Source organism: Shewanella sp. SM69 (genome assembly GCF_025653985.1).
Lineage (GTDB): Bacteria > Pseudomonadota > Gammaproteobacteria > Enterobacterales > Shewanellaceae > Shewanella > Shewanella oncorhynchi.
On the sequence record NZ_JAKKRV010000011.1, the window covers coordinates 115,343 to 173,013 of the forward strand.

At 44.8% G+C, this 57,671-nt stretch carries 54 protein-coding genes and 1 tRNA gene (2 of these 55 running past the window's edge); 36 read left to right on the top strand and 19 right to left on the bottom strand.

What is annotated here, in order from left to right; all coding sequences use genetic code 11:
* Window positions 1–747, bottom strand: the 5' portion of a protein-coding gene (locus tag L5M37_RS15500) for a sugar MFS transporter (protein ID WP_263201068.1). The gene continues 525 nt to the left of window position 1, outside the view; 747 of the gene's 1,272 nt are visible here — the first part of the coding sequence; the start codon lies at window positions 745–747; the stop codon falls past the left edge of the window.
* Window positions 748–888: 141 nt separating this feature from the next.
* Window positions 889–2,511, bottom strand: a complete 1,623-nt coding sequence (locus L5M37_RS15505; protein WP_263201069.1) for an alpha-glucosidase family protein — start codon at window positions 2,509–2,511, stop codon at window positions 889–891.
* 495 nt (window positions 2,512–3,006) lie between these two features.
* Between L5M37_RS15505 and L5M37_RS15510 the strand changes: the two genes are divergently transcribed.
* The 5 genes from L5M37_RS15510 (at window position 3,007) to L5M37_RS15530 (ending at window position 11,280) form a co-directional block, all read left to right on the top strand.
* A complete protein-coding gene (locus tag L5M37_RS15510; protein WP_028760039.1) occupies window positions 3,007–5,829 on the top strand; it encodes a TonB-dependent receptor in 2,823 nt (940 codons plus the stop codon).
* A gap of 120 nt (window positions 5,830–5,949) precedes the next feature.
* On the top strand, window positions 5,950–8,190 hold the full coding sequence (locus L5M37_RS15515) for a glycoside hydrolase family 13 protein (protein WP_263195790.1): 2,241 nt from the start codon (window positions 5,950–5,952) through the stop codon (window positions 8,188–8,190).
* The gene (locus L5M37_RS15520) at window positions 8,187–10,358 is read left to right on the top strand and encodes an alpha-amylase family protein (protein ID WP_263201071.1); all 2,172 of its coding nucleotides are present in this window, start codon (window positions 8,187–8,189) and stop codon (window positions 10,356–10,358) included. The genes L5M37_RS15515 and L5M37_RS15520 overlap by 4 nt, the downstream gene beginning before the upstream one ends.
* A 143-nt stretch (window positions 10,359–10,501) precedes the next feature.
* Window positions 10,502–10,885: a VOC family protein gene (locus tag L5M37_RS15525; RefSeq protein WP_263201072.1), complete on the top strand. Its 384-nt coding sequence runs from the start codon at window positions 10,502–10,504 to the stop codon at window positions 10,883–10,885.
* A gap of 185 nt (window positions 10,886–11,070) precedes the next feature.
* The gene (locus L5M37_RS15530; protein ID WP_263201073.1) at window positions 11,071–11,280 is read left to right on the top strand and encodes a hypothetical protein; all 210 of its coding nucleotides are present in this window, start codon (window positions 11,071–11,073) and stop codon (window positions 11,278–11,280) included.
* A gap of 91 nt (window positions 11,281–11,371) precedes the next feature.
* Here L5M37_RS15530 and L5M37_RS15535 read toward each other — a convergent pair whose 3' ends face one another.
* Together L5M37_RS15535 and rhlP are read right to left on the bottom strand one after the other, a co-directional pair.
* Window positions 11,372–11,998, bottom strand: coding sequence for a LysE family translocator (locus L5M37_RS15535; RefSeq protein ID WP_131525774.1), 627 nt, complete (start codon window positions 11,996–11,998; stop codon window positions 11,372–11,374).
* Window positions 11,999–12,224: 226 nt separating this feature from the next.
* Window positions 12,225–13,070: a rhombotarget lipoprotein gene (rhlP, locus tag L5M37_RS15540; RefSeq protein ID WP_263201074.1), complete on the bottom strand. Its 846-nt coding sequence runs from the start codon at window positions 13,068–13,070 to the stop codon at window positions 12,225–12,227.
* Between the two features lie 180 nt (window positions 13,071–13,250).
* On the opposite strand from rhlP, the gene L5M37_RS15545 reads away from it, so the two are divergent.
* Window positions 13,251–13,430 (top strand): hypothetical protein, encoded by a 180-nt coding sequence (locus tag L5M37_RS15545; RefSeq protein WP_263201076.1) that lies wholly within the window; start codon window positions 13,251–13,253, stop codon window positions 13,428–13,430.
* A 132-nt stretch (window positions 13,431–13,562) separates the two neighbouring features.
* Here the strand turns inward: L5M37_RS15545 and def are convergent, their stop codons facing one another.
* Window positions 13,563–14,054, bottom strand: a complete 492-nt coding sequence (def, locus tag L5M37_RS15550; protein ID WP_011789520.1) for a peptide deformylase — start codon at window positions 14,052–14,054, stop codon at window positions 13,563–13,565.
* A 545-nt stretch (window positions 14,055–14,599) separates the two neighbouring features.
* On the opposite strand from def, the gene L5M37_RS15555 reads away from it, so the two are divergent.
* A complete protein-coding gene (locus L5M37_RS15555) occupies window positions 14,600–15,028 on the top strand; it encodes an MGMT family protein (RefSeq protein WP_212600583.1) in 429 nt (142 codons plus the stop codon).
* A gap of 215 nt (window positions 15,029–15,243) precedes the next feature.
* Window positions 15,244–16,035, top strand: a complete 792-nt coding sequence (locus L5M37_RS15560) for a DUF3108 domain-containing protein (RefSeq protein ID WP_263201078.1) — start codon at window positions 15,244–15,246, stop codon at window positions 16,033–16,035.
* A gap of 321 nt (window positions 16,036–16,356) precedes the next feature.
* Here L5M37_RS15560 and L5M37_RS15565 read toward each other — a convergent pair whose 3' ends face one another.
* Window positions 16,357–17,136, bottom strand: coding sequence for a class II glutamine amidotransferase (locus L5M37_RS15565; protein ID WP_113939616.1), 780 nt, complete (start codon window positions 17,134–17,136; stop codon window positions 16,357–16,359).
* A gap of 244 nt (window positions 17,137–17,380) precedes the next feature.
* Here L5M37_RS15565 and fadE point away from each other — a divergent pair, with 244 nt between their 5' ends.
* Window positions 17,381–19,828 (top strand): acyl-CoA dehydrogenase FadE, encoded by a 2,448-nt coding sequence (gene fadE, locus L5M37_RS15570; protein ID WP_198573281.1) that lies wholly within the window; start codon window positions 17,381–17,383, stop codon window positions 19,826–19,828.
* A gap of 270 nt (window positions 19,829–20,098) precedes the next feature.
* Here the strand turns inward: fadE and L5M37_RS15575 are convergent, their stop codons facing one another.
* Window positions 20,099–21,256: a cupin domain-containing protein gene (locus tag L5M37_RS15575; protein WP_263201080.1), complete on the bottom strand. Its 1,158-nt coding sequence runs from the start codon at window positions 21,254–21,256 to the stop codon at window positions 20,099–20,101.
* Between the two features lie 219 nt (window positions 21,257–21,475).
* Between L5M37_RS15575 and L5M37_RS15580 the strand changes: the two genes are divergently transcribed.
* On the top strand, window positions 21,476–22,102 hold the full coding sequence (locus L5M37_RS15580) for a PolC-type DNA polymerase III (RefSeq protein WP_263201082.1): 627 nt from the start codon (window positions 21,476–21,478) through the stop codon (window positions 22,100–22,102).
* 117 nt (window positions 22,103–22,219) lie between these two features.
* Here L5M37_RS15580 and L5M37_RS15585 read toward each other — a convergent pair whose 3' ends face one another.
* The gene (locus tag L5M37_RS15585) at window positions 22,220–23,266 is read right to left on the bottom strand and encodes a LacI family DNA-binding transcriptional regulator (RefSeq protein WP_263201084.1); all 1,047 of its coding nucleotides are present in this window, start codon (window positions 23,264–23,266) and stop codon (window positions 22,220–22,222) included.
* Window positions 23,267–23,370: 104 nt separating this feature from the next.
* Window positions 23,371–24,099, bottom strand: coding sequence for a DUF3334 family protein (locus tag L5M37_RS15590; protein ID WP_263201086.1), 729 nt, complete (start codon window positions 24,097–24,099; stop codon window positions 23,371–23,373).
* 357 nt (window positions 24,100–24,456) lie between these two features.
* Here L5M37_RS15590 and L5M37_RS15595 point away from each other — a divergent pair, with 357 nt between their 5' ends.
* The 5 genes from L5M37_RS15595 to crr all read left to right on the top strand — a co-directional run bounded on the left by L5M37_RS15595 (window position 24,457) and on the right by crr (window position 29,447).
* Complete coding sequence (locus L5M37_RS15595; protein ID WP_263201088.1) at window positions 24,457–26,094, top strand: methyl-accepting chemotaxis protein; 1,638 nt, start codon at window positions 24,457–24,459, stop codon at window positions 26,092–26,094.
* 208 nt (window positions 26,095–26,302) lie between these two features.
* Window positions 26,303–26,698: an ACT domain-containing protein gene (locus tag L5M37_RS15600; protein ID WP_263201089.1), complete on the top strand. Its 396-nt coding sequence runs from the start codon at window positions 26,303–26,305 to the stop codon at window positions 26,696–26,698.
* Window positions 26,699–26,726: 28 nt separating this feature from the next.
* On the top strand, window positions 26,727–26,984 hold the full coding sequence (locus L5M37_RS15605) for an HPr family phosphocarrier protein (RefSeq protein WP_028760055.1): 258 nt from the start codon (window positions 26,727–26,729) through the stop codon (window positions 26,982–26,984).
* Between the two features lie 178 nt (window positions 26,985–27,162).
* The gene (ptsP, locus tag L5M37_RS15610; RefSeq protein WP_263201091.1) at window positions 27,163–28,866 is read left to right on the top strand and encodes a phosphoenolpyruvate--protein phosphotransferase; all 1,704 of its coding nucleotides are present in this window, start codon (window positions 27,163–27,165) and stop codon (window positions 28,864–28,866) included.
* A 71-nt stretch (window positions 28,867–28,937) separates the two neighbouring features.
* Window positions 28,938–29,447 carry a PTS glucose transporter subunit IIA gene (gene crr / locus L5M37_RS15615; protein WP_006081821.1) on the top strand — a complete coding sequence of 170 codons (510 nt, stop codon included), beginning with the start codon at window positions 28,938–28,940 and terminating at the stop codon, window positions 29,445–29,447.
* Between the two features lie 221 nt (window positions 29,448–29,668).
* On the opposite strand, the gene L5M37_RS15620 is transcribed toward crr, so the two are convergent.
* Entirely contained in the window at window positions 29,669–31,051 is a 1,383-nt protein-coding gene (locus tag L5M37_RS15620; RefSeq protein WP_263201092.1) for an MFS transporter, read from the bottom strand.
* 269 nt (window positions 31,052–31,320) lie between these two features.
* Between L5M37_RS15620 and L5M37_RS15625 the strand changes: the two genes are divergently transcribed.
* From L5M37_RS15625 to L5M37_RS15675, 11 genes are all read left to right on the top strand, one after another.
* Complete coding sequence (locus tag L5M37_RS15625) at window positions 31,321–31,665, top strand: ArsC family reductase (protein WP_263201094.1); 345 nt, start codon at window positions 31,321–31,323, stop codon at window positions 31,663–31,665.
* Window positions 31,665–32,804, top strand: coding sequence for a succinyl-diaminopimelate desuccinylase (gene dapE, locus L5M37_RS15630; RefSeq protein WP_263201138.1), 1,140 nt, complete (start codon window positions 31,665–31,667; stop codon window positions 32,802–32,804). Before L5M37_RS15625 ends, dapE begins: the two co-directional genes overlap by 1 nt.
* A complete protein-coding gene (locus L5M37_RS15635; protein ID WP_263201096.1) occupies window positions 32,798–33,511 on the top strand; it encodes a M15 family metallopeptidase in 714 nt (237 codons plus the stop codon). Before dapE ends, L5M37_RS15635 begins: the two co-directional genes overlap by 7 nt.
* A 112-nt stretch (window positions 33,512–33,623) precedes the next feature.
* Window positions 33,624–34,454, top strand: coding sequence for an alpha/beta fold hydrolase (locus L5M37_RS15640; protein WP_263201098.1), 831 nt, complete (start codon window positions 33,624–33,626; stop codon window positions 34,452–34,454).
* Window positions 34,455–34,779: 325 nt separating this feature from the next.
* On the top strand, window positions 34,780–35,958 hold the full coding sequence (locus L5M37_RS15645) for a porin (protein ID WP_263201100.1): 1,179 nt from the start codon (window positions 34,780–34,782) through the stop codon (window positions 35,956–35,958).
* 10 nt (window positions 35,959–35,968) lie between these two features.
* Window positions 35,969–36,406 (top strand): phosphate ABC transporter substrate-binding protein, encoded by a 438-nt coding sequence (locus L5M37_RS15650; protein WP_263201101.1) that lies wholly within the window; start codon window positions 35,969–35,971, stop codon window positions 36,404–36,406.
* A 298-nt stretch (window positions 36,407–36,704) separates the two neighbouring features.
* Window positions 36,705–37,322, top strand: coding sequence for a carbonate dehydratase (gene can, locus L5M37_RS15655; RefSeq protein ID WP_028760064.1), 618 nt, complete (start codon window positions 36,705–36,707; stop codon window positions 37,320–37,322).
* A gap of 193 nt (window positions 37,323–37,515) precedes the next feature.
* Window positions 37,516–38,703 carry an 8-amino-3,8-dideoxy-alpha-D-manno-octulosonate transaminase KdnA gene (gene kdnA / locus L5M37_RS15660; RefSeq protein WP_263201102.1) on the top strand — a complete coding sequence of 396 codons (1,188 nt, stop codon included), beginning with the start codon at window positions 37,516–37,518 and terminating at the stop codon, window positions 38,701–38,703.
* A 20-nt stretch (window positions 38,704–38,723) separates the two neighbouring features.
* Entirely contained in the window at window positions 38,724–39,794 is a 1,071-nt protein-coding gene (gene kdnB / locus L5M37_RS15665; protein WP_028760066.1) for a 3-deoxy-alpha-D-manno-octulosonate 8-oxidase KdnB, read from the top strand.
* A 97-nt stretch (window positions 39,795–39,891) separates the two neighbouring features.
* Entirely contained in the window at window positions 39,892–40,629 is a 738-nt protein-coding gene (kdsB, locus tag L5M37_RS15670) for an 8-amino-3,8-dideoxy-manno-octulosonate cytidylyltransferase KdsB (protein ID WP_012197229.1), read from the top strand.
* Between the two features lie 45 nt (window positions 40,630–40,674).
* Window positions 40,675–40,908, top strand: coding sequence for a DUF2897 family protein (locus L5M37_RS15675; protein WP_263201103.1), 234 nt, complete (start codon window positions 40,675–40,677; stop codon window positions 40,906–40,908).
* Between the two features lie 188 nt (window positions 40,909–41,096).
* On the opposite strand, the gene L5M37_RS15680 is transcribed toward L5M37_RS15675, so the two are convergent.
* The 3 genes from L5M37_RS15680 to L5M37_RS15690 form a co-directional block, all read right to left on the bottom strand.
* Entirely contained in the window at window positions 41,097–41,564 is a 468-nt protein-coding gene (locus L5M37_RS15680; RefSeq protein ID WP_105252609.1) for a hypothetical protein, read from the bottom strand.
* Between the two features lie 341 nt (window positions 41,565–41,905).
* Window positions 41,906–42,910, bottom strand: a complete 1,005-nt coding sequence (locus L5M37_RS15685; RefSeq protein ID WP_263201104.1) for a rhodanese-related sulfurtransferase — start codon at window positions 42,908–42,910, stop codon at window positions 41,906–41,908.
* A 47-nt stretch (window positions 42,911–42,957) separates the two neighbouring features.
* Window positions 42,958–43,131 carry a hypothetical protein gene (locus tag L5M37_RS15690; protein ID WP_263201106.1) on the bottom strand — a complete coding sequence of 58 codons (174 nt, stop codon included), beginning with the start codon at window positions 43,129–43,131 and terminating at the stop codon, window positions 42,958–42,960.
* Window positions 43,132–43,272: 141 nt separating this feature from the next.
* Here L5M37_RS15690 and L5M37_RS15695 point away from each other — a divergent pair, with 141 nt between their 5' ends.
* The gene (locus tag L5M37_RS15695) at window positions 43,273–43,929 is read left to right on the top strand and encodes a glutathione S-transferase (protein WP_263201108.1); all 657 of its coding nucleotides are present in this window, start codon (window positions 43,273–43,275) and stop codon (window positions 43,927–43,929) included.
* A 187-nt stretch (window positions 43,930–44,116) separates the two neighbouring features.
* The gene (locus L5M37_RS15700) at window positions 44,117–44,314 is read left to right on the top strand and encodes a hypothetical protein (RefSeq protein WP_263201110.1); all 198 of its coding nucleotides are present in this window, start codon (window positions 44,117–44,119) and stop codon (window positions 44,312–44,314) included.
* 130 nt (window positions 44,315–44,444) lie between these two features.
* On the opposite strand, the gene L5M37_RS15705 is transcribed toward L5M37_RS15700, so the two are convergent.
* Together L5M37_RS15705 and L5M37_RS15710 are read right to left on the bottom strand one after the other, a co-directional pair.
* Window positions 44,445–46,202: a SulP family inorganic anion transporter gene (locus L5M37_RS15705; protein WP_263201112.1), complete on the bottom strand. Its 1,758-nt coding sequence runs from the start codon at window positions 46,200–46,202 to the stop codon at window positions 44,445–44,447.
* Between the two features lie 184 nt (window positions 46,203–46,386).
* On the bottom strand, window positions 46,387–47,013 hold the full coding sequence (locus L5M37_RS15710) for a LysE family translocator (RefSeq protein ID WP_028760074.1): 627 nt from the start codon (window positions 47,011–47,013) through the stop codon (window positions 46,387–46,389).
* 92 nt (window positions 47,014–47,105) lie between these two features.
* Here L5M37_RS15710 and L5M37_RS15715 point away from each other — a divergent pair, with 92 nt between their 5' ends.
* Window positions 47,106–48,464 carry a PLP-dependent aminotransferase family protein gene (locus L5M37_RS15715; protein ID WP_263201114.1) on the top strand — a complete coding sequence of 453 codons (1,359 nt, stop codon included), beginning with the start codon at window positions 47,106–47,108 and terminating at the stop codon, window positions 48,462–48,464.
* A gap of 208 nt (window positions 48,465–48,672) precedes the next feature.
* Here L5M37_RS15715 and L5M37_RS15720 read toward each other — a convergent pair whose 3' ends face one another.
* The gene (locus L5M37_RS15720; RefSeq protein ID WP_263201116.1) at window positions 48,673–50,580 is read right to left on the bottom strand and encodes a cation:proton antiporter; all 1,908 of its coding nucleotides are present in this window, start codon (window positions 50,578–50,580) and stop codon (window positions 48,673–48,675) included.
* 507 nt (window positions 50,581–51,087) lie between these two features.
* Window positions 51,088–51,507: a PRC-barrel domain-containing protein gene (locus L5M37_RS15725; protein WP_028760076.1), complete on the bottom strand. Its 420-nt coding sequence runs from the start codon at window positions 51,505–51,507 to the stop codon at window positions 51,088–51,090.
* A gap of 285 nt (window positions 51,508–51,792) precedes the next feature.
* On the opposite strand from L5M37_RS15725, the gene L5M37_RS15730 reads away from it, so the two are divergent.
* The 7 genes from L5M37_RS15730 to L5M37_RS15760 all read left to right on the top strand — a co-directional run bounded on the left by L5M37_RS15730 (window position 51,793) and on the right by L5M37_RS15760 (window position 56,337).
* Window positions 51,793–51,954, top strand: coding sequence for a DUF3309 family protein (locus tag L5M37_RS15730; protein ID WP_081729035.1), 162 nt, complete (start codon window positions 51,793–51,795; stop codon window positions 51,952–51,954).
* A 38-nt stretch (window positions 51,955–51,992) separates the two neighbouring features.
* Window positions 51,993–52,334, top strand: coding sequence for a BON domain-containing protein (locus L5M37_RS15735; RefSeq protein ID WP_131525779.1), 342 nt, complete (start codon window positions 51,993–51,995; stop codon window positions 52,332–52,334).
* Between the two features lie 104 nt (window positions 52,335–52,438).
* The gene (locus tag L5M37_RS15740) at window positions 52,439–53,137 is read left to right on the top strand and encodes a Crp/Fnr family transcriptional regulator (RefSeq protein ID WP_263201119.1); all 699 of its coding nucleotides are present in this window, start codon (window positions 52,439–52,441) and stop codon (window positions 53,135–53,137) included.
* A gap of 122 nt (window positions 53,138–53,259) precedes the next feature.
* On the top strand, window positions 53,260–54,027 hold the full coding sequence (locus tag L5M37_RS15745) for a Crp/Fnr family transcriptional regulator (RefSeq protein WP_263181889.1): 768 nt from the start codon (window positions 53,260–53,262) through the stop codon (window positions 54,025–54,027).
* Window positions 54,028–54,527: 500 nt separating this feature from the next.
* Window positions 54,528–54,704: a hypothetical protein gene (locus tag L5M37_RS15750; protein WP_263201120.1), complete on the top strand. Its 177-nt coding sequence runs from the start codon at window positions 54,528–54,530 to the stop codon at window positions 54,702–54,704.
* 344 nt (window positions 54,705–55,048) lie between these two features.
* A complete protein-coding gene (locus L5M37_RS15755; RefSeq protein WP_263201122.1) occupies window positions 55,049–55,471 on the top strand; it encodes a DUF4398 domain-containing protein in 423 nt (140 codons plus the stop codon).
* Window positions 55,471–56,337, top strand: coding sequence for an OmpA family protein (locus tag L5M37_RS15760; RefSeq protein ID WP_263201123.1), 867 nt, complete (start codon window positions 55,471–55,473; stop codon window positions 56,335–56,337). The genes L5M37_RS15755 and L5M37_RS15760 overlap by 1 nt, the downstream gene beginning before the upstream one ends.
* A gap of 142 nt (window positions 56,338–56,479) precedes the next feature.
* Here the strand turns inward: L5M37_RS15760 and L5M37_RS15765 are convergent.
* A tRNA-Asp gene (locus L5M37_RS15765) sits at window positions 56,480–56,556 on the bottom strand.
* A 392-nt stretch (window positions 56,557–56,948) separates the two neighbouring features.
* Window positions 56,949–57,671 carry the 3' portion of a TIGR03503 family protein gene (locus tag L5M37_RS15770; RefSeq protein ID WP_263201124.1) on the bottom strand. The gene runs 651 nt beyond the window's last position, so the window shows 723 of its 1,374 coding nt (coding positions 652–1,374); the start codon falls outside the window, past its right edge — the gene reads right to left on this strand; the stop codon is at window positions 56,949–56,951.

Genomic DNA, 57,671 nt, shown 5'->3' on the forward strand with positions numbered 1-57,671 from the left:
CACTAAGTGCTTACTTTGTAAGGCACTGGTTTTGCCTAGATGGGTCTGAACTTCACCTTGAACACTTTCATCATGCTCACGGATCACAGGTAAATCTAACTTCGCAAAAATCAGCGCTAAAATTGCCAAGGCGCCAGAAAGTAACAGGTATGGCAGTTTAACCACTTCTGCTTCAGCGCTCGCTTGGGCTAAATCGCCTGATACTGAACTGGCGACAGAAAGAATTAACATAGCACCAAAAAACGGCGCAACCGTTGTGCCTAAGGCGTTGAACGCTTGCGTTAAATTCAAACGACTCGACGCAGTTTCGCGACTGCCTAAGGCATTGACATAAGGATTGGCTGCCACTTGCAGGATTGTGATGCCTGATGCCAAAACAAATAATGCACCGAGGAACAAGTTGTAAGTAGCGAGGGCCGCCGCAGGATAAAACAGCGCACAACCAATACTTGCAATCACGAGACCTGTAACAATTCCCTTTTGATAACCCAGCTTTTTCACTAAGTTACCCGCAGGGATTGAGACTAGAAAATAAGCACCGAAGAAACAAAACTGGATCAACATGGCTTGAGTATAATTCAGTGAAAACACCGCTTTAAGATGCGGGATCAGAATATCGTTCAAGCAGGTGATAAAACCCCACATAAAAAACAGTGAAGTCAATGAGATCAAGGCAAAACGATAACTGCCCGACCCATTTTCGCCAGTGCTGCTCGTGTAGCTACCGGTATTAATTGATGACGCCATAGTTATTCTCTCTGTATGTTTTTATTATCAGGAACTAATTAAGGTTACATTCCCCATGGTGCCCGTGGGCGGGTTTATATCAAACTGTGGGCTTGGGATCCCGTATCTATAACACTTCAACCGAATAAAAATGAATCATTTTCACTTTAACACTGCATAAAAGCTGGTAAATGCCGAAAACTTCAGCTGATTGTGTTCTATTTGTGCGGTTTTAAGGCCGTGTCCCGTCAGCGACTCACTGATTTCAAATGCAGAGAAATCAAACTCGACCTCGGTATCACCTAAATTGAATCCCACGAGCACTTTTATATCGCCTAAGGTGCGAACAAAGGCCAAAATGGGCTCCTTTGTATCAACAAATTTAATATCACCTTCAACTAACACTGGGTGTAACTTACGCCAAGCCAGAAAACGTCGATAACCATTGAGCATAGAATCAGCATCAGATTCTTGTAGATCCACAGCTAACGCTTGGTGCGCAGGTGGAATTGGCAGCCAAGGAGAAACATCACTAAAACCACTAAAGTCAGCGCCTTGCTGCCACGGCATTGGCGTACGGCAACCATCACGCCCCTTAAACATAGGCCAAAATGTTTTGCCAAAGGGATCTTGCAGCTCATGATATTCAATTGGCGCCTCAGTTAGACCGAGTTCTTCACCTTGATAACTACATATACTGCCGCGCAGCGAACTTAGCATGGCATTGAGCATTTTGACCATGTCTGAATTCTGCTTACCTTGCCCCCAACGACTCGCTACGCGCTGCACATCATGATTGCCGATAGCCCAACATGGCCAGCCATCACCTATGCTCGCTTCCAAAGCCTCTACGGTTTGGCGAATATAACTTGCGCTGTAATCATCAGTCAGCAGCTCAAAACTGTAGGCCATATGCAGGCGATCTTCGCCCTTAGTGTAGGCAGCCATTACAGCCAAAGAATCTTCGGCAGAGACTTCGCCTAAGGTCACCGCTCCTGGATAGCGATTGATGAGCTTTCGTAAATCTTCAATAAAAGCGATGGTTTGCGGACGGTCATTATTGTAGTAATGGTATTGATAAGCGTAAGGGTTATCTTCACTGAAACCACGGCCCTGACGTTTATCCTTAGGTTTTGCCGGATTATCCCTGAGCAGTTCATCGTGATAACAAAAGGTAATGGCATCTAAGCGGAAGCCATCTACCCCCTTTTTAAGCCAAAATTCAACGTTATCCAGCACAGCTTGGCGCACTTCGGGATGATGGAAATTAATATCGGGCTGACTACGCAGGAAGTTATGTAAATAGTATTGCTGTCTGCGCGGTTCCCACTCCCAAGCACAACCGCCAAAAATCGCGAGCCAATTGTTAGGCGCTGTACCGTCTTCCTTAGGATCGGCCCACACATACCAATCCGCCTTGGGATTCGTACGGTTTTCGCGGCTCTCGATAAACCACGCATGTTGGTCCGAGGTATGACTTAATACTTGATCAATAATGACCTTAATACCTAAACCGTGGGCTTTTTCAATCAATTCATCGAAATCATGCATAGTGCCAAAAAGAGGGTCAACTTCACGGTAATCACTGATGTCGTAGCCAAAATCTGCCATAGGAGATTTAAAGAAAGGTGAAATCCAGATGGCGTCGACATTGAGACTCGCAATGTAATCCAGCTTTATGATAATGCCGCGTAAATCCCCGACGCCGTCGCCATTGGTATCTAAAAGGCTACGCGGATAAATTTGGTAAATCACTGCACCACGCCACCACGTTAACTCACTCATTGTTGCCCCTTTATCATTATTCTACAGCGAACTTTCCCTAACACACTCAAGCAAACAGTTATCGTTTTGTTACTGCAGAGTAAAGTCATCGCGGCTTCTTTTGTGTTACCGAGCATACGTGAAGAGGGAAATAAGGTTCAATACACCTGCATACGTATGCAGAAGATGCAGCCAATAGTCACATGGCATCACAATGAAATTTACTTTTTAGTAACAGTCACTTGATTACAAAATAAAATCATTTTATTCCCTGAGTTCACCCTCTATCACAGTCTATTCTTAACTCTGCTAGGTATTGAATACGTATGCACTCTGTTGTTCAGCTAAGAAACTCGGGAGTAGTATCTTCACCGTTGCATAACAATTTGGTCATAAACGCAGCACTTATGCAGTCAATTAAGCGCCCATATACCAAAAAAAGGCCGCAAAAATAACGCGGTGATAACGATAAAACGCTCTACAAAGCGATAAAGCGACTCCAAGGGGAAGAGAGATATGATGCGATTTAAACCCAGTTTGCTAACCTTAGCGCTCATCGCCGCAGGTGCCAGTATGCACTCCTATGCGGCAGATGAAGTGACCACAGATAAGGAAGCAAAAGCAAAAGAAGCTGCGATTGAGGTTATTGAAGTTAAAGGCTTTAGAACCAGTGTCATCAAATCACTAAATGATAAACGCTTTGGAGATACCGTCTCTGAATCGATTTCAGCAGATGATCTTGGCGCCCTTCCCGATCAGTCAATCGCTGATGCACTGACTCGCTTACCAGGCGTGACCGCTGTGCGCACTGGTGGACAAGCAAGCGGCCTCAATATTCGAGGTCTTGATGGTGATTTCGTCTTTGCAACGCTTAATGGACACGAACAAGTGACAACGGGCGGTAAACGCGCGATTGAGTTTGACCAATATCCATCCGAATTAATTAGTCAAGCCGCCGTCTATAAAACACCAAAAGCCTCGCTGATTGAAGGAGGCGTCGCCGGTACGGTAGAATTAAAAACCGCAGATCCCTTAAAAAGCGACAAAGACCAATCATTTAATATCAATGCTCGCGGCAGTTTTAATGACAGAGCGGATGAGATTTCCGATGCCGATCAATATGGCAACCGTCTTAGCTTTGCCTATCAAGGCAAATTCCTTGAAGATACACTCGGTGTGGCGCTAGGCTATGCCCATTTGTACCAACCTTATGTTGCCAGTCAATTCATTGGTTTACGTTTCAACGACGATAAAAAAGATGTCAATGGCGACGGTGCTGCCGAATCAATCAGTGAAGGTTTTGAGTTACAGCAAAAAGGCGGTGATGATACACGTGATGGTTATATGGCGGCTATCCATTGGCAACCAACAGACAATCTCAGTGTAAAAAGTGATTTATTCCATTCAAAATTCACTTCCGAAAACTTTGCCCGAGGCTTTCGCGTTAAGTCATTAAAAAACGGTACTATTAGTGATGCGGTTGTCGAAAATGGTTCTATGACAGGCGGAACGGTATCAACTGATGGTACTGATAACTTTGCCGTTTTTGTTATCAATGATAACGACTCAAAATATTCAGAACTGACATCAGGCTCAGTCAATATTGAGTGGAACAATGGCGGCGCATTAACTGTCGCAGGTGATGTGAGCTATTCAAAAGCCGATGGTGAGTTCGTCAACGGCGGCACTCGTGCCGTTTTATATGATGATATAGGTAATGAAGTACGCTCAGCCGAATCAATTAATTATCAACTACATGGTTTAAGCCCGGCCGATGTCAGTTTTTCAAACGACTATACCAATACCGCGACCTTGGGTTTAAAAGAAGTGGGTATGTGGCCATACGATCAACAAAATGATCTTGTCGCCTACAAGTTAGACTTTAACTATGCATTAGATTCTGGTTTCTTAACTTCAGTTGATTTTGGTCTGCGCTACTCAGAACGTGAGTTTAATGCGCAACGTTCACAAGCCGGTTATGGTTTTGAATTTGGTAAAAACCCAACTAACCAGCCGGTGCTTCAAATGAACACTGACATGACAAATGTCGTCAACTTTGGCGGTGAATTATCAGGCTACCCTAACTTCCTTTCCGTTGATTTTAACAAAGCCATTGAGCTGGTTAACGCGCAGTTAGCGGCAACAGGACAATCCCCTTTCACCCCGACTGCCAATTGGTCTAATAACTGGACCATGATCCAAAGCGGTTCGGTCAATGAAGATGTATTAGCTGGCTATGTCCAAGGTAATCTCGAGTTTGACTTAGGCGATATGAAAGTCACGGGTAACGTGGGCGTGCGTGTTGTTCAAACAGATCAAAGCAGTAAAGGTCTACAACAAGTTGGCTATGGTCTAGGTGAAGCGATTACTGATGAACTTGGCGTGATCAGTACCGATTATATCCGTAACGAGATAGGTAAAACCTATACCGATTATTTACCGTCACTCAACTTAACTTTCCACCTCACTGAAAATGATCAACTGCGCTTTGCTGCAGCATCTGTGATGTCACGTCCTCCAATCGACAAGCTAAAGTCAGGCATGGGATCTTGGTATGACGATTCTGCTACACCAGGATACAAAAAGTACAATGCTTGGGGTAACACCAGTCCTCTACTCGATCCGTTCTATGCAGATCAATACGACTTATCTTACGAGCACTATTTTGAAGATTCTGAAGGTGCGGTTGTCGTAGCCTTGTTCTACAAAGATATTAAATCCTTTATCAACAACTTTACAATCCAACCATTTGATTTTGAAGGTAATGGATTTATCGTCCCCGATACTATTATCGATAATGGTGTTGAATTCCCAGTAGTGAAAGATGAAGGTCAATATCAAACTGCGATCAACAACGACAATGGCGGCTACATTCGTGGTGTTGAGTTAGGTTATACCCAAGTCTTTGATTTCCTACCATCGCCACTCAGCGGTCTTGGCTTCACTGGCAGCTACTCGTATTCAGACAGTGAAGTGGAATTTACCACAGATTTAAGTGGTTCAAACTTAACCATTCCATTACCAGGGTTATCAGAAAGCGTACTCAACACCACCTTGTTCTATACTCTGGATGGTTTCGATACTCGCGTCAGCATGAGATATCGTAGTAGCTATGTTTCAGAACAAGTGGCAGTTGAATCACAACTTGCTTTCTTCGATGCCGAAACAATTGTGGATTATCAAGCTTCATACGCACTGGAAAATGGACTTAAGTTCTTATTCCAAATTAATAACTTAACCGATGAGCCGAACAAAACCTATTTTGGTGAAGAACATCAAACAGGAACAATCCAATACTTCGGTAGACAGTACTTCCTAGGGTTAAGTTACTCTTTATAAACTACCCCAAATAAAGCCTGCTTCAATTAAGAAGCAGGCTTTTGCTTATGCAGATTTCAGCATTTCTAACATTCATCATGCCAGCACGTTTTACTTCTTTCTCTTTAAAAGGCTTACATTATGATCCGTCAAAACCTAATGATTGCGCTTTATTTATGCTTGGTTTGCTCTTCATTTAATACGGCCTATGCAAACACCTTTGAGCCAGATATATCGACGGACGTTAAGCTTGAACCCGCTTTTTGGTGGGCGGGAATGCACAATCCTGAGTTACAGCTGATGCTGTATAGCCGCAAACTTCCAAGCTTACCGCAACAGATTAAAGTTGATATACAAGGAAAAGGCATCACACTCAAAAGCCTTGAGCATACTGATAACCCTCACTATTTGTTTATCAATTTAGATCTGAGTCAAGCTGCGCCGCAAACCTTTGAACTAATAATTTCCAACACTGACTCGGCTTCAAAAGCCGACACGCCTCTTTATCGCCTGCCCTATACGTTGCAAGGGCGTGCTAAGGGCAGCCGTGAGCGCCAAGGATTTAGCAATAAGGATGTGATTTACCTTATCACGCCGGACCGATTCGCCAATGGCGACACGAGTAATGACAATCAAGCCGATATGTTAGAGCAAGTCGCAGCTAACTCTCCCAGTAATCTCAACTATCCCGATGCTCGCCATGGCGGCGATATAGCAGGGATCAGCCAGCACTTAGCATATCTGGCAAAACTTGGCGTGACTCAGTTATGGATCAATCCGCTGCTTGAGAATAATCAAGCCCAGTATTCATACCACGGTTACTCAATTACCAATTTATACCGCGTCGATCCCCGCTTTGGCAGCAACGAAGATTATAAAGCCTTAGTCGCTAAGGCTAACAAGCTTGGCCTAGGGGTGATTAAAGATGTTGTGGTGAATCATATCGGCTCTAACCATTGGTGGCTCAACGATTTACCTAGCCAAGACTGGCTGAACGATGCCACAAAAACGCAGCTACATAATCGCAAATCCAAGCCTGACTTGATGCAGTCTGCCGATACTAAATCCAGTGCTATTAAATCCAGCGTTACCAGCCCCCGTTTCACCAGCCATAGGCGCACGACAGTGCAAGATCCCTACGCGGCAGCGCAAGATCATATTGATTTTGTCGACGGCTGGTTTACCGACACTATGCCGGATCTGAATCAAAGCAATCCAAAACTGGCAACCTATCTTATCCAAAACAGTATTTGGTGGGTCGAGTACGCAGGACTTTCGGGGATACGTGAAGATACTTACTCCTACGCCGACAAAGGGTTTCTCGCTAAATGGTCTAAGGCCGTAATGGCTGAGTACCCAAATTTTAATATTGTTGGCGAAGAATGGACCGCAAACCCCATCACAGTGTCCTATTGGCAAAAGGGCAAAATCAATGCCGATGGCTATACCTCAGGTTTACCCAGTTTGATGGACTTCCCGCTATATGAAAAATTAATTGTCAGCCTCAATGAGCCAGAAAACTGGGACACAGGTTTTATCAAGCTTTACGAGATGTTAGCCAACGATGTTGTGTATGCCGATCCCAGTAAACTAGTGCTATTTGAAGGCAATCACGACACCAATCGTATCTTCAGTTTAGTGAAAGAAAATATAGACTTATACAAGATGGCCCTCACCTATGTGCTGACCGCCAAACGCATTCCGCAACTGTTCTACGGTACAGAAGTGTTAATGACCAGCCCGACAGAAGGCCGTCACGATGGCGTTGTGCGCAGTGATTTTCCCGGTGGTTTTGCCAACAGTGCCACGAATGCCTTTACCAGCCAAGGACTGAGTGAACCTCAACGACAAGCACAGCAATTTATCCGTACCCTACTGAATTACCGTAAACAATCCCCTGCGCTGCAATCAGGTGATTTACTGCACTTTGTGCCGCAGGATGGCATCTATGTACAATTTCGTTGCTTATTGAATGACCCATTATCAGCTGAACAGAAAGCCGAAGCACTTAAGTCACTAACTCAACACAATTCTCAAACCCAACACAATGCCTGCACTCAGGCCTCGGCCGATAAAGTCATGGTGATTTACAATAAAAATGACAAAGCAGTCACGCTAGATGTAAACCGCTTTGCCAGTGTACTTGGCGATAGCGGCGACGCTACTGACATCATCAGTGGCAAAACCGTTTCACTCAATCAAGCGATAACATTGCCCCATGCAGGTGTCACTATCCTTGAGCTTAAAGCCAGACCGCAGCTAAATACTGGCTTACCTAGCCGTCAAACCTCTAATCATATGAGTTACTCAGCTAGCGATTTAACTCAGGCTCAAACAACTCACCCAATCAAAAACTCAACCCTAAAAGGAATTCAGTCTTGAGCTTTTTATCGCCTATCTATTCCCGAGTGACTCAGAGCCAACAAGCGGCTAAATTTCCCATAGTGGCTTTACTTATAACCCAAGCAGCGAAAGCCCCGCAGCGCCGACAGTCATCACTCAACTTATGTTTAAACGCTCTATTCAGCGCCTCTTTATTAACTGCCTCGCTTTTTAGCTTATCGGCTGATGTGAATGCATCGGCGCTGACGCTTGATAATGAGTTACTACCAAAGTCTGAGAGTGAGGTTATGACGCTTAAACCTGTGGTGTATCAAATCTTTACTCGCCTTTATGGCAATAAAAATCCAACCAACAAACCTTGGGGCACGATTGCCGACAATGGCGTCGGTAAGTTTAATGATATCGACAATGTTGCACTCAATAGTATCAAGGACCTAGGCGTTACCCATGTGTGGTACACGGGCGTTCCCCACCATGCATTGATTGGTGATTACAGCGCGATTGGCGTGAGTACTGATGATCCCGATGTGGTCAAAGGACGCGCGGGCTCACCCTACGCAGTCAAAGATTACTACAACGTCAACCCAGATCTGGCGGTCAATCCCGCCAACCGTTTAGCCGAGTTCGAAGCGCTCATTGCCCGTACCCATCACCACGGCTTAAAGGTGATTATCGATATCGTGCCAAACCATGTGGCGCGCCATTATCAATCCGTTAGTAAACCCCAAGGCGTGCGCGATTTTGGCGAAGATGATGATACCAGTCTGGAGTACGCCAAAAACAACAACTTCTATTACGTTGTTGATAAATTTGATGTTTATAATGGCTCGGAGGGGAAAAAGGGACAAGCGCATGCCTTTGAAGTGCCAAGCTTATCGGCAGGGCTTAAACCATTGGGCGGAGAAGATCACCCCTTAAGTGACGGCAAATTCAACGAATTTCCCGCAAAATGGACTGGCAATGGCTCACGCTTAGCCAAGCCCGATGCCAATGATTGGTACGAAACAGTCAAAATCAATTACGGCGTACGCCCCGATGGCACGTATGACTTCCCTCGCCTGCCAGCCAATTTCGCCACTTTAACGCAGGCGCAGCATTACGCTTTTTGGCAACAACACTTAGCCGAGATCCCAAGCTCTTGGATTAAATTCAATCAGATTGCCCAGTATTGGCTAGCGAAAGGGGTCGATGGCTTTCGCTATGATATGGCAGAAATGGTACCAGTGGAGTTTTGGAGCTATCTCAACAGCCAGATAAAACACACAAATCCCGATGCCTTTATCTTGGCCGAGGTCTATAACCCTAACTTGTACCGAGATTATATCCAACTTGGCAAAATGGATTATCTGTACGATAAGGTCGATGTTTACGACACCCTAAAAGCCGTGATGGCGGGTAAAACCAGCACAGCTAATATCGCGGCAGATCAGGCAAAAGTGCAAGATATTGAATCTCACATGCTGCACTTTTTAGAAAACCACGACGAGCAACGTATTGGTAATGCAGCATTTTTAGCATCGCTACACACAAATAAGCCCACTGCAACCCAAGCCGTGAATCCACACTATGCCCTACCCGCTATGGTAGTGTCAGCAACGATAGGCACTTCACCGACGTTAGTGTATTTTGGCCAAGAAGTGGGAGAAGCCGCCATCGACAACCCAGGATTTGGTCATGCATCACGCACCAGTATTTTTGACTATGTTGGCGTCCCCGCCCATCAGCGCTGGATGAACAATGGCAAGTTTGATGGTGGACAATCAACCCTAAAGGAAGTCACTTTGCGGGCTTATTATCAAAAATTACTGAACCTAAGCACAGGTAAAAATGTACCTGCGCTTTTAGGAGAATATTACTCACTCGATGCCGCCAACCGCAGCGCACAAACCGCCACAATGGATACTCATGGCAGTGCAACGGGTTATGATGACAGCACTTTTGCCTTTGTGCGCTTTGAGAAAAATACGACCAATAAAAAGGGCCAAAAACTGATTATTGTGAATAACTTTAATCAAACCCATGCAAAGCCATTATCCCTTAAGCTGCCAAAGCCACTTATCGACCAATGGCAGTTAACGGATGGGACCTATCCACTTAAGGATTTGCTGGAAGACAACAAAGCGCAGTTGGTTGTCAAACAAGGTGAAGGACAAGTTCAGATGCAACTTGCACCGCTGTCTTCAGCCATATTCGAGCTGGAAGATTAAACGAGCAAAAAGCCTAGGTGAGCTAAAAAGTGAAATCGACCGATAGCGTCACGCTAAACTGTGACGCTATCTTTTTTTAACCGTTATACTCTCAAACCTTTCTATCTTATTTGATCACCCTTTAAAAATCACAAAGGAAAGCGATGTTACTCGGCATTCACCATGCAGCGATTATTTGCAGCGACTATCAAAAGTCCAAACACTTTTATGTAACCATTCTTGGCCTTACCGTGCTTGCAGAGCATTTCCGTGAGGCACGTAAGTCCTATAAACTTGATTTACAACTGGCCGATAAGAGTCAAATTGAGTTATTTTCATTCGATAATCCACCCAAACGACCAAGCTATCCCGAAGCCTGTGGACTTAGGCATCTCGCCTTTCGCGTAGCATCGATTGAAACCGCCATCGAACATCTTCATAGCCATCACATTACCGTTGAACCCGTCCGCATTGACGAATACACAAGCAGAAAATTCACCTTCTTTAGCGATCCCGACGGCTTACCCTTAGAGTTATATGAACTATAGCACGAGTGAAATAAGGCAACATCGCAGCAATAAGATGAATAAAGCTTAATTACGCTACGAGATAGTCAGCATTAGACTCAATAAAGCGACGCAGCCGTTTAACCAATAGTTTAAGTAATTAATTGACCAATTTGGCGCTGTGATAAGGTCAAAGCCTACCTAGGCTAACCATTGAGGAACTCAAGATGTTTGATAATCCAGCATTATTACTATGGAGTTTAGTCTTTAGCCTCTTTGGTCTTGGCTTTTTCACCTATGGCAAACGCCAAGGTGCACCCATCCCCCTCGTCGTTGGGATAGCCCTGATGCTCTACCCTTATTTTGTCAGCAACCTAATCTTACTCGTCTGCATCGGCATAGCACTCATCGCGCTACCGTATTTTGTGAAGTTGTAACAAGCGATCTTTGTCATAGCTAGATTGAAAAGCTCATATCTATCAGAGCAAAGAGGACTTATGTCTTACTCGACAAAATGACCTTATTCCACTATCTATCACTGGTCATGACTTTACTGGCCAAGCCAATAAGCAACACACCTGATATCCCCTCTAAGGCTCTCGAATAACGCAGGGAATTGGGGCGACTAAATACCCAGCTTCCTGCCGACGCATAAAGGACGTTACACAAGGTCGCTAACAAACTGAAAATAAGACCAAGGGTTAACAGCTGAATTGACGTTGAACCCGCTAACGGGTCAATAAACTGCGGCAAAAAAGAGAGGAAAAATAAAGCGACTTTAGGATTAAGTACACTAACGACAATGCCTTGGAAAACTACGTTGCCGTTTGGTTTGCTATTGTTATCAACCACAATTTTATTATTGCCACGCCACATTGATATTAACGCTTGAATGCCTAAATACACTAGATACGCGGCCCCTAACCACTTCACAATACTAAAAGCCAACGCTGAACTGAGAATGATGGCAGATAATCCCAAGCTAGCAGCAAGCGTGTGAACAAAATAACCCACACCTAAACCCATCGCAGCTTTAAGCCCACTGATCATTTTCCCTTTCATTGTGTTAGATACAATGTAGATGACATCGGGTCCAGGGATAAGATTGATAGCAAGGCAAGCAACTGCAAACAGTAATAGTGAATTTAAATCCATTTAATTTTTCTCCTTGTTAAACGCGTAATCTATCGCGCCGCTTAAGTGGTGTCCGACGCAATACCGCGGCCTCTGTAAACCACTTTAAAAAAAATCAAAACGTTAACTACAAGTAAATTGGTAACCAGAACCTGTGCTCAACTTTATATACTTTTTGCTCACGTCTTGATTCAAAGCAAACTTCAATTTGCTCATCCTTAACGATCTTAATTTGCGCTTAATTTCTTTATTCACGGCAAATCGTTAAACGGCGCATCGCAAAAATGCCCAATAGTGAAAGTATTAATAAAGATAAGCTGCCACCGCCGCTGTAACCTTGTTTATGTTCTATGGTGGCGACGTGCTCTTCCTTAACCCGAGTTTTAAAACGGGCAAGCTCGTCATCTAAATTGACTATCATGTCGTTCACCGCAAGATCAAAGCCCTCGTAGGATTTATCTCTTAGGGTTGTCGTCACGCCAACAGCGGTTGAACTCTCAGTTAACTGATTAATACCTGGCGCCCTAAATAACATCTTCTGGCTACGCATATCGAAAACGGCTGTATCAACAAAGGTTTGAATCGCATTTTCATTACCGGGAATTAAATACATGCCCACGATAGTCCAATAAAGGATGGAGGATTTGTTCTCGTGGCTTTGCATCAATTGATCGTAAGAAACCAATGCCATAACATCAACATCATGCAGGCGAGCAACCTGCTGCAAGGTTTCAAAACCTTTACCATTTTTAAGATAGGTACTTGGGATCACTTCGATACGATCAATATAGTCATATTTGACAAAGGATTTTTTAACCTTATCAAGTAATGCCATCTGAGTTCGGCTATCAATTGCATCGGCTTGCCAATGGGACGAAGGCAAAAAAGCGATGCCGACGGTAATAGGTAAACGCAGCACAGGTAAGGATGGCTGCTGGGCTTGGCGACTCTTCTCATCAGGGTATAAATATTCAACTAAGCTACTTGATACCGCATTTTTCTCAGTAGTATTACCGTTAAAAAATGCACTACAACCACCCAGTGAAAGCATTGCGAATGAGGCTATACCACAGGCTAATACCTTAAGTTTCATTTGTTTCCCTACCGTATCCATACACTTGCTGTTAATGATGAAAACTGAACCTACAATAATACCAATCACATTAAATATCTAATCAGTTCAGAGCCTCACAGGCATCTCAATCCAAGACGCATTGACGCAGAAATGGTCATTCCCTTTTAAGTCAATGCAACACCGGAGTGGGATGCCTGTGTGGCTCCCGAAGGGCGGGTTTCAACGCCCTTTATACTGCGTTTAAGGCTTTCGACAGAGCACCATGCCTTCAAGCCTTCGCCTTGTCTAAAGCGCGTTAAACTCCCGCTGAATGAACAGATATTTAATACGATTGGTATAATGCAGATTTTTGGTTACCTTATCCACTCATCAGAGTAAAAACAAGCTGTTATGTTCACATATCACTGCATTAATCTTCTTTGATTAGATTTTAAATACAAAAAAGCCGCACTATAAATGCGGCTAGTCAATAGGTACAACCACCTTCTAAAATACAACTTAAGTCAAAAGTTAAGCGTATTTACGCACTTTTTTAAGGGCAATTTGTTGTTTTAGCATGGATAAATGTTCGATAAATACTTTGCCATGCAAATGGTCGATTTCGTGCTGCAACACTATAGCTAAAAACTCATCAGTCTCGATTTCGATAGCCTTGCCAGTTCTGTCTAAGGCTGTCACTTTGACCTTTTCAAAACGTGACACTTTAGCGCGATAACCTGGGATAGACAGACAACCTTCTTCACCGACGAACTCACCTGACTTTTCAACAATCTCAGGATTAATCAGCACTAAAGGCTGGTCGCGACCGTCAGATAAATCGATCACGATAATGGCATCTGTACTGCCGACTTGAGTTGCCGCTAAACCTATACCATCGTCCGTGTGATACATGGTTTCGATTAAATCATCGATAAATCCCTGAACAGCTTCAATATCTTTTACAGGTTGCGCTTTACGTTTAAGGCGCTCATCGGGAATAGTTAGAATATCGAGTACAGCCATGCCAGTTATCTTCTCTCATCGAGTCAAAAAAATTGGCGCTATTATGGACTATTTGACCATTTACACAATATTTAAGCTAAAAACAGTTTAAATATTTTGTTAGTAATCGAGCTAGCCGATAAAAATATCGAGAAGTGCTTAATCCTTTAAATGCCAAATACCCTCACATCTTCCGCTAAGCCACGCTTTACCGTTACACTAGCGTGAGCTCATCAAGCAAAAGTTTTTGAGCGTGATTCTTTGTGAGTCATACCAATCGTATTAAATATCTGTTCATTCAGCGAGAATTCAACGCGCTTTAGACAAGGCGAAGGCTTGAAGGCATAGTGGTGCTCTGTCGAAAGCCTTAAACGCAGTATAAAGCGTTTTGAAACCCGCCCTTTGGGAGCCTCACAGGTATCCCACTCCGGTGTTGCATTGACTTAAAAGAGAATAACGATTTCTGCGTCAATGCGCCTGAGATTTAAATACCTGTGAGGCTTTGAACTGATTAGATATTTAATGTGATTGGTATCAATACCATTAAGCTGAGGGTTAACAATTCAATGGCATCGTTCCCTAAAGACAAATCACCACTGTATCAATACCTTGAACAAGATAAACAGAGTGTAGCGAGAAAACAGCCCCAAGCAGTGGACTTGTCTCCTATGGCGAAAATCTGGCATATCGTCGCCATGATCCCGCAGGGTAAAGTCAGCAGCTATGGCAAAATTGCCGATTATGCAGGATTACCGGGACGAGCGCGTTATGTGTCAAAAGCACTGAAAGCAGCTCCCGAACATTTGTCACTCCCTTGGCATAGGGTACTCAATAGTCAAGGCAAAATATCCTTCGAGAAAAATTCAACCTTCTTTCAAGAACAGATGGAATTATTAAGAATTGAAGGGATAACAGTGAACTGCGGCAAAATTAATTTGTCTGAATACGAGTGGCGCCCGGATCTGGTGACTTTAGTCATGGCAATGCCATTTTAGTTTAATATATTGATCCATAAACTATTTACATCTCTATTTACAGAAACGTCGTCCTCGGCTATAACCTGCTTACAGTCGATCCGATAATTGATTTATGCTCAACTGATTGACCCAGAACTGTGTAAGTAAGCATGCTACTCGACACTTTTTTATCAACCACTACCGACAATTCTGTAGTGATACAAGGTGAAAACCTGCGACCCAAGGAGCATTCTTTGCGTACCATTCCCACATTATTAGTGAGTTTTACCGTCCTCACTCAAAGTATGTTTGCCATGGCAGCGCCAACGCCGCTAACACCGCAGACGGCCGAATACCAAGTCAACTATGGAGACATTGAATTAGGAAAAGCCAAATACACGCTACCCAATCCCGAAGATGGCGTGTTTAAGTATCGTTTTGATAGCGATCTCAGCCTGTTATTGTTAACCGATGTGCGTCACATCTTGAGTGAATTTACTCAAAATGATACGCAGCTCAGTCCTTTGCGTTACTTACAACAACGCCAAGGTGTCGGGCCTAATTACACGGAGCAAACCGCATTCGCCAAAGCTCAAGGCTTTATTCATACCCGTTACAAAGATGAAAAAGGCAAGTTTCCCTATGATGATAAAATCTTTGATCCTCTTATGGTGCAGTTGCAATTTAGGCTAGATATGATGGCGGGCAAAGAAGTGCTCGACTATAAGATGGTCAAGGACAACGAAGTCGATGAATACAAGTTTCATGTGATCGGTAAAGAACGAATGAACATCGACAGCGGCAGTTACGACACAGTCAAAATTGAAGTCGTGCGTGACAATAAAAAGCGTCAAACCTTCTTCTGGATGGCGCCTGACTTAGCATATTTGCCCGTGCGGTTAACACATTTTGAAAAAGGCAGTAAGCAGCTCGATATTAAGTTGCTGAAGTACCACTTCGATGAAGTGCCGAACCAAGAAACCATACCTGCAGACATTGCAGAGAAACCGCTAGTGCCTAAACTGCTCGGCACGACTGAAGGTTAATCGGTAAGGCATTGAGTTAAGATGTATAAACTTAACCCAATGATACAAAGCCTTAGCTTCACAATACTGAACTAAAGCCAAACTCATATCGAATAAAGCCCAACCGAACTAATATCTAACCGAACTATATTTAACTGAACTATATCTAACTGAACTTAGGGCCTACCTCTAAGTTCAGTTAATGTTCATCGCTAATGGTTCATCACTGATTGCTAGAAGGTATGTTAGATACTGACTCGAACTTTTTAATAAAGTGACCTGAACAAAACAAAGTCAACCGTAAATCCGCTTGCCCTCATTATTTAGCTCAGTGGTATCACATCAGAGATCGATTAACAGCTCACCCAATCTGAACAGCTTCCAGTTACCCGGCTGCATAACGCGCCACTGTTCATTCTCGGTCAATGGGCGAGTCGCAATCACAGTCACAACATCATGGGCGGTAGTTTCCTTATCAAAATCAATCACCACATCGGTATCAATAAGTTTCGCTTTACCAAACGGCGCGCGGCGAGTGATGTAACATAAGTTATTACTGCAATAGCTCATTAAATGCTCGCCATCGCTCAATATCATGTTGAACACACCTAAGGCACGGATTTGCTCGGCCAACGTTGCGACGTAATGGAAAACTGCCAACATATCTTCAGGTTTAGTACCGCCAAACTTCTGGGCGACTTGTTCCAAAATCCAGCAGAAAGCAAGTTCGCTATCGGTATCGCCTACGGGTTGATAGCGCGAGACATGAAACTTGGGCAGATAGTCCGTCAATTGACCATTGTGGGCATAGGTCCAATAACGTCCCCATAATTCGCGGGTAAAAGGATGAGTGTTCTCTAAAGACACACAGCCGCGATTCGCTTGGCGAATATGGCTTATCACCACCTCACTTTTAATCGGGTAGGATTTGATCAATTTTGCAATATGCGATTCGCTACTCGGGCAAGCATCTTTAAAAGTACGGCTACCTTTCCCCTCGTAAAAAGTAATACCCCAGCCGTCCACGTGGGGACCAGTTACACCACCACGTTGTGCTAATCCCGTAAAACTAAACACAATATCGGTCGGCACATTGGCGCTCATCGCCAGTAACTCGCACATATTTCTCGCCTATCATCAATCAAAAAAACTACTTATTGGCATTGTAACTAGTTGATGACATTTGTGGAATGATCAAAGCTGACAAATAATTTAAACAATTGTTTGAAAAATACTTGTATTAAAATTCTCTTAGGTTTAACTTTTATGCGACACAGGTCTGACCACAAACTATAATTGTGATCGCAATCAATAAAACACTCTATGACCTGTGGTTGGCACTCGGTCATATTTAAGGAGAATTACAGTGACTACCCTACTTTGGATCATCGCCATGATCTTAGTGCTAGGAGCCCTAGCTTACCTTCGGGTATCTTTGCTCACTGCCACTATTACAGCCGCTGTTGTGATGACAGCAGGATGGACACTCGATGTTGTCGGCCCTATCTCTTGGATCGTTTTCCTCGTGATCGCGCTGCCGTTAAATATCAGTGCATTTAGACAAAATGTGATCAGTCGTCCACTGATGAAGGTATATCGCGGCATCATGCCGGAAATGTCTTCAACAGAGAAAGAAGCGATTGAAGCCGGCACCACTTGGTGGGAAGCGGATCTGTTTGCGGGTAACCCGAACTGGAAAAAACTCCATAACTACCCCGTTGCGCGTTTAAGTGCAGACGAACAGGCCTTCCTCGATGGCCCTGTTGAAGAAGTGTGCCGCATGGTGAATCAACACCAAGTATCACATCAACTTGCCGATCTGCCTGCCGACGTATGGCAATATCTGAAAGATCACGGTTTCTTCGCCATGATCATTAAGAAAAAATACGGCGGTTTAGAATATTCAGCTTATGCCCAATCTCGCGTGTTACAAAAACTGGCGGGCTTAAGCAGTGAGTTGGCTTCAACTGTTGGCGTACCTAACTCTTTAGGCCCTGGAGAGCTGCTGCAACATTACGGCACGCCAGAGCAACAAAACCATTATTTACCGCGTTTAGCCAAAGGCTTAGAAGTCCCCTGTTTTGCACTGACCAGCCCAGAAGCCGGTAGCGATGCAGGCTCGATTCCTGACTTTGGTATTGTGTGTAAAGGCCAATGGGAAGGCGAAGAAGTTCTGGGGATGAAGCTGACTTGGAACAAGCGTTACATCACTTTAGCCCCTGTTGCGACAGTATTAGGCTTAGCCTTTAAACTGCGCGATCCAGAGCATCTACTTGGCGATAAAGAAGAACTCGGCATCACCTGTGCTTTGATCCCTACTGATGTGGAAGGAGTAGAAACGGGTCGTCGTCACTTCCCGCTCAACTGCATGTTCCAAAACGGTCCGACTCGCGGCAACGAAGTATTCGTGCCATTAAGCTTCATCATTGGCGGCCCGAAAATGGCTGGTCAAGGCTGGCGCATGCTGGTGGAATGTTTATCTGTGGGTCGTGGTATCACACTGCCATCAAACTCAGCTGGCGGCGTGAAAACCGCAGCGCTGGCAACAGGTGCTTATGCTCGCATTCGTCGTCAGTTCAAATTGCCTATTGGCAAGCTTGAAGGTATCGAAGAGCCAATGGCACGCATCGGCGGTAACGCTTATCTGATGGATGCTGTAACGACTTTGACCACCACAGGTATCGACTTAGGTGAAAAACCGTCGGTTATCTCTGCGATTGTGAAATATCACCTGACCGACAGAATGCAGAAATGCGTTATCGATGCCATGGATATTCACGGCGGTAAAGGCGTGTGTCTTGGCCCCAATAACTATTTAGGCCGTGGCTACCAAGCTGCGCCTATCGCAATTACTGTTGAAGGTGCAAACATCCTTACCCGTTCTATGATCATCTACGGCCAAGGCGCAATTCGTTGCCATCCGTATGTACTCGCAGAAATGGAGTCAGCGTTTGATACTGAATCGGGTCAAGGTTTAGCTAACTTCGATGCAGCTATTTTTGGTCATATTGGTTTTGCGACCAGTAACTTCATCCGTAGCTTCTGGTTAGGTCTGACATCAAGCCGTTTCTCTAACGCGCCTTATTCAGATAAAACCAAGCGTTATTATCAACAGATGAACCGTTTCAGTGCCAACCTTGCCCTGCTTTCTGACTTAGCCATGGCAACCTTGGGCGGCAACCTTAAACGTAAAGAACGTATCTCTGCCCGTTTAGGTGACTTACTGAGCCAACTGTATCTGGCATCAGCCACGCTGAAACGCTATGAAGATGAAGGCCGTCAAACCGACGACTTGCCATTAGTACAATGGGCAGTTGAAGATGCGCTATATAAGCTACAAGCTTCTTTAGACGATTTACTGGATAACTTCCCTATGGGCCTTGGTGGCGTATTACGTGTGGTGATGTTCCCATTCGGTCGTCCACTGAAACGCCCAAGCGATGTGTTAGATCATAAAGTCGCTAAGATCATGCAAACACCATGTGAAAGCCGTAACCGTTTAGGTAAAGGTCAGTTCTGGACCAACTCTGAGCACAATGCTGTGGGGATCCAAGAACAAACACTACTCGACATCATCGCGTCTGAACCGCTACATGACAAAGTCTGTAAAGCCAGTGGTAAACGTCTACCATTTATGTGGTTAGATAAAGTTGCCGCAGAAGGTAAAGCCTTAGGAGTGTTAAGCGATGCCGAAGTGCAATTACTGGAAAGAGCAGAAATTGGTCGTATGAAATCAATCAACGTTGATGACTTTGACCCAGCAGAACTTCGTCCAGAAGTGGTTTCAACCACTTCACAGGAACGTGCTGCGTAATACTCACTAAGATTTAAACCACAAAAAGGAGGCTAATTAGCCTCCTTTTTTATTCCGATGACAGGGCGTGCCACAACTAAGTGAATTTGGTTGAGTTACTACCTCGACTTTGACCAATGCTTTCATTGCTCAGTATGACTGAACAGTACTATGCAAATGACATTACTATCAGTCCATTGATAAAAGAATACCGTGTCAGTAAGTCGCTGACATGCCACTTTAAAAACTGTTCAGTTTTTAAACCTGTAAGGCTTTAGATCTAATTCAGCCTTAACACTCTTCATCACTCAGGTCTTCAAAGTACCAGTAACCGAAGTTCACCCACTCAGTAAGCTGCGTAAGCAAATCGGTATCGGCTAACCAGTGGGCTAAGGCGGCTTTATCTAACTGATTGCTATCACACAGGAGTGGGATCACCGCGGCCAATTCGGCAGAGAGCTGATACTTATCACCATTAATATAGACAACGCCTTGTCCCACATTGATATCAAAATACAAACAACGCAGTCCGCCGAGGCGAATAAGCGGCTGCTCATAGAGCCAAGCGAGCACTTCGTCTTGCGTGATGTCCAACGGCTCATCGGGTAAATCGAGGGCGCATTTAGATTGAGTTAAATAGCGGCCCGAAAACTCGCTCACCAGTTCATCGGTTAACATATTAGTCAGTTGCGTGCGTAACCGCGCTAAATCGCGATTATCTACACAACCACTGCGCGTTGTCAGCTCGCGATCTGGATCTTCAATCTGCTGTGCGCCTAAATCTTGCTCAGACAGATGATCGGCCAAAGCACTTACCATATCTTTGGCGGAAGCGGTGCGATAACCTACTGAAAAACTTAAAGACTGTTCTAAGGTTATGCCGTCATGGGGGAATCCTGGGGGAATATAAAGAATGTCACCGGGCAATAACTCAGTATCGATAATCGGTTCAAAGGCTTCTGTGTGCAGCAAAGCGGGATGGGCGGCAAACTCTTTGTGCGGCCCCAGATCGCCTACGCGCCAGCGGCGACGTCCCGAACCTTGGCAAATAAACACATCATACAGATCTATATGCGGCCCCACGCCACCGCCAGGCGTCGCAAAACTCACCATCACATCATCTAAACGCCAGCGCGGAATAAAATCAAAACATTGGATCAGGGCTTCTGCATCGGGCACCCAGTTGTTCAAGGCTTGCACGATCAAAGTCCAATCCCGTTCACCGAGATGATCGTAGGAATCAAAAGGGCCAAATTCAGCCTGCCATTGCCCTGCCTGTTGGTACACTCGCCGAGATTCCACCAGTTCATCCATGGCTAAGCCCGCTAATTCTTCGGGCGAGATTAAATCTTGAAAATGTTTGAATCCTTGGCGGATAACCAAAGGTTTTTTCTGCCAATATTCTGCTAAAAATTGCGCGGGCGTTAAGCCATTAATATCGAGTTGCATGGGTCGCTCACAAACCAAACTGTTATTCATAGAGGTAAATGCTAACAGGAAGCGAAACCAAGAAAGCTCGACCGGATCAACAAAGCATTAAATCTTTTATCAGCGTCAATGTGATAGTGAATTTACTAACGTATTGAATTACAATCGGCTTATCTAAAAGCATTGCGCTGTCAAAGACGGCAATGCTGACACATCATTTATAGAGTCCACATAAGATCTATGCCTACATCTGCAGCTAACACTTTGGTCGTGCTCGACTTTGAAACCACGGGGCTATCGCCCAATCAAGGGGACCGCGCGATTGAAATCGGAGCTGTGCTGATTGAAAACGGCGTGATCACCCAAAGATTTTCAGAGTTGATGAACCCAGAATTTAGAATAAGTCGTTTTATTGAGGACTACACAGGGATCAGCAATCAAATGCTCAGGGATGCAGCGCCCTGCAATGAAGTGATGGCGCGTTTTGCCGACTTTATCGCCGATCATAACTTAGTCGCCCACAATGCGGCATTTGATCAGCGCTTTTTAGACGCGGAATTTGCCCAAATTCGCCATCGCTATCGAGGGCAATTTGGTTGCTCCTTGCTGGTGGCGAGACGTTTATATCAAGCGGCACCCAATCATCAGTTAGGTACTTTAGTGCGCTATAAACAGTTACCAACCGATGGCACCTTTCACCGCGCCTTAGCCGATGCCGAAATGACCGGCCATTTGTGGCTGGCTATGCTGGCAGACCTTCAGCAAGAGTTTGGCGTCAATGCCCCCACCTTCGAGTTACTGCAAAAAATCGCTAAGAAAACCAAAGCAGACGTACCAAAATTTTTGCGTCAATACGCAGGCAAGTGAACTCAAACAGCAAAAAGCCGATAAATCCAAGGATTATCGGCAATTTTTCAATAAGCAAATTAAGTGCTCAACGACTTGCCAGCAAAAAACAGCAAGCTCCTAGCAAGAATGGCCTATCTATAACGGCTTAAGCGGCGCACTATCAATGCCGCAGGAACTGCGAACCACTAAGGTTGTCGGAATAAGCTGCGCACTCACCTCTTGTCCGCGGATAAGTTTGAGTACACTGTCGACTAAGATTTCACCGGCTAATTGGGTATTCTGCTTAATGGTCGTTAATGGCGGATTGGCAAAACTCGCCACAGGAATATCATCATATCCCACCACTGCAACTTGTTCTGGGACTGAAATGCCCTTCTCTTTCAGCGCACGAATAGCACCAATGGCAATCAGATCGCTAGCCGCAAAAATAGCATCAAACTGTGCGCCTTTGGCCATCAATGCCATAGCCGCATCGTAACCAGCACTTTCAGTGCTAATTGCCGACACTTGCTTAGTGCGATCGACAGCAATATTCGCCATTTGCAGCGCCTTCACATGGCCTAAATATCTGTCCCTAAACTCAGGGCTGTGGCTCGAGGCATCGCCTAAAAAGGCAAAAGCGTTGCGGCCAAGGGAAATCAAGTGCTCTGTGGCAATCAAGCCGCCTTGATGATTATCACAACCAATCGATAGCACTGACTTATTGTTATGCTCAGCCCCCCAGATCACAAAGTGAGTATTCTGCGCGAGCAATCGCTCCAGCTTTTGCTCGTAGTCCATGTAGTCACCGTAACCAAGCAGAATAATGCCGTCAGCTTTATTACTGTCTTCATAATCGGCGTGCCAGTCGCTGGACAATTGCTGAAAAGAAACCAATAAATCATAACCTTGCTGCGCCGTTGCTCGGGTAATGGAGCCAAGCATAGACAGGAAAAAAGGATTGATTAACGAGTCATCGTTGGTGGGGTCTTCACACAATAACAGCGCTAAGGTATGGCTATTTTGGGTGCGAAGATTACTGGCATTTTTATCGACCTTATAATTCAGCTCTTTGGCAATAGTTTGAATACGTTGGCGAGTTTCTAAATTGACTAACGGGCTGTTTCTAAGGGCACGGGAAACCGTTGACTGGGATACGCCAGCACGATAAGCAATATCAATCGAGGTCGCTTTCGATGCCATAAAGAGGATTTAACCTTAGTTATTATTTTGCGTCGATACTAAAACAGTTCCACCCACTTGTATAGACGAATGCGTTAACATCCGTCTTACATTAGAGACTCTGGTTAAATGCCGAGCTGATCGAACAAATCATCGGCTTCATTATCAATGGCACGAGTCGCAATGGCGGGTTTATCGGCCATCTTAACCCAAGGCGAAACATTCGAATTTGAGTCGTTATTTCCCCCAATCGAACTGTGCTGCTCTAACAGACTATCGGGATCGAATTCTTCATCGTAGACAAATTCATCTAAGCGAATGAATTCGGTTTTGTCCATGGCAAACTCGAGGTAGAAAATATGGTTATTTTCAGTTCTAAACGACACTCTACGGGCAACCGCATCGTCTAAGTTAGCGTCGATTGATATAGTTAACTCTTTATTAATCGTCAACATTTTTGGTTGGCTTTGGCTGATGGATGTTTGCAATTCTTTAGAAATTTTATTAATAAAATCCCCTAGAATTTGGTTCATCAGTTCGCCCATCACATTACTCACTTCATCTGACGTATGCGAAAACGCGAGCTCAGACTCAGGCATGCCCATGTTCAGCATGTAGCGACGGTAGATTTCAATCGCCGCCGAAGCTGAAAAGTTGATCACAACCAGCCCTGAAAAACCACCGTCGAAAATCGAGAAACAACCGAGATCAGGTTTAAGACGAGTACGCGCAATACTTTGTACCATACCCGCATGGGTAACATTGCTGGCACTGGTGCTAGAAAGGACGTGGGCGACTGAGTGGCATAACTTCAGTAAAATATCATCCGACGTTACGATAGTATTTGTGGTCATAATCGATTCTCAAACTGAATAATGAATTAATCTTGCGCGTAAAAGCGTAAAAAATCAAAATTAAAACAATTGATTAGCCTAATATAGCAAGATGGCAAAATTAACATAATGCTAACTTATTGATATTTAATAGATCAGATAAAACCTTCAACATGAAACGACTTATAAAACGGCCTAACTTAATAAGAACATGCCCCATAATGCAACAGATTAAAGTTCCCTATCACTATTCCCTGCTTTAGATCAAAGAAACTCATATTTTATAACGGCTTTTGCTTAATTTATGTCACAGACGATTCAATTGAGATTGATTCGCAGGTATATTAATGCACAATAATAAGCCCTTAAGGAATCCAAATGATCACATTTTTGCGCCGATTTACCATTTTGCAACGCTTAATGATGATGCTCCTTATGGCCGCGATAGGAACAGTGTGTTTTGCCAGTTTTTCAATTAAAGAACAGTACAGTAATTTAATTGAGCAGAAATGGTTGCAGATAGACGGTCAGCTCGCCAGCATTTTAAGCGTGATAGATGTGCACCGTCAGGATGCGCTCAAAGGTAAATTTAGCGAAGCAGAAGCTAAACAAATCGCCGCGGATTTAATCAATCAAACTCGCTATTCCGGTTCCGGCTACTTCATTGTTATTGATGATAATAATCAAATCCTCGCCCACGGGGATAGCGCAAATCTTATTGGCACCTCAGCATTAACCTTCAAGTTACCTAATGGCACAAATCCCTTAGCCACTATGCTGCCATTAGCACGTGCTAAATCGAAAACAACCCTCGAATACCCTATCGCCGATCCTATGACCCGTGCGATAGAAGACAAGCTTGCTGAAGCCCGTTACTACCCGCAATGGGGCTGGACAGTCATCACAGGCGCTTATCTTAGCGATGTCAAAGCGAGCTTAAAGTCAGTCATTATCGACTATCTAATTATCATGTTTTTGATTTCAGTGCCGATTTTTGCCTTCTTCCTTGTGCTTAACCATTCCATCACCTCACCATTAAATGATGCTATTGATGCCCTTGAAGATATTGCCCAAGGCGAAGGCGACTTAAGTCAGCGCATTAATGCTCAAGGTAAAGATGAGATTGCCCATCTCGCCCGCGCCTTCAACATGTTCGCCCAAAAAATTGGCGACATGGTCGGCCATTTACAACCTTTAGGCCAAGCATTAGATAAAGATGCAAAACAGCTTTTGATTGCAGTTGAAGAGTCCAATCAGAGTGCTGAACATATCCACAGAGAAACAGGCAGCGTCGCCACAGCCGTCAATCAAATGCTGTCGACCACCCATGAAATGGCGAGCAACACCCAGCAAGCGGCCGATGCGGCGAACAGCGTAAAAGAACAAGCGCAGCAAAGCCAAGTCGTGATCGACAACACAGTCAGCAACACAGAAAAACTGGTGGCAGAATTAAAAGCCTCTGAAGTCATCACCCAAAAGCTGGGCGTCGCCTCACAGCAAATCGGTAGCATTCTCGATGTGATCCGCAGCATTGCCGAGCAGACCAACTTGCTCGCCCTCAATGCCGCCATTGAAGCTGCTCGAGCAGGGACCCACGGCCGTGGTTTTGCCGTGGTTGCCGATGAAGTCCGCGCCCTTGCTACTCGCACCCAAGACTCGACCAATGAGATCCAAAAAATCATTAGCGAGATCCAATCCGGTGTAGGCTCTGTGATGAAGAGCAACAATCAAACTCAACTGCAATCCGATGAGCTGCAGGCTCAAGCCCACGAAGCGGGTAAAGCCATGGCGGCGATTCTGCAATTGATTGCCCATATCAGTGACATGAACACACAATTAGCCAGCGCCACTGAAGAGCAATCATTGGTGACCGAAGAAATTAATCGAAATATTTGTAATATTTCGGAATTAACCGAAGTCTCAGTAAAAGCTAACGAAAGTAATAGCCATGCAGCTCAGTCACTGCAAGACATTAGCCAAGACATGTCCCGCACCTTAGGCCAGTTTAAAATCTAACTAAAGTGTATGAGAACGGCATGACTTGTCGATTGGGGCGCCATAGGGCGCCCTTTTCTTTGGGTAAACCTTCTGGTAACGCTTGTTAACCACTAGCTCACCAACAATGAATTTCAACGAAAAAATCCCATTAACCACAAATTCTCTGTCACGCTAACGTTTGATATGCGGTATGCTTTAGCCTTAAAAATCCAACCGAGACACTGCCATGCGAATGACCTTAGCCGTTCACCCTGAACAGTACACCATTCATAGCTTTAGCCCGAATGCCGTATTGCCCAGTGAGGTTTTTGCACAGGACATGTATTTCATTGGTAAGACCCAAGAAGGTTTATCTTTAGTCGTTTCCAGTGAAATGGAACTCGACAGCCTAGAGCAAGAACCGGGCTGGTGTTGCTTTGAAGTACTCGGGCCACTGGGATTTTCGATGACAGGCATTTTATCTAAAGTGTCTGGCACCTTAGCGAACGAACAAATCAGTATTTTTGCGATTTCGACCTTTGATACCGATTACATTTTAGTAAAAAATAATCGCCTCAAAAGTGCCATCGCCGCCTTGAAAAAACAGGGCTATCACATCATAGAATCGAAAGACGAAGTGTAATACCCCTTTAAATATGAGCTCATCTACTATGTACGAAAAAACAGTCACCATTACCGCCAAACATGGCATTCACACCCGTCCAGCAGCCTTACTGGTTAAAGAAGCCAAAACCTTTGACTGTGATGTCATGGTCGAATGTAATGGTAAGCAAGCCAGTGCTAAGAGTCTGTTTAAGCTACAAACCTTAGGCTTATATTCTGGCGTCACGGTAAGAGTGTTTGCCGAAGGTGAACAGGCACAGGCCGCGGTTGAGAAAGTCTCTGAGCTGCTCATAACCCTAAGCTAGGCCTTTTCTTCCGCTAAAGTGCGTTTATCTGCAGGTTTAACCGACACGCAAAAAACTCATCTTGACCGTCTTGACATGCTAATGCTTTACATACAAACACTTTACAAGCTTAGCGTCACTCAACTAGACTCGCTATCGCTAACGGACACTCAGTTCAGTGGTTAATTTAGGAAGGGATATGTCAATAACGGGGATTATAGTGTCATCGGGAATTGCCTTTGGACAGGCACTTCACCTGCTCCACACCGAACATCACCTCGATTATCGCCCTATTCCCCTGTCTAAAATCCCTCAACAACAGGGTAAATTTGCCAAAGCCTTGCAAGAACTACAGGCACAACTGACCCACAGTCAAGCTGCACTCGATAGTGACTCCGAAAATTATCAGTTGATCGAAGCCGACTTATTGTTATTAGAAGACGATGAATTAATCGAGCAAGTGAACGATGCCATTCGCACCTTACAATTGTCGGCAAGTGTGGCGGTTGAACGTATTTTTGCCCATCAGGCCAATGAATTACAATCCTTAGATGATCCCTATTTAGCCAATAGAGCCCAAGATGTGCGCTGTTTAGGCCAAAGAGTCGTCGCGGCGATAAACGGCTATTTAGCTCAAGGACTCGAAAAACTCGATAGACCCACTATCTTATTAGCGCAGGATTTGACCCCCGCCGAATTTGCCTTACTGCCGCGGGAAAACCTTTGCGGTATTGTACTGAAAACGGGCGGTTTAACGAGCCATACGGCCATTTTAGCCAGAGCAGCTGGCATTCCAGCCATGTTAAGTTGTCAGTTCGACGCAGACTCTATTCCCAACGGCACGCCCTTAGTGCTCGATGCACTCGCGGGTGAACTTTGTGTCAATCCCAATCCAGACCAACAGGCAAGACTCACAGTCACCTTTCACCATGAACAAGCAAGGCGCGCAGCACTTCAAACTTACAAGGATGTCCCAGCGCAAACCCAAGACGGTCATACTGTGGGACTCATGGCAAACGTGGGTAATCTCAACGACATCACCCATGTCAGCGATGTCGGCGCCGATGGAATAGGTTTGTTTCGCACCGAATTTATGTTGATGAACGTCGCCACCCTGCCCGATGAAAAAGCCCAATACAGCTTATATTGCGATGCATTACACGCCCTAGGCGGTAAAACCTTTACCATCCGTACCTTAGATATAGGTGCAGACAAAAAACTACCCTGTTTATGCCAAGAAATTGAAGATAATCCCGCCTTGGGTCTTCGCGGCATTCGCTACACCTTGGCGCACCCAGAATTATTTAAAACCCAATTGAGGGCCATTCTGCGTGCCGCTAACCATGGCCCGATCCGTTTGATGTTCCCTATGGTCAATCAAGTCGAAGAATTGGACGAGGTGTTTGCACTCATTGCCCAGTGCCAAGATGCCTTGGAAGAAGAAGAGAAAGGCTATGGCGAACTTAGCTACGGTATCGTTGTCGAAACACCTGCTGCGGTATTCAACCTCAACGCTATGCTGCCAAGACTCGATTTTGTCAGCATTGGTACCAACGATTTGACCCAATATGCAATGGCCGCCGATAGGACAAACCCGCAGCTTACCCGTGACTATCCGTCCCTTTCGCCTGCCATTTTAGCCTTAATTAACATGACAATAACCCAAGCTAAGGCCGCTAATGTTAAAGTTTCTCTGTGCGGTGAACTCGCCAGTTCACCGCAAATTGCGCCACTGTTAATCGGCATGGGGTTGGACGAACTCAGTGTTAACTTAAGCTCACTCTTAGAAGTGAAAGCAGCTATTTGCCAAGGCAGCATCACACAATTTTCGGCATTAGCTCACACAGCATTACAACAAGATAGAATTGCAAACTTACAGCAGTGTATAACAAGCTATAAATAGAGACATTTATTCGTTATGCTGCATTACAGAACAAAAACAATGACAAAAACAAGCAAAAGAGGCTCTAGATTATGGGATTTTTAAGCCGAATAAGGCGCTTGGTATCGGGCCAGACTCAATTAGCTGGCGGTATCATGGTATATGCCCCCGTTTCCGGGGATATTGTCGCCATTGAAAAAGTCCCCGACGTGGTTTTTGCTGAAAAGATTGTCGGTGATGGCATCGCTATCGCCCCCAAAGGCGAATTAATTCTGGCGCCTATCGACGGCACCATAGGTAAAATTTTTGAGACAAATCATGCATTCAGCATTGAGTCTCCCCAAGGTTTAGAGCTATTTGTTCACTTTGGTGTAGGTACAGTCGAGCTGAGAGGCAAAGGGTTTAAACGTTTAGCCCAGGAAGGTCAAGAAGTGAAAGTCGGCGATCCGATCCTGTCATTCGATATTGATTATCTAAAAGACCAAGTCGACAGCCTACTCACTCCTGTCGTTTTGGCAAACATGGAAGATGTCAAATACCTCGACAAAGCCCAAGGCAGTGTCACCGCAGGTAAAGACGTGATCTTTACGGTACAGCTCTAATTTAACCATTTCGAATAAATCGTTTATCGGTTGTTTTCTGAATAATAAAAGGCTGACTCACCATCATGAGCCAGCCTTTTAACTTTTTGAAAACCAAGCCTATACACGGTATTTGAATTCGCCAAGCTGCACCGATACACAGGCTTGAGAGAATCTATTTCGACCATTCTCACGCTAAGCATCACGTTCCCTGCGAATAACGGCTACATGACTCTAGTAAACTAATCTGCTTTAAACATGGCAAAATCGGGGCGCGGCAATTTATCTAAAATACTGTACAGATAAATCACCAATACCGAGAGTAAAGCGCCTGTCAAAAACAGCCACTGACCGCCAAAATGATCCAATATGATGCCACCTCCAAGGGGCGCGAGCGCAAATCCTAAGTCATAGAATGAAGCAGCCCCAAAGTAGGCGCCGCGAAGATGATCAGGGGCTAAGCGGTCGATATGCACATTCATAGTGGGGAACAAAATAGTCTCGGCGACGCTCATCACCACAATCGCACCAATCCAGCCCCAAAATAGATCCAGTGGATTAAACGCCAGCCAGATTTGTGAGCCGATCAGTAATAGCAATCCGATTTGAATCCGTTTGACGAGCGGAAAACGGGCCATGAGTTTCAATAGCAAAAATTGGGTGGAGATAATCACCATAGCATTGGTGAAAATCATGCCAGAAATTAACGTCAGCAAATCAGGCGCACCAGCGCGAGTAAGATATTGGATCAACGAACTGTCCATTTGGGCATAAATGAACATACACAAAATATTGGCAAAAATTAAACATTGCAGCAGTTTATCTTGCAATAGAATGGCGATAATTTGCTTACGGCTCACGACTGCCGCTTTTTTCGTGCTCGCCTCTGCATCAGTCGATAAGCCATTCACACCACGATTAACACCACGATTAACACCATCACTTGTCATGTCATTTACAAAGTCACTTTCACTGCCACTCGTATCGCCACTTAAATTGTCACTCGATGAGGCGCCAGTCGCCATAGCAGGTTCCTGACGGGTTTGGTGGTTAAATCCCCAATATAACAAGGCCAACAATACGGCAAAGGCCACTGCAGTAAGGTAGAAACTGGATTGCTTGCCCGTAAGACCAAGCCATACCCCCAGCATAGGGCCAACGGCGCAGCCAACGTTGACGATAAAATACAGCGACTGCATCGCCAATTCGCGTGTCTTAGGATCGGCAATAATGTCGCCAATAGCGGCGGATGTCAGCGGTCGCCACAGTGAAGTGGCCATAGAGCACAGGGTCATCACGACCACATACCCCTCGACAGAATTTGCTTCAGCCAATAACGAAAACGAGATGATATAGAGGATGCCCGTCAGGTACATCAGCTTATGACGACCGATTCTGTCGGACAATGAGCTACCAACAAAGCTCGTAAATACCGAAATAATCGCGGCGCTGGACAAGACCATGCCGACCTCTGTGGCACTTAGCGCAAATTTCTCATATAAAATAACGGCTAAGAATGGCCACACCATGTAATAACTGCCACGGGTGATAAAAGACCCAAACAAAAATATCCACATCAAGCGCGGAAATTGCTTAAATCGCTGCAATGAAACATCGCTGTGCATCTTAATCCTTTAAAAGCGCATTGACCTCAATGCTTAAATCAAACTGATTTTAATGAAAAAACAATATATACAAGGCACTTAAGTTAAACAAGTGTTAAAAAGTTAAACCAAAGCAAGTCACCAGCGATTATTATCTCTAGAAAATTAACGTTTTATTAATCACCAGATATCAGCAACACATCCCACTTGTGACATGCGACGCACAATGCCACAATGCCAGTAAAATCAATGCTTGCAAGCCAAGCGTCCATCCACACTGGAGCATCATTTTGACCCTCTACGGAATTAAGAATTGCGATACAGTGCGTAAAGCACGCAAATGGATTGAGAATCATCAACTTCCAGTTCATTTTCATGATTTTAGAGATGACGGCCTACGTCAAGAAGACCTCGAATTATGGTGTCACACCGCTGGCTGGGAAACCGTATTCAATAAGCGCAGCACGAGCTTTCGTGCGCTCAGTGATGCAGATAAAACCAATATTGATCAAGCCAAAGCCATTCAACTTATGCTGGCGCAACCGACACTGATCAAACGCCCCGTCTTAGTCGTCGGTGAACAAGTGCTAATTGGCTTTGATGAAGCCGCCTATAAAAGAGTATTCTCAGTATGATGCCAGCCGACAATTATCCCGTTACAGAACTAACAAAAGCGCTGATCGCCCGCCCTTCGGTGACACCGCTTGATGAAGGCTGCCAAACCTTAATGGCTGAAAGACTCAGCGCCATCGGTTTTAATATCGAACCTATGGTATTTGAAGACACCACCAATATGTGGGCTCGCCGTGGTAATGAAGGCCCCGTTTTTTGTTTTGCGGGTCACACAGACGTTGTACCAACGGGCGATGTGAGCCGCTGGCACACGCCACCTTTTGTGCCCACCATCATTGATGGCTACTTATATGGCCGCGGCGCAGCGGACATGAAAGGCTCACTCGCTGCTATGGTGATTGCCACCGAACGCTTTGTGGCTAAACACCCCAATCATCGTGGCTCTATCGCCTTTTTGATCACCAGCGATGAAGAAGGTCCATTCATCAACGGCACGACGCGAGTCATTGATACCTTAGAAGCGCGCAACGAGAAGATCACTTGGGCATTAGTCGGCGAACCTTCATCGACCCTAAAGCTGGGTGATGTGGTCAAAAATGGTCGCCGCGGGAGTTTAACCGGTAACTTAACCGTGAAAGGCATTCAAGGCCACGTGGCCTATCCACACCTTGCCGATAACCCAATCCACAAAGCCGCGCCTTTCTTAGCCGAGCTGAGCCAGATGCACTGGGATAATGGCAATGAGTTCTTTCCGCCCACCAGCTTCCAAATCGCCAATATCAATGGCGGCACAGGTGCATCGAATGTGATCCCTGGTGCACTGGAAGTGATGTTTAACTTCCGTTACTCCACCGAAGTGACCGCCGAAATCTTGATTGAGCGAGTTGAAACTCTACTGAAAGCCTATGAGCTAGATTACGATATCAGCTGGATTTTCAATGGCCTACCATTTTTAACCGGTGATGGCCCGTTATTAGATGCAACCCGTATCGCGATCCGCCAAGTCACAGGTTATGAAACCGATCCACAAACCACAGGCGGCACGTCAGACGGTCGCTTTATCGCGCCAACAGGCGCCAAAGTGTTAGAGCTTGGCCCTGTCAACGCCACCATTCATAAAGTGAATGAATGCGTTAAAGTGGACGACCTTGAGCAGTTAGCCCTGTGTTATGAAGTCATTTTGGAACAATTACTGTGTTAGCACACCTTGAGATCCGTCCCGAAACCGCAAAGCTTTACGGCTTAAGCTCCCCTGAATTAGTGGATTATTTAAGCCCGTATCACCTTGGTTATCATAGCTTTGGGTTAGAGGAGAACACAGCTATCGCCTTTAAGTCTATGGCGGCAAAAGCTGAAGATGCGGGCATAAAACTCGCGATTTGCTCGGCACATCGTCCCTTTGAACGGCAACTGGCAATTTGGAATGCCAAGGCTAGCGGTAAACGCGCGGTATTGGATGCCAATGAGTTACCGGTCAATATTCAGGGCTTAAGTGACGATGCCATAGTTGACTTGATTTTGCTCTGGTCGGCGTTGCCTGGCGCTTCACGCCACCATTGGGGTACCGATCTCGATGTGTTCGATGCGGCTCAAATTGATGTCAAAGCCCTGCGCCTTGTTGAAGCTGAATATATTCAGGATGGTCCCTGCGCTAAATTGCATGCTTGGCTGGTAGAAAATGCCCATGATTTTGGCTTTTACTTCCCGTTTCAGCAGGGACAAAGTGCGGTAAGTCCTGAGCCTTGGCACATCAGCTATTTCCCTGTAGCGCAGTTATTGTTGCCACAATTCGATCGTGCCGAACTGGCAATCCTGTTAGAAAACAGTGATATGTTGCTAAAAGATGCAGTACTCGCCCGATTAGACAGTCTAATAGATGAATACGTACTGCGTATCGCTCAGCCCTAATCACGAAATACTCGCAAAGATCAGTCAAAACAGGTTAAGCCTAGCGTTATATCGTCAAAATGGGCGCCAAAATGCGGTTTAACACAATGATATATTTGATAAAGTAGGTTTTATGGATTTTTATTCACACCGTCAGCAGCTTGTTATTGCCGATCGAAAATTAAGTTACCTTGATGTCGGCTCAGGCCCTGTATTGTTGTTTGGGCACAGTTATTTATGGGATAGCGCTATGTGGGCGCCTCAAATTGCCACCTTAAGCGCCCATTACCGATGCATAGTGCCTGAACTTTGGGGCCATGGTCAGTCAGATTTACTGCCCAATAACTGCAAAACGCTACTCGATATTGCCGATCAAATGCTTGAGCTAATGGATGCTCTTGAGATAACTCACTTTAGTGTTGTCGGACAATCTGTCGGTGCTATGTGGGGCGCAGAATTGGTACTGAAAGCACCAACAAGAGTTAAAACCCTCGTTATGCTCAACAGTTTTATCGGCTTCGAACCCGAAGTCACCCGTGCGAAATATGATGGCATGCTGGATATGATTACCGCCGCTAAGGCGATCCCTGCGCCGCTGATCAGTGCGATTTCACCTTTATTCTTCGCCAATGATGCCGCAAATAACACGCCCGAACTAGTTACGGGCTTTGAACAGTCACTTGCCAGTATCACAGCGGAGCAAATCCCCACGATAGTTAAACTTGGACGAATGATTTTTGGTCGTCGCGATACCATGGAATACGCCGAGCAATTGACGCTACCCTGCCTCATCATGGCTGGCGTGGAAGATAAAGCCCGCAGCGTATTGGAAAGTTACCTGATGAGTGATGCCATTGACGGCAGCCAACTTGTGCATATTCCTGCGGCAGGACACATATCAACTCTCGAACAAGCGGAATTTATTAACCAACATTTAGCCGATTTTCTGGCTAAACATTATTAATCAATCGCTAAATCTACGCTTCAAGGTGCGAAAACTCGCATCTTGAAGATGAGTATTTCTACTTAGCACATGTTACTAAGATATGCTTATATCAATATTGCTCACCCATACTTAATTCCTATTTTATGGATAAATACATTAGGCTTTACTTTATTAAAGTCTGTTATTGAGCACGCCTCGTTTCATTAAACTCATCTGTGAAACCTCTATTAACAAGTAAAGACGTTGTTTTTGTTCCAAGCGGCTTAAAAAATGTTGCACAAAGGTGAAATCTACTAATTATCAACTACCTTTATACTGTATTCCCTCAACAAGGTATTCTGCCATGAGAAAAAGTACAGTTGCCCTCTGCGTATTCAGCACACTTTATATGCCGTCTCTTTATGCCGATGTTCAAATAAATGGATTTGCCTCTATTGTCGCGGGCTCAAGTCTAAGTGACGATAAAAGCTATTATGGTTACGACAAAGAACTCGATTTTAATAATGATTCCAAAGTTGCCTTACAATTTACCGCTGATCTTGGTAGTGGCTTAAGAGCGACTGCACAAGTGCTATCCAGAGGCAGTAACGATTATAGCGCTGAATTCGAATGGGCTTATATATCCTATGACATCAGCGACAAACTTATGCTTATGGCGGGTCGCCAACGTTTTAATCTCTATAAATACTCCGATTATATTGATGTAGGCTATGCCTATCACTGGATCACTCCACCCCGCGGAGTTTATTCACTGCCATTTAATTCAGGTGAAGGTGTAGGCTTAGTTTATGCCGATTTATGGGGCGATACCGAAGTAGGTTTGACCTATAAATACATTACCACTTCAGTTTCTGACTACTCGCCTACAGGTTCATCAACACCTCCTGCGCCCTTCTCCGCCGAGGGCCACATAATGAACTTTAACTTTGTAACCTCAGGGTTTGAGTACGGCTTAAATATTGGCATAGTCACCGATTTCTCCTACGAATTACCCGCACTGCTTGGCTTAGGTAATGCAATTTCTCAAACCGGACTCTTTACTCAGCAAGTGGTTGATGATCTTTTACCGATTAATGACAGCGCGCTACTCATTGGCGCTAACGTTAAATATGATGCTGAAAAATGGTTTATTTTGGCCGAATACACGCGAATTGATGTCGATCCCAGTAGCTTTAATATTCAAGATTCAGCCTTTGTTTCCGGCGGGATCCGCTATCATGATTTCACCTTCCACTTAACCTACGGTATTGATAAAGGTGAGCCCCAATACGATGCCTATGACGCTATGTTACCTGTTTACAATAGTCTGCCACCGGCAAACCAAGCTGCACTCGCACCGCTTGTTTTTGGAACACAAGCGGCGCTTGAAGCACAGCAGGAAGACAGCGCCTACTACATCATAGGCACCCGCTGGGATTTCCATCCTTCTGCCGCACTGAAACTAGAGTACACCAACTACAGTAACGACAAACCGTCCTCCGATGAACAGTTGCTGAGTATGGCAATAGACTTAGTTTTTTAAGGAGTTAAGCATGAAACTATTAATAAGTTCTCGGTTGATAATAAAAACCTTAGTCGCCAGTGCGCTTCTATTTGGCAGTGCCTGTGTTCAAGCCGAAATTGCCGTCGTGGTGCACCCTTCTAATACGTCAGAAATTAGCGCTGCGGATATTTCACGGATTTATTTAGGCAAACTCAAGTCTTTCCCCAGTGGTGGCACTGTCGTCGCACTCGATCAACCTGAAGGCACGCCCGCACGTGATGCATTTGTTAAACAGATCCTTAATAAAACCGAGAGTCAGTTAAAAGCCTATTGGTCAAAACTGGTCTTTTCAGGCCAAGGTCAACCGCCCAAAGTCGTCGACTCCAGCGCTGAAATGCTCGCATTGATTGCCGCCAATCCCAATATGATCGGATTTGTTGACGTCAGCGAAGTCAACGATAGCGTGAAAGTGATCAGTAAGTTCTAACCCATACTGCATCATCCTTGTCCGCCTTAATCTTTGGCGGACAAGGTTTCCACTCAGCATTAGCGCGATATAAACAACAAGCACATTATCAAATGGTTCTTGAACCCTCAGAGAGGGCTTATCCATTTGCAGTACTATTAAGAAAAAATAATCTCGATTTTTCAATATCCTGATTCAAACCTTAATTGGATAGACCAGCAGAGCCAAATTTGCTGGTATACTCTTGCTAAAAATGTGCTGCTTGCATGAATTAGAGCATGAGAAGACATTTTATATGTCAATAAAACAATAGGTTAAAATGAAACTACTCAAACCTTTATTCGACAATAACCGCCGCTGGGCCGGACGTATACGCCAAGAAAATCCTGATTTTTTTGAACAATTAGCGAAACAGCAACATCCTGAATACCTGTGGATTGGCTGCTCAGATAGTCGCGTACCCTCAAACCAAATCATTGATCTTATGCCCGGTGAAGTCTTTGTTCACCGTAATATCGCCAACATGGTGATCCATACCGATCTTAACTGCTTATCTGTACTGCAATACGCCGTCGATGTGCTCAAGGTGAAGCATATTATGGTGGTGGGTCACTACGGCTGTGGTGGTGTGCGCGCGGCCATGGGTCAGCAACGCTTAGGACTCATCGATAACTGGCTCGGGCATTTACGTGATATCTATCGTATTTATCAGGAAGAATTACAACAGATGGACGAAGCCAAACGTTTTGATCGCCTGTGCGAGCTAAACGTGATTGAGCAGGTTGCTAATGTGACCAGTTCAACCATAGTGCAAGAAGCTTGGGATCGCGGCCAAGAAGTGGCGGTACACGGCTGGATTTACGGCATTGATAACGGTTTACTGACAGATTTAGATGTCACGGTTGACCGTGAACATGGTTTAGCTAATCCACGCTAACAGCCTGAATGTAGGCTTTCAACACCCCGCTGAGCGTCATCAATGCTCAGATAAAACCTGCCCCTGTGCAGGTTTTTCTTTTTCCATGACAATTTTCAGCAATAAAACATCGCAAGGGTCTATTACGCCAGTTATAATCCGCCAGTTAATTGCAGGCGACCTATGCGCCACAAATTCTAAGGAGATACCTTCCATGCCCGGTTTTGAATTATTTGGTCCTGAAGAGAAGCAGGAAGTCGCTGACGTTATGGAAAACGGTTTTACCTTCCGTTACAACTTCGACCATATGCGTAATGATCGCTGGAAGACGCGCGATATGGAGCAACTGCTTTGCGAGAAGATGAACGTGAAGCATGCTCACCTTTTATCAAGCGGTACTGCTGCGCTGCAAACGGCCATGATGGCTGCAGGCATTGGTGCTGGCGATGAAGTTATCGTGCCACCTTTTACCTTTGTAGCCTCAGTTGAAGCGATTTTTATGGCAGGCGCTATTCCGATTTTTGCCGAAATCGATGAGACATTGTGTTTATCTCCAGAAGGTATCGAAGCCGCGATTACCCCACGCACTAAAGCCATCAACTTAGTACACATGTGCGGTTCTATGGCGAAGATGGACGAGATCAAAGCCGTCTGTAAAAAACATAACTTACTGATTTTAGAAGATGCTTGCCAAGCCATCGGTGGTAGCTACAAGGGCCAAGCCCTAGGTACTATCGGTGATGTGGGTTGTTACTCATTCGATTCAGTCAAAACCATCACCTGTGGTGAAGGTGGTGCTGTGATCACTAACAACACAGAAATCTACAACAATGCGCACATGTTCTCAGATCACGGCCATGACCATATTGGTAAAGACCGCGGTGCAGAGTCACATCCTATCATTGGCTTGAACTTCCGTATTTCGGAAATGAATGCCGCCTTAGGGTTAGCGCAGTTACGTAAACTCGATACCATTATCGATATTCAACGTAAAAACAAAAAGATCATTAAAGATGCTATGGCCGCTATCCCAGAAGTCACCTTCCGCCAGATCCCAGATCCAGAAGGCGACTCGGCTGGCTTCTTAACCTTTATGTTGCCAACCGAAGCGCGCACGCAAGAAATCAGCAAAAAACTGGCTGAAAACGGCGTTGATGGCTGCTTCTACTGGTATGTAAACAACTGGCATTATTTGAAAAACTGGAAACACATTCAGGAGCTTAAGGCATCTGCTGCGTTGCCAATCACATTAATCGCCGACAGACCTGACTATACTCAAGTTTCTGTGCCTAAATCCGATGCTATTATGAGCCGCACGATTTCTATGCTCATCAAGTTGTCTTGGACCGATGCTCAGATCGCCGAGCGTATCGAAAACATCAAGAAAGCATTTGCCCAATAATTCTACGGGAGTTTGTTGCAATGAGTTTTAAGAATTTTAAAGTAGTTGAAAAAATGATCTTCGGCCGTGGCTCATTCGTCCAATTGGATGAAGTGTTAGCTGCTGAACGTAAAACCGCCGACGACTTCGTGGTGTTTTTAGTCGATGACGTGCATCAAGGCAAAGCCCTTGAGGGCCGCATTCCAGCTAAAGCACAAGACATGATAATTTGGGTTAACGTTGATGAAGAGCCAAGCACAATTCAAATCGATGCCCTGACTGAACAAGTTCAAGCTTTCAATAGCAAACTGCCAGTGAGCGTCGTGGGTTTAGGTGGCGGTTCAACCATGGACGTGGCTAAAGCGGTATCGCTGATGCTGACAAACCCAGGTGGCTCTGCCATGTACCAAGGTTGGGACTTGATCAAGAACCCCGCGGTACACCACATTGGTATCCCAACGATTTCTGGTACTGGTGCAGAAGCGTCACGCACCGCCGTATTATGTGGTCCAGTACGTAAGCTAGGCCTCAACTCAGATTACACAGTATTCGATCAAATCATCATGGATTCTGAGTTAATCGAAGGCGTGGAAACGGACCAATGGTTCTACACAGGTATGGATTGCTATATCCACTGTGTTGAATCGTTACAAGGTACCTTCTTAAACGAGTTCTCTAAATCCTACGCTGAAAAAGCCATGGATTTATGTCGCCAAGTGTACTTAGACGACCACGTAGAAAAAGACGACAAGCTAATGATGGCGTCTTTCATGGGCGGCATGAGCATAGCTTATAGCCAAGTGGGTGCCTGTCATGCGGTTTCTTACGGTCTGTCCTATATCCTGGGTTACCACCACGGTATCGGCAACTGTATCGCCTTTGATGTGTTAGAAGAATTCTATCCAGAAGGCGTTGAAGAGTTCCGTCTGATGATGAAGAAACATAACATCACGCTGCCGAAGAACATCTGTAAAGATCTGCCAGACGAAACCATAGCAAAAATGGTTGCCGTGACTAAGAGCATGGGTCCACTATGGGCTAACGTTTACGGCGCGGGTTGGGAAGAGAAAGTCACAGATGAAATGTTGACTGCGCTGTTCCGTCGTATCTAAGCTCTAACACATGTTAAAAGGGCTCAATTGTGAGCCCTTTTGTCTATATGCATTGTATATCTACACTGTATATCTTTGATAAAAGTAGGATAATTTGATGAATGTGACTCTGTTAATCCCGGCTCGTTACGGTTCAAGCCGCTTCCCGGGCAAACCCTTAGCCCCGATTAACGGCAAGCCAATGATCCAACACGTGTATGAACGCGCGTCGTTAGCCAAAGGCCTCACCAATATTTATGTCGCTACCGATGATGACCGCATTAAAGCGGCCGTTGAAGGTTTTGGCGGCAAAGTGGTCATGACCAGCCCAGATGCAGCCTCGGGTACAGATCGTATCAATGATGCAATAAACCAACTGGGCCTGAAAGATGACGACTTAGTGATCAACCTACAGGGTGATCAACCTCTTATTGACCCAACCTCTATCGAGCAAGTCATCAGCCTCTTCGAGCGTCACCCTGGTGAGTTTGAAATGGCCACCTTAGGCTTTGAAATCGTCAATAAAGCCGAGCTTGACGATCCTATGCATGTGAAGATGGTGTTCGATAACAACAACTACGCCTTGTATTTCTCTCGTTCGCGTATTCCTTTTGGCCGCGATACTCAAGATTACCCCGTTTATAAGCACTTAGGTGTGTATGCTTATACACGCAAATTCGTACAGGCCTTCGCCGCCCTACCATTAGGTCGTCTAGAAGATCTGGAAAAACTCGAGCAATTACGTGCATTAGAGTACGGCCATAAAATCAAAATCGCCATTAGCGCCTTTGATTCTATTGAAGTGGATACGCCAGAAGACATTCGTAAATGTGAGCAACGTTTAGCGGTTGATTAATCGCCCGTTAGGTGTGCGCGAGTCAATTCGAAACAGGAGCTGAGTATGTCGACCTTAGAAGTCTGGATCATTATTATTTTGATCGTCGGTGTCATCGCCAGCAATCTTGCTGCGTTGAAGTACAGTGCTAAGTTCAAACTGCCGCAGTTCGGTCAACATGGTAAAGATAAGCAGATAAAGTCAGATACTGCCAAGCCTTCGGCAGCAGACAATGATGCCGATACGGCTTCAAACAAGCCAAGTTCAGCGGACTCAGAACCCAATAAAGCAGATAAGTAAAACTGAGCCACCTAGGGGCTAAACTCAATGGCGGCTTTTAAAAAGTGAGTCTAAAGATGGCTCTTGAACACGCCTTTTAAAGACTGCGCTATAAACACTGAGCAATGACGCTCGCAAACATAGAAAAGGCGCCACAGGCGCCTTTTTTGTCTCTCAAATAACAAGCTAGTCAATGCCACTCATCAGCCTTAGGCTTTTTTCGCTGATGTGCGACTCAATGGCTGCTCCTCAAGGTGCGCCACTAAAAAGACTAAGAAGCGAAACAGGGATTTAATCTTAAGATCATGATTTTTATTGGGCTCAGCCGCGACTAACTTCTGCAGCGATTTGATTCTAGCATAAGCATTCTCGACTAAAGCGTCGTTCTCTTTACCGACATATTTATTAAACTCAGCAAATTCACCAATAAATTTCAGTGTCACTTTACGGCGATTTAACGCAGTGAGTGCTGCGCCCTCTTTCAGTTTTGCCTCAAAAATACTGCATTCTAAACCGCTGGCGATCGCACTTTGCGACAAACCGCTGCTTAAGGCATCGGCCAGAAAACCCAAATTGGCTTTTAACTCGAAGGCAATCGCCTGCTTACTGGCGCTCGATTGCTGCCAGCGACTGCGTTCCTTATCGAAAATATCGTATAGTTCTTTCCAAATGCTCATGCGCTTTGCCTACCTTGCACTTAATCGCTCCCTTTCGTGTTATAGCACTCGACTTTTTTTTAATGCTAGCGTTGTTAATACTAACGTTTTTAATACTAGCGACTGAAAGTTATCATAAATTTAAGGTTTTCGGCATAGCGCTATGATAAATAATAAGTTAAATAATGGCCTAAAAGCACATTCACGCTAAAACTAAAATCTATATAAAAAAATGGCCCGAACGAGTCGGGCCAGAGTGCAAGCCATATTCACTGTGAGAGCCATGTGAAAGCGGCCTGAGTGAGAAACAAGCTCAGTGCGAACTCATGACTAACTCACTACTCATCTAATGACATATAAAGTTAAAGCGCTTGCGATTTTTTCGCGTTATTTTTCTCGGCGGCGAGTCGACGCTGCGCTTCTTTTTTCTCACGGCGCGCTTCAATCACTTGATTTACATCGCTACCGATATGCGCTTCGTTACGGGCTTTTGCCAGATTAACTTGGCGCTCACGCTCAACGAAACGTTTACGCTGCTCGTCAGAAATTTTATCGATACAATGTGGGCAACTGACACCTTGCACATAGGCAGGGCTCTGTTTTTCAGCTTCGGTGATTGGCATACGGCAAGCATTACATTGATCGTATTGGCCTTTCTTCAAGTCATGGTTCACTGCAACGCGGTTATCGAATACAAAGCACTCGCCTTCCCACAGGCTTTCTTCCTCTTTCACTTCTTCGAGATATTTAAGAATACCACCTTCGAGATGATAGACCTCGTCAAAGCCTTGCTCTTTTAAATAAGCAGTTGATTTCTCACAGCGAATACCGCCAGTACAGAACATGGCGACCTTCTTATGTTTAGCAGGATCAAGATTCTGCTTCACATATTCAGGGAATTCTCTGAAGGTTTCAGTCACAGGATTAATGGCATTTTTGAAAGTGCCGATTTGCACTTCATAGTCGTTACGGGTGTCGACTAAAATCACGTCCGGATCAGAAATCAGCGCATTCCAATCTTGAGGCTTCACATAGGTGCCAACCACTTTAAGTGGGTCAATACCTTCAACGCCCATAGTCACGATTTCGTTTTTCAGCTTGACTTTAGTGCGGTAGAACGGCATTTCATCGTCAAATGATAACTTGTGAACGATATTGTCTAGGCCATTTTGGTTATTAAGCCACACTAATAACGCTTCAATAGCTTCTTGAGTGCCAGCAACTGTGCCATTGATCCCTTCACTTGCGAGGAGCAGAGTGCCTTTGATCTCGGCCTGTTCCATCATAGCGAGCAATGGCGCTCGGATAGATTCAAAATGCGGTAACGACACGAATTTATATAACGCACATACGACAACTTTAGCCATAACACCCTCTTTGCTGGCTGGAACTTAATTTCCAGTGCATAAACAAATCAATCATCTGCAGCCTTGCTGCAGATCCCAAAAATAGCGCGGAATTCTACCTGAGTCACAGCAAGATAAACACAGATAAAATACAAGGTCTTTAATTCTTTACGCACAGTGGTGAGAAAAATCATTCTATGATGGCAAATTAAGCAGAAATTCCAGTATGAAAGCGTTACCATCTGCGCCCTTTGAATATTGCATGATTGGCACGCAACATTCGCATTGGCATACTCGCGTCGTCAATAAGCATGACACGCTGACATCAGCTTTAGTCGCATCAACTTCCATCGCTTTAGCGCCGTACAGTAGAGGAAATCCGAATGACTCTTGCCGTCTTATACACCTTCCGCCGTTGCCCCTATGCAATGCGAGCACGTTTGGGACTCTTATTAGCCCAATGCAATGTTGAAGTCCGTGAAATCACCCTTAAAGCCAAACCACCACAAATGCTAGTGGCCTCACCTAAGGGGACTGTGCCAGTATTAGTGCTAGCGAACGGTGAGGTGATTGCCGAAAGTCTTGAGATCATGCGCTGGGCACTCACGCAAGCAGATCCCTTAGAGCTATTGTGTCAGCAAAGTCCTGCTATTGAAGATAAAATGGCACAACTTATCGCGCAAAATGATCAGCAATTTAAACCATGGCTTGACCGCTATAAATATGCCGACCGTTACCCTGAGCAAACGCAAGCTTATTATTATCAGCAGGCGAGTCATTTCCTCCTGCAACTTGAAACATGCTTAGGGCAACACCCCTTTTTAGTCGCCGATACACCTCGCCTTGCCGACTACGCAATCATACCTTTTGTACGCCAGTTTGCCGCAGTGGATCTTAAACGTGCGCTTAGTGATGATTTTCCGCGAGTCGCCGCTTGGCTGAATCGACTTATTTCGAGTGAAATATTTATTCGTGCGATGGAAAAATATGTGATCTGGGACGCTAGCCATTCTCCAACTTGCTTGTTAGGAGACGTGTAAGCCAATAAGATTTAAAGATTATTTTTATTTTATGTTATAGCCATCGGTAAAATATTCGAGTAAGGTATTTGCCACTAGGTAACTAATTTAGCTAATCGTAGCTAGACAATCTTCTCAAGAAAAGTAACCACGCCTAAAGACTCAAGGACGTGAATGATAGAACACAAGGATAAGACAGTTGGAAAATATGGATATTAATATCGTTATTATGCTTGGGGGCCTGGTGCTATTGCATTGTCTATTTGCCCTTCGGGCTTTCAAGAGTAAAGTGGATCTCAGCACTAACAAAAAGTGCTTATGGTGCCTACTGAGTCTGATACTCGGCCCTATGGGTTATTATGGTTTTCACGGTTTTATTCCCCTAGATAGAATTATCAAAGATTAAACGGTAAAACTGAATACCTTCAAAAAACTAGTCATGCCATTGATTTGCTTATTAAATTAAGAAAAATAGCGCAACCTTAAGCTGCGCTATTTTTACGACCCAGTTTAATCAAACAAGGCATGACAGTTAACTACAAATGACTGTGCAACAATACCGAGTCATCAGGAACTTTTTGGATCACAGGCGCTTGCCCTTCAGCCAAGGCTTGTTTATAGCTTTGATTCATTTTAAGGGCGAGATACAAATCTGGTCGGATCAAAATGCCGCCTTCCCCTGTCTGCATACCCGCTTGCTCAAACCAACTCAGCATCTGCCGTTTACGTCCCGCAAGCACTAAACGAACGCCACGTTTTTTAAGCAGTTGATGCAAATCAGCCAACATGGCCATCACACTTAAATCCAAATGGGTAAAACAAGGCACTGCATCAATAATGATGCAATCGACCGGCTCAGATTCCCGAATAAACTTTTCCAGTAAACGGCGCTTAAAATACGTCGCATTAAAGTAAGTTAACGGCGAATTAAAGCGATATATAAATACTCCTAGAACCGATTTAGCTTTACCCGATTCATCGACACTGCGGATAACGCCCTTATGATCTAAACCAAGCACTTGATCCGTAGGCCGCATCACAGTAGCGAGGAACTGGAATAAACCCAGTAATACAGCCAAGGTTATCCCAGGGATAACCCCAATAAACAACACAGAGAACAAGGTGATACAGGCAAGTAGAAAAGCAGACCTATCCCGCACTCGCAGATTCCACAGTGACTTTAAATCGATAAGCGAGATAGAGGCAATTACCAGCACCACACCTAAGGCGGCACTGGGGATAAACTTCAAAGGCGCAGTGAAAAATAGCGCCACAACACCAATCAATACCGCCGCAATGATAGACACTAACTGGCTCTTACCACCATTGGCATCATTAACCGCAGTGCGGGAATCCGCGCCGCTCACCGCAAAACCTTGAGATATGGCTGACGCTATATTGGCTATTCCTAACGCCCTGAACTCTTTATCGGCATCTATATCGTAACCGTTTTTTGCCGCAAAGCTTCGAGCCGTCAACATCATGCTCACAAAGCTCACCATGGCTAAGTTAAGCGCTGGTACCACAAGCTCACGGGCGATACCTAAATCAAATACAGGCGCTTGAAATGAAGGTAATCCTGAGGTCACTTCTCCGACGACGCTAATATCAAAGCTCGTCAGGTTAAATACCCAAACAAAGAAAGCCGCCATCGCCATTGCGCACATAGAAGCAGGCCATTGGGGACGAAACCGTTTCACTAAGGCATAAGTCGCTAGCGTCACAATCCCCATAGTCAATGTCGGCCAATGGGTTTTGGATAAGTAGGAAGGCGCACCGCTGAGGCGTTCGATTAGATAACGCTCATCGAAGGTAAAACCGAAGATTTTTGAAAACTGTCCCACGATAATGGTAATTGCAACGCCATTAAGCAGCCCCATCAAAATCGGCTTTGATAGAAAATCGGCGAGCACCCCCAGCCTAAAACGACTCGCAATCAAGCACCAAAAGCCTGTCATGGCCGTCATGGTCATCACTAACTGCCAGTGCTTCATGCTATCCCCTGCAGCTAGGGGCGTGACAACCGCGGCGATAACAGCACAAGTCGCCGCATCCGGACCCACAATTAATTGTTTTGAGGTGCCAAATAGTGCGTATACCAACATTGGTAATACGCAGGAATACAAACCCACGGCAGCATTCACACCAGTGAGCTGGGCATAAGCAATCGCTACGGGTAATGCCACAGCGGCAACGGATAAGCCTGCGCGCACATCATCCCTAAGCCATTGCTTTTCATATTGTAATAATTGCGCCAATCCCGGCATAAACGAAATCAAACTAGGGAACTTCACTCGGCAACCTCCATATACACACTATCAAGATAAGCAACAAGTATAACTGAGACTGAAAATGTTCAGCTAAAAGGTCATTACCTAAAAAGCCATCAATAGTATGTTGGTTATGGCATAAAGCCAATCATTACGCGAGTATCTTCCTCAGAATATTTATAGGGTTAGGCACTTAATTCAAGCCAAGCTAGCGTAATATCATAGGTAATGACACTAAGAGCAAGCTGCCCATAAACCAATTAAAATGGCGCTTACGTCTATCGGTATTGAGTTTCTTACTGATCGCGGCACCGACAAATACCCAAGTAAATGATGCAGGAAATCCCACTATGTTGAACATTAATACGCCAAGAAACGCACTCAACCAAAAGCCATCGCCACTTAATGTAAAAGCGCTACACAGGGTAATCGTCGACATCCAAGATTTAGGGTTAATCCATTGAAATAATGCAGCTTCAATGAGCGTCATAGGTTTTCGTCCATCATCCAAATGCGTGCTCTGCACTGGCGACGTCACTAATTTGTACGCGAGATACAGCAAATATGCTAAAGCGAAATATTTCAATACTTGGTGCAATACCGGTAATGCTTCAAACAAAGTACCGAGGCCGAATAATACCGCAAGATGTAAAGAGGTCGAACCCAAGCGGATCCCTGCAATATGTGGCACGGTACGCAGCACACCAAAATGCGCTCCAGAGCTAGCTAAGAGAATATTGTTCGGTCCGGGAGTCATTGTCATCGTCGCGCAAAACAGCGCGGTCGAGGCCATTAAAGTCCATAATTGTGGATCATAAAGTAGTGCAGTATTCATATTCGCCTTAAATTGTATGCATACATTTGTTGACATAAAAAGATGCAATAAATAATATACGGAGAATATTAGAGATCAATGGATTTATTGTCATGGGTACAATCTGGACACCAGACCTAACGACTTTTTCAGGCCCGAAATATCAGCGCTTAGTCAGTGCCATAGAAAAAGGCATTTTGCAGAAGGTGTTAACCCAAGGTAGTAAACTGCCACCACAGCGCCGTTTAGCTGATGCCTTAGGCATCACAATTGGCACTGTGACCCGCGCCTATGCATTGGCGGAACAAAGGGGTTACGTCGAAGCACGAGTGGGAGATGGCACCTATGTCAACGCCTCCCCTGTACCTGAAATGGGTAACGTACAATTGAATATGGCGACCTGTCAGCAGCCACTCACAGATCAAATCAGCACCCTAAGCGATTGCCTCAGCCAATTAGCGAAAGACCCCACTAAATTGAGTCAGTTACTCGGTTATCGCGCCAGTCCATTAGATCAACACCAACAAGTGTTCCACCAATGGTTAAACCAACGTGGCATACAGCAAACGCCCGAGCAACTGGTCTTTACCCATGGCGGGCAGCAAGCCATTTTTGCCTGTTTGAGCGCATTTTTATCAACAGGCGATGTACTGTTACACGAGCAATACAGTTATCCAGGCGTGAGAATTTGTGCTAAACAGCTTGGTGTCACTAGCGTTGGAGTGCCCCTTACCCACGAAGGATTAGATCTGCCGCGCTTTGAAGCCCTATTACAGATCCACAACCCTAAATTAGTCTATCTCACGCCGAATAATCAAAACCCCACTTGCATTCAGTACAGTGAATCACAGCGGCAGAAAATCCTTGAATTATCAGAGCAATATCAATTCTATATCATTGAAGATGACGTGAATTATTGTTTACCTGAAGAATGGCATTCGCCCCTGTGGCAATTAGCAAAACAGCTGGTGATACCACGGGTGATTTATATTTCCAGCCTGTCAAAATTGTTTTCTGGCGGCTTAAGGCAAGGTTTTATTCTGGTTCCTGACCCCCTTATCGCCCAAGTGCGACTCGCTATCCATAGCCAATGCTGGATGGTGTCGCCGCTGAATATTGAAATAGCCTGTCAGTTGATAAAGAAAGGTCATATCGCTGCAGAACGAGATACGCTCGTACGTCAACGCCAACGTCACTGTATCGCCATGGGCGAACGGCTGGGATTAACCCAAACTTGGCGAGGGTTAAACGGTTGGATACAACTACCAGAAGATATCAAAGCCCATCATCTCGTTACCGCACTGGCCGCAAAAGGCATATTAGTCCGTAATGGTGATGACTTTAATTGCCATGATAATTTTATCCGCTTGAGCCTTGGTGGCGCCGAAAACGACACTCAATTCAATCTCGCGGTTGAATGCATAGAATCGACCATACGTTCCTTAGTGCAAAATGCTTATTCAGTAGTGTAATGACTGCTTGTATAAGAGCTAACTTTCTGCATAAACATGGCTTTCTAGCCAAGTTATTTTTAATACTCTTTTTTGGGCTGTAATCTATAGCTGCAGTAAGATTGGCCATAAAACTCACGCAGCTATGATACCTTGAATGTGCTATTTGAGAAATATTCTTCAGCTAGTCAAAAAATATTTCGATAATAAATCTTTTGGTAACATTAACTTATCCAATAGCGTCATCACCTTCGCTTTCATGCTCTTCCGCTTTTGCCTTTGCTAAAGCAGATTCTGCTGCTTTTTCTTGGGCTTCCCGCTCTGCAATCGCTTGCTGCACTTTGGCTTCTTCTAAAGCTTCAATTGGCAATAGACTGATTAGCTCAATACCATTCGGAAATACGGTATCATTACCCGAAACAACGACGACCTTACCTTCTTTCGTCAGGTAAACCAGTGGTATTGCCGTCTCACCGTAACGTTTACGAAAATGTTCAAAGCTGAAGTTTTCGGTTAAATTCGTTACTTTAAGTTGAGCGCCTTTCGCCATTAGGCTGGCTATCTTGGCATACGACACTGCATCACCAAACAAACATAAACGTTGCTTATAACTTTCAGAGAGCTGGTGGCGTGCACTGCCTACTTCGGTATTATTAAGACCAAAAACTTTTTTAGCACCAAAAAAGTCTTGGAAATGAAAGCTCACTAACGGGTTTAACTGTCGGTAAGGTGAAATAATCAACACGCGGCCAATTCCAGTTAAATCCATATAGGTTTCAGCATGTTCCGAAACAGGATTACCAAAATACACTGGAATATTATCCATACGCGCGAGCCTAATGTTATCCCAGTTATTATCAGCCAGTAGCACTTTGACATCTTTGGCTTTTAAAATTTTCGCTAACTCTCTGGAAAATTTAGAGGCGCCAAAGATCAATAAACCTTGGGCAGAATCGGCTTTAACCCCAAGAAATCGTGCCCAACGTCCCGCCGTTAAACTTTGGACCACTACAGTGCCGATAATAATTAAGAACACTAAGGGCACAATTGCATCTGCGCCCTGCACATTGTTGGCTTCTAACTTGATTGCAAATAACGAAGATACCGCCGCGGCCACAATACCTCGAGGGGCAATCCAGCATAAAAACCACTTATCCGCTTTCGACAGAGATGTGCCTATACCAGAAGCCCAAATACTCAGCGGTCGTGCCAATAACATGGTCACAGCTAAAACACCCAGTCCACCCCAGCCTAAGCCGAGCATGGCGTTAGAATCTAATCGCGCCGCCAGTAAAATAAACAGTGCAGAAATCAACAGTACGGTTAATGTTTCTTTAAATTCAAGGATTTCAGCAATATCCACACCACGCATATTCGCAAGCCAAATGCCCATAACCGTCACAGTCAATAAACCCGATTCTTCTTGTAATAGGTTCGAGCCGACAAAGATACCCAGCATTAAGGTCAAAACGGCGGTATTACGCAGATAGTGTGGCAATAGGTTGTGTCTTAAGATTTGTCCCGTTAGATAACCCGCTACTGCGCCAAGTCCTAATCCGAGGGACAACATAGAGCCTAAGGCATAGAGCACATGCGTCGTTTGATCGCTGGCAACGGTTATGTATTCAAAGACTAACACTGCGAGCAGCGCACCTATTGGGTCAATCACTATACCTTCCCAACGCAAAATACTCGCCAGCTGGGATTTAGGACGCACACTTCTGAGCATTGGCACGATAACCGTAGGTCCAGTCACTACCACTAGCGCCCCAAAGAGCAATGCAATTTCCCAACTAAAATCCAGTAAATAAAAGGTGGCCGTACTGATACAAGCCCAAGTGATCACGGTACCGATAGTCACAAGATGCGTCACCATACGACCATGATCTTTGATTTCTTTAAAGTTAAGAGTCAAAGCCCCTTCAAATAAAATCACGGCAACCCCGAGGGAAATTATCGGAAAAAGCAAATCACCAAAAATCGCATCAGGATTGAGGAATCCAAGCACTGGGCCTAAAGTGAGCCCACATAGCAACAAGGGTAAAATCGCTGGTAACCGCAGTTTCCAGCCAAGCCATTGACAAAATAACGATAGCACTCCAATTAGCGCTAGCATGCCAGTAATGTGTTCAACCATATAAATCCTTTAGATAACTGAGCTAAATACTAATGAGCTTAGCTTTAATGACGCAGATGACAACAGCATGAACAGTAAGCTGAAATGATCTATTCGATATATCCACTGTTAAATATGACTCTTCCCTCATCACCTATGGAGAAAAATCAAGAAAACGGAGCAATCTAGCGACATCAAGTAAAATAAGCTGTAGTACAAATCCGAAAACATCAGATTTACCTTAAATAGGGATTTAAACTTAAAATAGAAAAACAAAAAAGCCTTATCTTTCGACAAGGCTTTAATCATTTGATGAAGCGAAGACATTGATCAGCGATACACGCTAGTGACTTTCGATAATACGCTAGCTCAAACTTTTATCGTTATTAGGTGTCAATCATGGCGATGAGCAAATCCCTAACAACTAAAATGCGTATGGGCCTACTCACTTGATAGACACAACCACACTTATACATATTTACCGAATCCAAATAATAACGCAGGGGATAAATCCCCTGCTTAACACCATTAATCCCTACGGCTACCGTAGTAATCGTGCAGTTCGTTTTCCCATTCAACATCTTTCATATTGGGCCAATGGCCTTTATCAAAACCCGGCGCCGTTTTGAGTCGCTCTAATGATATGTCCATGACAAAACATTTTTGCTCATGATTAAGTGTCAGCATCTTCCAAGGCACTGCAAACAGCTTTTCTCCAAAACCAAAATAAGTACTGAACGACAGTACCGCATACCCGACGTGGCCCGTTTCCACTTCAAGCATAATTTCTTTGATATCCCCTAAGGTTTCACCAGAATTATTAACAACATTATTGCCGATCAGTGTTTCAGCACCCATCAGATATGGGCCGGGTCCTTGTGCCAATGATGGAGAAGCGAACTGTGGATTGTTGTAAATGCCGTAAACATCGCGATCATGATAATTCATTTTGTTGACCTCTTTATTAGCGCAGCCCATGAAACTGGACAACGGAATAAGTGAAATACCAAACGTTGGTTTCGAATTGAACATGTCCGTTATTGGACATAAATTAGAGTATGCATCTCTACAATCACTCGCTCTGTTCGGCATACCGCTTATCAGGTAATGCGAATATAAACACATCGACTCGTCAGATCCCTGTAAGTGCGCCACCGTACCGACATCCCATTTGCTACGGCACAGACTCATGTTACCCAGTGCAAAATTGCACCGGTATCAGGAAGATTAGCCATGTCAATTGCGACTATTTTATTGATTATTTTAATTTTGTTATTTCTCGGCATGCTCCCCACTTGGCCCCATAGCCGAAACTGGGGTTATCGTCCTGGTGGACTTATAGGCATAGTGCTACTGGTGCTGATTATATTGCTGTTAACGGGACGCGTTAGCTAATGCCCCCATTTTTACTCTTTATCAAAAAGGATAATCTGATGAGAACAATTAAAATGTTAAGTATCTTCCTGCTAGCTCTAGGCTTAGTCGCCGTGGCCAGTTGCAGTTCTGCATACAACAAAGAAGGTACTGGCGAGTATTTAGACGACAGTGTGGTCACCACCAAAGTGAAAGCTGCCATTTTAGGTGATAAAAACTTAAGTGTGGCCGAGATTAATGTTGAAACCTTTAAAGGCGTGGTCCAGCTCAGCGGGTTTGTTAAATCGCGTGAAGATATCAATACTGCGGTAAAACTAACAAGCAAAGTCCCCGGCGTCATTTCAGTCAAAAACGATATGCAACTAAAATCTGGCGCACCTTCACCGCAACTAAACAACTAGTCATTTAATCTCCATCATTCCGCAGCCCCGTTCTGATGCTGCGGCCCTTCTTTTTGCAGCAGATTTTCTGGTGCCAAGTCAATGCCACCACAGGTTGAACCGCTATGCCCACTCAACACCAAGACACATTAACCCCACAAATTCAGAACCGATTAATCCGTCATCTGCCAGTGGTGGAACAAGCGGATTTATTATCGCAAGCTGAATTAGTCCAACTTAACTTTGCCGACTTACTGTGCAAGCCTGGCGAGTCATATCAATATGTCTATTTTCCCTTAACGGCTTTTATTTCTTTGATTGCTAAACTCCCCAAACATCCGGCATTGGAAATGGGTTTGATTGGTTACGAAGGTATGCTTGGAGCGACGACTTTGCTGGGCACTCGGCAAGTGCCTTCCGAGGCGATCATCCAAGGTTCTGGTCAAGCTTGGCGGCTCCCCATTGAAACCTTTGAAGGCTTACTCGCTCAAAATACCAATCTGAAGCAAATAGTAGAGACTTATCTATACACCTTGTTATGCCAATTATCACAAAATGCAGTCTGTGCCCATTTTCACTCCATTGAGTCTCGGCTAGCACGTTGGTTGCTAATGAGTCACGACCGAATTCAGACTGATGAGTTATATCTAACTCATCAATTTTTAGCCGACATGCTGGGTGTTAGGCGAAGCAGTATTACCGAGGCCGCAGGCAATTTACAGACCCGAGGTAGCATTTCATATAATCGTGGGCGATTACATATTCTTGATCGACAAGTTCTACTTGCCCGTTGCTGCAGTTGCTATCACTCAATGCGCACTTAAGTGCATATTGTCCGCTCAACGATTCAAAAAACCTGCCATTATGTTCGCTACCGTACATAGCATAGGTGTTTCTCGCTGTAATCTGAGTTAGCGACATCACCAAACAAGGACACGCTATCATAATGGACACACTAAAACTGAAATCTGTATCAGAGCGCCCGCCACCGGAAACTCACTTACCGCCAGAATCCAATCGGTTGTTATGTGAATTGCCAGAGGAAGTCAAACAACGTATTTTCCCGCATCTGGAGCTGGTTCCATTAGAACTCGGACAAGTGGTCTGTGAAGCCGGCTCGAAACAGCGTTATGTGTATTTCCCGCTGGACTCGATTATTTCGCTACTATATGTGATGGAAAATGGGGCATCCGCTGAAATTGCTGTCGTTGGCAATGATGGTATGGTCGGCGTTGCACTGTTTATGGGAGGAGAAAGCACCACGAGTCGCGCTGTGGTGCAAAGTGCTGGCGTTGCCTATCGCTTGTTTGGTCAGCGGCTTAAAGACGAATTTAACCGTCATGGCGCCCTGCTCCATCTGTTACTACGTTACAGTCAGGTGCTACTGACCCAAATGGCCCAGACCGCAGTTTGCAATCGCCACCATAGTATTGAACAGCAACTGTGTCGTTGGTTACTGCTTTCGATAGATAGACTGCCCGATGATCGCGTGTTAATGACACAAGAATTGATTGCCAATATGCTCGGCGTACGCCGTGAAGGTGTCACCGATGCGGCAGGAAAACTGCAACGCATGGGGGTAATCAATTACAGTCGTGGGAATATTGAAGTGGTCGATCGCGCGTTACTAGAACAAACCTGTTGTGAATGTTACGCAGTCGTTAAGCAGGAATCAGAACGGCTGATGCCACCTCAACAAGCGCAGCAAACATAAACCTACAGTGAATATAAGAATACAGTAACAATAGGCAGTGCGTTAAAAAGGAAGTGTTTAAAAACAACCGATACTTTAGTTACATCAACCATAAAGACTCACATTTCAATTCTTATATCCTAACCGGTACTTCAAATAAAAATACACATAACGGATGGCTAGACCACTCGTACAACAGCCATTCTATCGTTATCCCATATGCCACTTCAGTACTAAACCCACACTGGTACTGCAGAGCATAAACAAAACAGGCAGTCATCAACCCTACGCGCCAACATGGCGCAAACTGATGCTGCCTAATATCCGACACATTACCTTTTTAATCAATGCATTATTATTGATTATATCGGCCCGCCCAGCAAACAAAAAACGTGCCGAGCAGCCAATACTGCCACCACGGATCCCATGCGCGCTAACGCACAGACGTTTAATAGTTAACAGGTCATGCTGAATGTACGGTTCATGCACTCTTGCACTACACCGGGTTACTTGAGCTTTATATGAAAAAATTCAAAGAACAACATAAATCCGTCGATAACGATGCACAGAATTCCAACACCAACAAGGCCAATCCTCCCGTCGTAGCCCGCAACCGTCAGATGATCAAAACCACAGTTACAGATAAAGCTAAACAAGACGTGGATACCAGTAAAAGCACACACAATAAGCGAGGTTGAAGAACTTAAATCAAACGACAAGGAAGAAAACTGGACTGAAAAAGAGCCAAATCATCACTCGTTAGACTAGGACGTGACGAACAAACAGGGAAAAGTTTCATTGATTAAGTGCAAAAACTAAACCATGCAGTAACACACTGCGTTTAGCTCAAGCCGATGCAACCCTTAGTGTACCGGCCCTCTTTACTCAGAGGAGTAGATCATGAATTTCCGTGGCGTCAAATTACTCACTCATACCAACTGACTCAAAAATGGGGCTATTCACCAGCATATTGACTGTGCGTGGTGGAATAACAAACCTAAAGACCACACTCGGTGCACTGTTTCCGAGAAAGGAATTTCAAATGAACATCAATAAAAATCAACAACCACAGCAATATTCAATCGGTCTGCAGCGAGCCAAACACTTCTTATTTGCAGGTTGTATTGCAACAGCGCTCGTGGGCTGCAGTTCAACGCCATTGACTAAGACCGCAGAAATGGAACGAGCTGAACACACCATTGCCCGCGCTGAGCAAGCAAGAGTCGGCCAATATGCCTCAAATGAACTGGCACAGGCCAGACTTAAACTTCAATCTGCAAGCAGCGCATTACTCAATATGGACACTGTCAGCGCCGATCGTTACGCCATAGAGGCGAGCCTTGAGGCCGAACTGGCCCAAGCTCGCGCTGAGCTGGCACAAGCCAATAGCGTCAATAATGAAATGAAAAACAATATCAGCATACTGCAGCAAGAAATGTTGCGCCGTTCAGGAGGAATTCAGTAATGAAAAAACCTATCGTTTCATCGGGTCTGCCTTTACGTTTTAGCCGCCATCTACTGGCATATAGCCTAATCCTAAGCACAGTAGCAGCTTGTAGCAGTACGCCTAAAATAGCTGAAGGCATCGGTGATATCCGTACAGAACTTAATAAACTGCAAGCGAATAATGAACTGGCAATTTTAGCCCCTGCTGCCATTAAACAAGCTGAAGAAGCCGTTCGCGCTGCTGAACAACCGGTAAAAGATGAGCAACAATCACAGCACCTAGTGTTTGTTGCTGATAAGAAAGTCAATATTGCCTTAGCTCAAGCGCAGAGCCGCTTTGCCGAGGATCAACATAAAGTCCTCGCCAAAAAACGCGATGACGCCAGATTAGATGCTCGAACCACAGAGGCCAATCAAGCCCATCAAGATGCGCGCCTAGCCCGTGCTGATGCTGCAGATGCGCGTCAGGAAACGACCGAACTGCAAGCCCAGCTCACATTGCTGAATGCCCGTCAGTCAGAACGTGGTTGGGTCGTAACCTTAGGTGATGTCTTATTTGACACTGCCAAAGCGGATCTTAAGTCATCGACCAGTCAACATCTAACCAACCTAACGAACTTTCTGAACAAGTATCCCGCGCGTGGTGCCATAATTGAAGGGTATACAGATAGCGTAGGCAGTGAACAATACAATCTGGGTTTATCGCAGCAAAGAGCTGATAGTGTTAGCCATTTTTTACAGGGAAAAGGGATCCAATCCAATCGGCTCAGTAGCCTAGGTAAAGGTGAAAGCTCACCTGTTGCCAACAATGAGTCCGCCAGTGGCCGCCAGCAAAATCGTCGGGTTGAAGTCATCCTCACCGACACAGCACAGGCTCCACAGTAGCTATCTTAATCCTATTAAGATTTCAGCGTGTTCCTTGCTGACATTTGAATCGAGTCTCATCGCTAATAAGATGAACAGCGCAGAAATTAAGGAGATCAGTAAAAAGCAAAAAGCCCCATCTTTCGATGGGGCTTTTGCAATTTGGCGGAGCGGACGGGACTCGAACCCGCGACCCCCGGCGTGACAGGCCGGTATTCTAACCAACTGAACTACCGCTCCAAATTCTTCCATATCCAAATATTTGACGGGTATCTAACCCACTAACCCCAGCGTGACAGACCGCTGATGTTAAAACTATAGTCTAACCAACTGAACCACAGCTCCAAATTTTTCCATATCCAAGTATCTTACGGGCATCAAACCCGCTAACTCCAGCGTGACAGGCCGCTGATATTAAAACAGAATGATAATTCAACACACTTATCAAGGCTCTGCTGTAAGATGCGAAGAATAATACGGTTGAGCCCTGCAGGCGTCAACCGTTTTTTTACTTCGATTTATCATTTGATTAAAAAAAAGCCAAATCAATTGCAGACCTTGATTTATATCCCAAATATCGCTGCAACGTTCCAGTTCAAAGTCATAAATCAAACACATTAAGCAACGCTTGGCTAACGGTCTTTATCTGTTTCATCTGGCATTGTAAGATCGATTTCATCTAATGAAGGCGCTGCGGGTGAATTTGCAGATGCTTCATTTAATAAACGTAACTCCGCGGCAGCTAAGGCCTGCGCCAAACTTTGGCGCTTACGCCACACAATTAATCCCACCACGCCTAAGACTAATAAGATAGCGTTGACTGTAATGATCCAGAACATTGCATCTTTCTTCGCAAGCTCTTCTTCCTCTGCCGCTTTTTGTGCAGCAACAGCAGCCAACTCTTCAGCACTTGGTGGTGGTTCTGGTGGTTGAATTAAGTTAAAGAAAAGCTCAGGTAAATCCAGCACGATTTCACGACCAGTGACAGTCGTCGTCGCCACAAAACCTTTAATTCGATAACTACCAAACTCTGTCACTGTAGGTAAATCTAATTCAGAGTCAGGCTCAGTGAGACCATTAACAACCAAAGGCAGTTGCAAGCCAGCAGGGCCGACTAACTCAAAGGAAAAATGCGTCTCAGCCAGCTGCAACACTGTCTTATCCACGTGTAACATGACTTTCCATTGCCCTGTTAGCGGATCGTCAGGGGTAATGACTTCTAGATTAATTGGCCGAGGTGACAATTTAAACGGGAATGAAACCTGCCGTTCAAACACATTATTACGTGCCTGCACGACAAACTCATACTCACCCCAAGGCTGCTTTATATTGATATTGCTGGTAAATACACCATC

What these genes read in the sequence shown, in the direction of transcription:
- L5M37_RS15700 (WP_263201110.1), top strand. Translation starts at nt 44,117, where the DNA reads ATGGATATTAATATCGTTATTATGCTTGGGGGCCTGGTGCTATTGCAT.
- L5M37_RS15575 (WP_263201080.1), bottom strand. Translation starts at nt 21,256, where the DNA reads ATGCAACTCGATATTAATGGCTTAACGCCCGCGCAATTTTTAGCAGAA.
- kdnB (WP_028760066.1), top strand. Translation starts at nt 38,724, where the DNA reads ATGAGTTTTAAGAATTTTAAAGTAGTTGAAAAAATGATCTTCGGCCGT.
- rhlP (WP_263201074.1), bottom strand. Translation starts at nt 13,070, where the DNA reads ATGAAACTTAAGGTATTAGCCTGTGGTATAGCCTCATTCGCAATGCTT.
- L5M37_RS15565 (WP_113939616.1), bottom strand. Translation starts at nt 17,136, where the DNA reads ATGTGCGAGTTACTGGCGATGAGCGCCAATGTGCCGACCGATATTGTG.
- ptsP (WP_263201091.1), top strand. Translation starts at nt 27,163, where the DNA reads ATGTCAATAACGGGGATTATAGTGTCATCGGGAATTGCCTTTGGACAG.
- L5M37_RS15685 (WP_263201104.1), bottom strand. Translation starts at nt 42,910, where the DNA reads ATGGCTAAAGTTGTCGTATGTGCGTTATATAAATTCGTGTCGTTACCG.
- L5M37_RS15710 (WP_028760074.1), bottom strand. Translation starts at nt 47,013, where the DNA reads ATGAATACTGCACTACTTTATGATCCACAATTATGGACTTTAATGGCC.
- L5M37_RS15620 (WP_263201092.1), bottom strand. Translation starts at nt 31,051, where the DNA reads ATGCACAGCGATGTTTCATTGCAGCGATTTAAGCAATTTCCGCGCTTG.
- L5M37_RS15530 (WP_263201073.1), top strand. Translation starts at nt 11,071, where the DNA reads ATGTTTGATAATCCAGCATTATTACTATGGAGTTTAGTCTTTAGCCTC.
- crr (WP_006081821.1), top strand. Translation starts at nt 28,938, where the DNA reads ATGGGATTTTTAAGCCGAATAAGGCGCTTGGTATCGGGCCAGACTCAA.
- L5M37_RS15525 (WP_263201072.1), top strand. Translation starts at nt 10,502, where the DNA reads ATGTTACTCGGCATTCACCATGCAGCGATTATTTGCAGCGACTATCAA.
- can (WP_028760064.1), top strand. Translation starts at nt 36,705, where the DNA reads ATGAAACTACTCAAACCTTTATTCGACAATAACCGCCGCTGGGCCGGA.
- L5M37_RS15750 (WP_263201120.1), top strand. Translation starts at nt 54,528, where the DNA reads ATGAAAAAATTCAAAGAACAACATAAATCCGTCGATAACGATGCACAG.
- L5M37_RS15680 (WP_105252609.1), bottom strand. Translation starts at nt 41,564, where the DNA reads ATGAGCATTTGGAAAGAACTATACGATATTTTCGATAAGGAACGCAGT.
- L5M37_RS15745 (WP_263181889.1), top strand. Translation starts at nt 53,260, where the DNA reads ATGGACACACTAAAACTGAAATCTGTATCAGAGCGCCCGCCACCGGAA.
- L5M37_RS15580 (WP_263201082.1), top strand. Translation starts at nt 21,476, where the DNA reads ATGCCTACATCTGCAGCTAACACTTTGGTCGTGCTCGACTTTGAAACC.
- L5M37_RS15730 (WP_081729035.1), top strand. Translation starts at nt 51,793, where the DNA reads ATGTCAATTGCGACTATTTTATTGATTATTTTAATTTTGTTATTTCTC.
- L5M37_RS15535 (WP_131525774.1), bottom strand. Translation starts at nt 11,998, where the DNA reads ATGGATTTAAATTCACTATTACTGTTTGCAGTTGCTTGCCTTGCTATC.
- L5M37_RS15510 (WP_028760039.1), top strand. Translation starts at nt 3,007, where the DNA reads ATGATGCGATTTAAACCCAGTTTGCTAACCTTAGCGCTCATCGCCGCA.
- L5M37_RS15695 (WP_263201108.1), top strand. Translation starts at nt 43,273, where the DNA reads ATGACTCTTGCCGTCTTATACACCTTCCGCCGTTGCCCCTATGCAATG.
- L5M37_RS15515 (WP_263195790.1), top strand. Translation starts at nt 5,950, where the DNA reads ATGATCCGTCAAAACCTAATGATTGCGCTTTATTTATGCTTGGTTTGC.
- L5M37_RS15720 (WP_263201116.1), bottom strand. Translation starts at nt 50,580, where the DNA reads ATGGTTGAACACATTACTGGCATGCTAGCGCTAATTGGAGTGCTATCG.
- L5M37_RS15645 (WP_263201100.1), top strand. Translation starts at nt 34,780, where the DNA reads ATGAGAAAAAGTACAGTTGCCCTCTGCGTATTCAGCACACTTTATATG.
- L5M37_RS15735 (WP_131525779.1), top strand. Translation starts at nt 51,993, where the DNA reads ATGAGAACAATTAAAATGTTAAGTATCTTCCTGCTAGCTCTAGGCTTA.
- L5M37_RS15755 (WP_263201122.1), top strand. Translation starts at nt 55,049, where the DNA reads ATGAACATCAATAAAAATCAACAACCACAGCAATATTCAATCGGTCTG.
- L5M37_RS15640 (WP_263201098.1), top strand. Translation starts at nt 33,624, where the DNA reads ATGGATTTTTATTCACACCGTCAGCAGCTTGTTATTGCCGATCGAAAA.
- kdnA (WP_263201102.1), top strand. Translation starts at nt 37,516, where the DNA reads ATGCCCGGTTTTGAATTATTTGGTCCTGAAGAGAAGCAGGAAGTCGCT.
- L5M37_RS15505 (WP_263201069.1), bottom strand. Translation starts at nt 2,511, where the DNA reads ATGAGTGAGTTAACGTGGTGGCGTGGTGCAGTGATTTACCAAATTTAT.
- L5M37_RS15690 (WP_263201106.1), bottom strand. Translation starts at nt 43,131, where the DNA reads ATGGTAACGCTTTCATACTGGAATTTCTGCTTAATTTGCCATCATAGA.
- L5M37_RS15590 (WP_263201086.1), bottom strand. Translation starts at nt 24,099, where the DNA reads ATGACCACAAATACTATCGTAACGTCGGATGATATTTTACTGAAGTTA.
- L5M37_RS15585 (WP_263201084.1), bottom strand. Translation starts at nt 23,266, where the DNA reads ATGGCATCGAAAGCGACCTCGATTGATATTGCTTATCGTGCTGGCGTA.
- L5M37_RS15600 (WP_263201089.1), top strand. Translation starts at nt 26,303, where the DNA reads ATGCGAATGACCTTAGCCGTTCACCCTGAACAGTACACCATTCATAGC.
- L5M37_RS15725 (WP_028760076.1), bottom strand. Translation starts at nt 51,507, where the DNA reads ATGAATTATCATGATCGCGATGTTTACGGCATTTACAACAATCCACAG.
- L5M37_RS15740 (WP_263201119.1), top strand. Translation starts at nt 52,439, where the DNA reads ATGCCCACTCAACACCAAGACACATTAACCCCACAAATTCAGAACCGA.
- L5M37_RS15760 (WP_263201123.1), top strand. Translation starts at nt 55,471, where the DNA reads ATGAAAAAACCTATCGTTTCATCGGGTCTGCCTTTACGTTTTAGCCGC.
- kdsB (WP_012197229.1), top strand. Translation starts at nt 39,892, where the DNA reads ATGAATGTGACTCTGTTAATCCCGGCTCGTTACGGTTCAAGCCGCTTC.
- L5M37_RS15595 (WP_263201088.1), top strand. Translation starts at nt 24,457, where the DNA reads ATGATCACATTTTTGCGCCGATTTACCATTTTGCAACGCTTAATGATG.
- L5M37_RS15650 (WP_263201101.1), top strand. Translation starts at nt 35,969, where the DNA reads ATGAAACTATTAATAAGTTCTCGGTTGATAATAAAAACCTTAGTCGCC.
- L5M37_RS15715 (WP_263201114.1), top strand. Translation starts at nt 47,106, where the DNA reads ATGGGTACAATCTGGACACCAGACCTAACGACTTTTTCAGGCCCGAAA.
- L5M37_RS15675 (WP_263201103.1), top strand. Translation starts at nt 40,675, where the DNA reads ATGTCGACCTTAGAAGTCTGGATCATTATTATTTTGATCGTCGGTGTC.
- def (WP_011789520.1), bottom strand. Translation starts at nt 14,054, where the DNA reads ATGGCTGTACTCGATATTCTAACTATTCCCGATGAGCGCCTTAAACGT.
- L5M37_RS15605 (WP_028760055.1), top strand. Translation starts at nt 26,727, where the DNA reads ATGTACGAAAAAACAGTCACCATTACCGCCAAACATGGCATTCACACC.
- L5M37_RS15555 (WP_212600583.1), top strand. Translation starts at nt 14,600, where the DNA reads ATGGCATCGTTCCCTAAAGACAAATCACCACTGTATCAATACCTTGAA.
- dapE (WP_263201138.1), top strand. Translation starts at nt 31,665, where the DNA reads ATGCCAGCCGACAATTATCCCGTTACAGAACTAACAAAAGCGCTGATC.